Here is a 53,637-nt window from a genome sequence, read left to right on the forward strand (position 1 = left end):
CCGGAATTGCACGTCATCGAGCGCCACCACGCCCGGGAACTCCTTCCGGATACCCTCGATCTCCAGCAGGGACTCCCCCGCCTTCGACTTGTGACGGTGGATCGCCGCGCGCACCTGCGGGGATACTGACATGGTCCTTGGCCTCCGGTCCGATCGGCGGCGCCACCGGCCGCGCTTCGCTCTGTTCGCCGGGCCGCGCGCGCCGCGCGCGGCCCGGTCCTGGTCACTTCGGCATGTAGTCCTTGTAGTTCTCGGCGGTCACGAGCTCGAAAGGCACGTAGACCTCGCGCGGAACGTCCTTGCCGGCGATGAGATCGAGGATCGCGTCGACCGAGCCGGCGCCCTGGCCGGGCGCGCTCTGGTAGACGGTAAAGTCGAGATCGCCCGCCGCGATCGAGGCGAGCGCGTCCGGCGTCGCATCGACGCCCGCCACGATCACCTGGTCCATCGCGACGCCCGAGGACTTCATCGCCTGCACCGCGCCCAGCGCCATCTCGTCGTTGTTCGCCACCACCGCGTCGAACTCGATGCCCGAGGAGAGCCAGTTGGTCATCAGGTCGACCGCCTGCGTCCGCTGCCAGGTCGCCGTCTGCTCGTCCGCGACCTTGATGAAGGCGCAGTCCGGCGTGGCGAGCACGTCCTTCACGCCCTGCGTCCGGAGCCGCGTGGCCTGGTTCGACAGGTCGCCGAGCATGATGAGGATGTTCGCCTCGCTCTTGCCCGCGGCCTTCAGGAGTTCGCAGACCTGCTTGCCCTGGATCTGGCCCGCCTCGATCTCCTTCGAGCCGACGAAGGCCTCGTTGTCGGGCAGGCTGTCGAGATTGGCGGGCAGATTGTTCACGTAGACGAGCGGGAGCCCCGCGTTCGACGCCGCCGCCGTCATCGCCGGCGTCGAGTCGCTGTCGACCGGCGCCACGATCAGCCCGGCGAGCCCCGAGGCGGTGAAGTTCTCGATCTGGCTGAGCTGGCGCCCGACGTCGCGCTGCGCGTCCTCGAACTGCAGCGACGCGCCCTTCTCCTCCGCGCGGCTCGCCATCGCCTCGCGCAGCAGCGTCAGGAAGTTGTCGTCGAAATTGGAGACGGCGACGCCGATCTCCTGCGCCGAGGCTGGTCCCGCGAGCGCGGCGGCCACGGCGGCCGCGGCCAGCAGACGGTCAAATCCAAGAGACATCGATTTCCTCCCAAGGGCCATTCGCGAGGGACTGGCCGGACCGCGCACCTTCTTTCGCGGAGCTTGCGCCCCCGGTGACCGCGCGCGGAGCGGACCCCTCTCCCGAGGGTTACCACCAAATTCGAGTCGGGGGATGCGGGATCGCTCCGGCGGGGCCGCGCGGCGCCGCCGGAGCGGCGGCCTCAGTTGGAGACCTGATAGTCCTTCATGTTGTCGGGCGTCACGAGTTCGAAGGGGATGTAGACCTTCGTCTCGGTCTTCTCGCCCTTGGCGAGCGCGAGGGCGGTGTCGAGCGCGCCTTCGCCCTGGCCCTTGGCGTTCTGGTAGACGGTCACGTCGAGATCGCCCGCCTGCATCGCCGAGAGCGCGTCCTGCGTCGCGTCGACGCCGGCCACGATGACCGAATCCATCGGGATGCCCGCCGCCTTCATCGCCTGGATCGCGCCGATCGCCATCTCGTCGTTGTTGGAGACGACCGCGTCGAACTTCACACCGGCGGAGAGCCAGTTCGCCATCAGGTCGGTGCCGGTGGTGCGCTGCCAGTTCGCGGTCTGCTCCTCGACGATCTTCATGAAGGAGCATTCGTCGGTCGCGATCACGTCGTGCACGTCCTGCGTGCGCTGGCGGGCCGCCTGGTTCGAAAGCTCGCCCATCATCACGACGATATTGGCCTCGGACTTGCCCTGTTCCTTCAGCAGCCGGCAGACCTCCTGGGTCTCGAGCGTGCCGCTCTCACGCTCGTCGGAGGCGACGAAGGCCTGGTTCTCGGGCAGCGCGTCGACATTGACCGGCTGACGGTTGACGTAGACGAGCGGAATGCCGGCGGCGGCGGCGGCGGCGCTCATCGCCACGGTCGCGTCGGTGTCGACCGGGTTCACGATGATCGCATCGACGCCGGAGGCGACGAAATTCTCGATCTGGCTGAGTTGCTTGCCGACGTCGTTCGTCGCATCCTCGACCTGGAGCGTCACGTCGTCGAGCTCGGCCGCGTGATTGATCATGCCGTTGCGCAGCACGGTCAGGAAGTTGTCGTCGAACACCGCCATCGACACCCCGACATTCGCCGCCATCGCCGCCTGCCCCATCAGGGCCATCGCCGCGACGCCAACCATCAGCTTTTTCATCAGTATCGTCCTCCACCTCTCGGCGGTCTCGTCGCCGCCGCCTCCGGACCATCCGGATTTTCGTTACGCCCCGCCCTCGTGGAACGAATGCGCCGATTTATATTATGACAGAATATTTATTCCATTTCAGGATCCGCCGTCAAGGCCGAACTGGCATTCCGCGACGATTCCCCGCGCGGCCCCGGAAGCGCCGCCCGCGGGCCGCAGGACGCGGTTCCGGCGCGGCCGGAGGCCGATTCCCGCCGGTTTCCCGCCCGGGCCGGACCCGACGGGACGCGCGCGGGAGCGGCCGGGGAACGGTGGCCGGGCGTGGCGATTCGCCCGCGCGCCGCGGCATCCTTTCGGCTTCCTTTCGGCTTCCGCGCGCGCGCGGAGCGGGCTATGGAATATGGATGAAGAAGTTCATCGACACCGATCACCCGGCGTTCCGGCCCCTCTGGCTGAGGGTGCTCACGACGCTCGTCTGCCTCGTCTGGGGTGTCGTCGAACTGATGACCGGCGGCCCGTTCTGGGCGATGATCTTCCTCGGGCTCGGCGTCTACTGCGTCTACGCCTTCTTCTTCGACTTCCATCCGGAGAACCATCCGTCCCAGCGCCCGCCCGAGGCCCCGGAGACGCCGAGGGATCCGGACTAGCCGCGCGCCAGCAGCGCCTCGACCTCCGCGAGCACCGGCATCGAGGCGGCGGCGCCCGGCCGCGTCACGGAAATGCCCGCGACCGCGCTCGCGAAACGCAACGCCTCGCGCGGCGCCAGCCCGCGCGCCAGCCCGGTGGCGAAACCGCCGTTGAAGGCGTCGCCGGCGCCCACCGTCTCCGCGACCGGGCCCGGCGCCATCGCCGGGACGAGCTCGGCGATGCCCGGCGCGCGCCAGAAGACGCCGCGCTCCCCGAGCGTGATCACCGCCGCCCCGGCGCCGAGGCCGAGCAGCGCGTCGGCGGCGGCGCGCGCGCCCTCGGCATCCGCGACGGCGATTCCCGTCATCGCCTCCGCCTCGGTCTCGTTCGGCGTCACGTAGTCGCAGAGCCGGAGCAGGTCGGCGGGCAGTTCACGCCCCGGCGCCGGGTTGAGGATCGTGGCGACCCCCGCCTCCCGCGCGAGCGCGAGGCCGCGGGCCGCCGCCGCGAGCGGCTGTTCGAGCTGGGTCAGGAAGACGTCGGCGGCTCGGATCGTGGCCGCGTTGGCATCGAGATCGGCGGGCGAAAGCTCGGCCGCCGCGCCCGGCGCGATGATGATCGCATTGTCGCCCGTCGCCGCCTCGACGAAGATGAAGGCCGCGCCGGTATGCCCCTCGGGGGAGCGCGTCACGGCGGGCGTGACCCCCGCCCCGCGCCAGAGGTCGAGCGCCATCTCGGCGAAGGCGTCCTTTCCGAGCCGGGTGATGATCGTCACCTCCGCCCCCAGCCGCCCCGCGGCCACCGCCTGGTTGGACCCCTTGCCGCCGGGGCCGAGCGCGAAGCCGAGCCCGCGCAGCGTCTCGCCGATCCGCGGCATCCGCTCCGCGCGATAGGTGGTGTCGGCGTTGAAGACGCCGAGGACGACAACCCTGCCCGCCATGCGCCGCTCCTCAGTCCGCGAGACCCGCGATCGCCTCGGCCACCGCCTGGCCAAGCCGGGCATGGGCCTCCGCGTCGAAATGCACGCCGTCGACCGGGCTCGACCCGATGACCTCGCCCGCGTCGAGGAAGGCGACGCCGGCCCGCTTCGCCGCCTCCGCGTAGATCGCGCCGAGCCGCTTCGACTTCTCCGCGCCGCCCGTGAAGATCTCGCCGAGGCATCCCGCCTCGAGGACCGGCGGCGGCGCGATCAGCAGGACCGCCGGCGCCCCGCCATCGACTCCCGCCGTGCTGGTCCGGACCGCCGCGACCAGCGCCAGAACGGCGTCGGCCGCCTCCACCACCGGCATCTGGAAGCGCTGCTTCATGTCGTTGGTGCCGAGCATGATCGCGACCAGATCGAGCGGACGATGGCTCTCCAGCAGCGCCGGCAGCACCGCGAGCCCGTCGCGGTGCGCGCCGCCGATCGGATCGGGGAAGACCGTGGTCCGCCCCGGCAGCCCCTCCTCCACCACGCGCCAGCGATCGCCCAGCGCGGCGGCGAGAACGCCCGGCCAGCGCGTCTCCGGCCCGAACCGGCCCATGTCCTGGAGGCTCGCCATCGGCATCGTGCCATGCGTGTTGCTGTCGCCGTAGCACATCACGGTCCGGGTCTTCATTCCGTTCCCCCCTGGTCTCTCTCTCCCCGCGTCGCGCGCGGGGTGCAAGCTCAGGCGTAACGAAGCATAATCGGGCGCGCAACGCATTCCACCGCGCGCGTCCGCGCGGCCCCCCGGGAGGTGCCATGACCGAGATCGTCACCGTCGAGATCCTCTGCCCCGACACCGAGACCGCGACGCGGATCGCCGGCGCCGCGCTCGACCGCCGGCTGGCCGCCTGCGCCAATATCGGCGCGGGCGTCACCAGCCATTACACCTGGCAGGGCATGCGCGAATGCGCCTCCGAAACGCCGCTCTTCCTCAAGACCCGCGCGACGCTCTTCCGCCCGCTCGCGGCGCTCGCGCGTCACCTCCACCCCTACGACCTGCCCTGCATCCTCGCCCATCCCGCGACGATGGTGACGGAGGATTACCGCGACTGGGTGCTCTCCGAGACCGAAAGCGGCGCCTGAGCGCGCGCGACGAGGTCCGGCAGATCCGCCTCGAGCCGCGCGAGGCCCGCCGGCCGCCAGCCGAGCGCGCGGAGCCGATCCGTCGCCATCACCGCGAGCGCCGAGGCGTCGGCGCGCTCGGGCGGCGGATGCGCGGCGCCCGTGAGCGCCGCGACCCGCGCCAGCAGGTCGCGCCGGTCGAGCACGATGTCGGAGACGTTGTAGAGCCGCTCCGTCTCCGGCGTCTCGAGCATCAGCCGGACCGCCGCGGCCAGATCGGCGCCATGCACCTCGGTCGCGACGCGCGGCGCGACCCGCTCGCCGCCGAGCCAGGCGCGGAAGAGATCGGCCCATTTGTGTTCCGGCCCGCCCGGCGGCTGGCCGAAGACCCCGGTGGCGCGGAGCGAGACCGGCCGCGCGCCCTGATCGGCGAGCGCGTCCAGCATCCGCTCCGTCGCATGTTTCGCCTGGCCGTAGAGCGTGCTCCCCGCCGCCGGCGGGTCCGTCTCCAGAAGCCTCTCGCCCGGCGCGGGATCGCCATAGGCCGCGCGGCTCGACAGGAAGACGAGGCGGGCGACGCCGCGGGCGAGCGCCGCCTCGAAGAGCTGGCGCGAGCCTTCGACGTTGCGCCGCCAGAAGCCTTCCGGATCCTCGCCCTCGCCGCCCCGGTAGAGCCCGGGCAGATGATCGAAGGCCGCGTGGACGAGCGCCGCCGCCGCGGGCAGCGTGACCGGCGCGCCAAGCTCCCACGGCAGATGCTCCGCCCCGTCGACCGGCGCGCGGCCGAGCGTGACGACCTCGTGCCCCGCGGCGATGAGGTCGGCCAGGATGAACCGCCCGACGCGGCCGCCCGCCCCGGTGATCAGGACACGCATGCCGCGGCCTCCGGACCGGCCAGGGCCGCGATGTCGGCGGGCAAGTTCTCGCCGGTGAGATAGGCCCGCCAGAGATCGATCAGCGGCCCGAGCCGGTCCGCCTTCGCATGCTCGGCCCAAGGCTTCTCGTACTGGTAGTGCAGCACGCGGATCGAGGCCCAGTCCCAGAGATCGGGCATGTTGAACCAGACGTATTGCAGCAGGTTGCAATAGACCGGCAGCCCGTGCCAGCCTGGGAAGAACTCCTGCAGGAAGCTCTGGTCGGTCCGCCGCCAGAAGGCCCCCGGCGCGTCGAGCCGCGCCAGCATCGCGGCGAAGGTCTCGCGCGCGGGCCGGGCCACGAAGACGCCGGAATTGAGCCGGGTGAAATCCCCGAGGCTCTCGTAGACATTGGGCGCGGCAGAGAATTCCGGATAGCGGAACAGGATGTCAATGTTTCTCAGCACCAGCGCGTCGGCGTCGATGAAGACGACGCGCTCGTATTCCTCCATCTGCCACAGCCTGAGCTTGACGAAATTGTCGAGCGGCGTGTGGAAGGCCGGCTTCTCGCCCTTGGTGAAGGGGGCGAGCCCGTGGATGCGGTCGCGGGCATGGGCGGCGTTGAACGCGTCCGAGGTCGGGAGCAGGTCGGCCCGCGCGAGGCGCACGCCGAATTCGTGGAGCGGATCGAGCGCCGCCGCCCCGACCCCGCCGGTATGGAGCACGACGATGTCCGCCTCGCTTCCGCTCGCGCGGATCGAGCGGCAGAGCGCGCGGGCGCCGAGCGCGTAATCGGCGTTCGTCACCAGCGTCGCATAGGCGTGGGTGCTGACCGGCGCGTGGTCCGCCGCCGGCGCGCCCGCCTCCATCACGAGACCGATCTGAGCGCGCGGCCCTCGGGATCGCGCTCGACGATCTTGCCGATCTCGCGCGTCCAGGCCGAGACGGCCGGCACGCGCGCGCGGTCGACGCGATAGGCGTAGCGTTTCGCCACCTCGACGACCTCCGAGAGCAGCCCCTCGGCCAGCGTGATCGGCTCCAGCCCGAGGTCGAGGAACTGGTCGTTCCGCACCACCAGATCGTTCTCCGCCGCTTCCTTGCGCGGATTGGGCAGCCAGGCGATCTTCGCCCCGGTGAGCTTCGCCACCAGTTCGGCGAGATCGCGCACCCGGTGCGTCTCGGTCATCTGGTTGAAGACCTTCACCCGCTCGCCCCGCCTCGGCGCCTCGCGCAGCGCGAGTTCGACGCAGCGCACCGAATCCTGGATGTGGATGAAGGCCCGCGTCTGGCCGCCGGTGCCGTGCACCGTCAGCGGATAGTCGATCGCCGCCTGGATCAGGAAGCGGTTCAGCACGGTGCCGTAGTCGCCGTCGTAGTCGAACCGGTTGATCAGCTGGACATTGCGCCGCGTCTGCTCGGTATGCGTGCCCCAGACGATGCCCTGGTGCAGGTCGGTGATCCGGAGCCCGTCGTTCTGCGCGTAGAACTGGAACAGGATCTGATCGAGGCTCTTCGTCATGTGGTAGATCGAGCCGGGCCGGGTCGGGTAGAGGATCTCCTGGCGCTTCTTATCGCCCGAGAGCGTCTCGATCTCGACCGGCAGATAGCCCTCGGGGATCGCCGCGCCGATGGTGGAATAGCCGTAGACGCCCATCGTGCCGAGATGCACGAGATGCGCGTCGAGCTCGATCTCGACGAGCGCGTTCAGCAGGTTGTGCGTCGCGTTGACGTTGTTGGAGACGGTGTAGTTCTTGTGCCGGTCCGACTTCATCGAATAGGGCGCGGCGCGCTGCTCGGCGAAATGGATCACCGCGTCGGGGCGTTCCTTCGCCAGCCAGCCCTTCAGGATCTCGTAGTCGGTGGCGAGGTCGATCAGGTGGAAATGGATCCGCCGCCCGGTCTCCGCGTGCCAGACCCGGGTGCGCTCCTGGATCGAATCCATCGGCGTGAGCGACTGCACGCCCAGTTCGGTGTCGATCCAGCGGCGGCTGAGGTTGTCGAGAATGTGGACCTCGTGCCCCTGGTCGGAGAGATGCAGCGAAGTCGGCCAACCGACGAAGCCGTCGCCACCAAGAACCGCGATCTTCATGGGAATCTCCCGCGCCTGAAAATTTCTCCGCCGCCCTTATCAACGCTTCATGACAATTCGCGGACAGTCGAGCCTTACCGCGCCCGTGATCCCGAAGGTAGTGCCAAGAGGCCCCGGTGGCGAGCCCTGCGGCGCCCGGTCACGCCTCGCCGCCCGCCACGATCCGCATCTCGGAGGGCAGGAGGAAATCCGCGTCGCCGGTTTCGCGGATGAAATGGGCGAGCCGGCGCACCGCGGTCCCGAAGCTCAGCATGCCGGTGATCCCGTCGCGGTCGACCGCGACGCTCCGCTCCACGAGGCCATGGTATTCGGGCATCGTCTCCGCCGTCACCACCAGCGGCGGAAGGCCCGCGCGCGCGAGGCAGTAGCTCGCGAGGACCGCGGCGGCGCGGCTGTTCCCTTCGAGGAAGAGCTGCGGCCCGCTCACGGTCTGGACGTAGATCTCGGCCGCCAGCACCTCCGGCGCGTGGCGGCGGGAGCGGGCGTAGCGGTCCATCAGCGCCGCGACGCCGCCGCGCGGATCGTCGTAGAACCGGTGCTCGGTCGCCGCGAGGTGATCGGCGTACTGCGCGCGGCGCTCGGGTGTGTCGCCGCAGAGCACGAGGTGGTTGAGTTCGAGGATGCGCCGGCTCTCGCCGTATTCGAAGATGTCGATCCGCGCGCCGAGAAGCCGGTCGACGGCGCGGTAGGCGAGGCCCAGCCGCCGCGTCGCGTCCCGCGTCAGCGGCTCCTCGCGGAGCCGCTCCCAGGTTTCGGGCGCGACGCTCCGCGCGAGCAGCCCGTCGAGCGTCGCCTCGATCCTGGCAATGTTGAGCCTGCGCCACTCCATGAGCCGTCCCCCTTCCCGGACCAAAGCCGCCCGGGCAGGTTCCGGTTCCGGCGGCGCGTCTCTATCAGCTGAACTCGCCGGAGATATAGTCCTTGGTCAGCTTCTCGCGCGGGTCGTGGAAGATCTGCCGCGTGTCGCCCTGCTCGACGAGGAAGCCGGTGCGGCCGCCCTTCGAGATGTCGACCGAGAAGAAGGCGGTCTTGTCGGCCACGCGCATCGCCTGCTGCATGTTGTGCGTGACGATGGCGACCGAATATTCCTGCTTCAGTTCGAGCATCAGCTCCTCGATGATCCGCGTCGCGATCGGGTCGAGCGCCGAGCAGGGCTCGTCCATCAGCAGCACGGTCGGGTTGGTCGCGATCGCGCGGGCGATGCAGAGCCGCTGCTGCTGGCCGCCCGAAAGCGCGAGACCGTTCTGCCTGAGCTTGTCCTTCACCTCGTTCCAGAGGCCGGCCTTCCGGAGCGCCGTCTCGACCTTCTCGTCGTAATCGCCCTTGAAGCGGTTGAGCCTGAGGCCGAAGGCGACGTTCTCGTAGATCGACATCGAGAACGGGTTCGGCTGCTGGAACACCATGCCGATGTGGCGGCGCACCACGACCGGATCGACCGACTTCGCGTAGATGTCCTGGCCGAGGAAGGTGACCGAGCCCATGAGCCGGAAGCTCGGGATCAGGTCGTTCATCCGGTTCAGCGAACGCAGCACGGTGGACTTGCCGCAGCCCGACGGGCCGATGAAGCCGGTGATCTGGCCCTTCTCGACCGCGACATGGCTGTCGCGGACGGCGAGGAAGTCGCCGTAATAGATCTTCTCGACCCTGGCATCGATGGCGACGCCGGTCTCGGAAAGGCCCGGGCGCGGGCTGGCGGCGGCGGGGGCGACGGTGTTGAGGGAAACCATGGCGGTTGTTCCTTGGATCAGACCCGACGCGCGCCGATGAGGCGGCTCAGGATGTTGAAGACGAGCACGATGAGGACAAGCACCAGTGACGCGGCCCAGGCGAGTTCGATCTGGTTGGGGAAAGGCATGCCCGAGAAGTTGTAGATGAGGATCGAGAGCGAGGCCGTCGGCTCGGTCAGGCTTCCGATCCAGTAGTTCGAGAAGAGCGCGGTGAAGAGGAGCGGCGCCGATTCACCGGCCGCGCCCGCGACGGCGAGCATGACACCGGTCAGCACGCCCGGCATCGCGGTCGGCAGCGTGACGCGGAGCGCCACCTGGGTCTGCGTGCAGCCCATGCCGAAGGCCGCGTCCTTCATCCGCTGCGGCACCATGCGCACCGCCTGCTCGGCCGTGAGCATCACGGTCGGGATCATGCGGACCGCGAGCGCGACGCCGCCCGCGAAGGCCGAGTAGGTGCCCATGCCGAGCACGAGCCAGGCGTAGACAAAGACGCCGGCGAGGATCGAGGGAAAGCCGGTCAGCACCTTGGCGACGAAGCGCACCGCGTCCGACATCCGGCTCGAGGGGGCGATCGCGCCGAGCAGCAGCCCGCCGAGCACGCCGAGCGGGACCGAGATCAGCGCGCCGATCCCGACCATGACGACGGTGCCGACGATCGCGTTGCCGAAGCCGCCGCCCATCTCGAGCCCGGCCGGCGGCAGCGCGGTGATCGCCTCCCAGCCGAGCCGCGCGCCGCCCCGGGTGATCAGCATGTAGAGCACCGAGAAGAGTGGCACCGAGGCGAGGAGCGCGACGATCCAGAGCAGCACGGTCTGGATCGTGTTGCGCAGCGCCCGGGGGTCCGAGAAGGAATGGTCGAGGCTCGGGACGTCCGGTTTGCGGTTCATGTCTGCTTCGATCACGGTCATGGCTCAGCTCACCGTCTGCTTGGACGACATCGCCATGATGAGCGTGCCGATGATGTTCACGACCAGCGCGATGCCGAGCAGCGCGAGCGCCGCGTACATCAGCTGCTCGACTTCCAGCGCCCCGGCCTCGGGGAATTGCGAGGCGAGAAGCGAGGCGAGCGTGTTGGCGGGCGAGAAGAGCGACAGGCTGATCTGGCCCGAATTGCCGATGAGCATGGCTAGCGCCATCGTCTCGCCGAGCGCGCGGCCGAAGCCGAGCACGAGCGAGGCGGCGATGCCGCTCGAGGCGGTCGGCAGCATCACCTTCTGGATCGCCTCCCACCGGGTCGTGCCCATGCCGTAGGCGGCTTCCTTGACCTTGTAGGGGATGAGCTGGAACGCGTCCTGGCTGATCGCGGCCACCGTCGGCAGCACCATGATCGCGAGCACGATCACCGCGGGCGCCATGCCGGGGCCGGCCATCGGCGTCGAGAAGAGCGGGATGAAGCCGAGGAATTCGTGGAGCCAGTTCGCGACCGGCCGGATCGCCGGGATCACGACATAGATGCCCCAGAGGCCGAAGACGACCGAGGGGATGGCTGCGAGCATCTCGATGACGGTGCGGAACACCCGCGCCAGCCGCGCGTCGAGGAAGTCCTGGGTCAGGAAGATCGCCACCGCGACGCCGAAGAACCCGGCGATGAGGAGCGCGAGGATCGAGCTGTAGAGCGTGCCCCAGATCTCGGCGAGGATGCCGAAGTCATGCTCCTGCGGGTTCCAGACCGCGCGGGTCAGGAAGCCGAGCCCGTCGCGCGCGATCGCGGGCGCCGCCTGGCCGCCGATTTCCCACAGGATGTAGGCGAGCATCGCGACGACGAGACCGCCGGAGGCATAGGCGATGCCCCGGAAGGCCCGGTCGGCGAGGATCTCGCCCCGCGAGGGGGGGCGGGAGATCGAATTGTCGCCCTTCAGATCAAAACCTTCGGCGCTCATTTTCCAGTTCCACTCCGGCGTCCGCGACAGGAACGGGCGGCGTGTCCTCACGCCGCCCGCGCGTTCGATGGGTCGGGGCCTCTTACGAGGAGGCGCCGATCTGCTCCGCGGCGGCGCGGACCTTCTCGATGACCGCTTCCGGCATCGGGATGTAGCCGAGATCGTCGGCCATCGCCTGGCCGTCGGTCAGGCCGTATTCGACCATCTCCTTGATCGCCTTGACCTTCTCGTCGTCCTGGCCGGACTTGTAGAAGAGCATCCAGGTGAAGGTCGCCATCGGATAGGCGCCCTCGCCCTGCGGATCGACGATGAAGGCGCGCATGTTCGTGTCGAACTCGGCCGAGGCGAGCGCGTTCGGGCCGCCCTCGCCGCCCGGCGCGACGAACTCGCCCTTGGCGTTCTCGAGCGAGGCCATCGGCGCGCCGGTCATCTTGGCATAGCCGTATTCGACATAGCCGATCGCGCCCGGGGTCTGCAGGATGGTCGCGGTCACGCCGTCGTTCTTCGGCGCCTTCACGAGGGTGCTCAGCGTCGGCCACTGCACCGACTTGTCGGCGCCGACCTCTTCCTTGAAGACCGGGTCGACCGCGGCAAGGTGGTTGGTGAAGTTGAAGGTCGTGCCCGAGCTGTCGGAGCGGACCACGACGGTGATCGGCGTGTCGGGCAGTTCGACGCCCGGGTTCGCCTCGGCGATCTTCGGGTCGTTCCAGCTCTGGATCTTGCCCGCGAAGATCTCGGGATAGACGTCGCGCGGCAGCTTCAGTTCGGAAACACCCGGCAGGTTGTAGGCGAGGACGATCTCGCCGGCGGTCATCGGCAGCAGCACGACGCCGTTCGAGACCTTGGAGATCTCCTCGTCGCTCATCGCCGCGTCGGAGGCCGCGAAATCGACGACGCCGTTGATCAGGTCCTGGATGCCCGCGCCCGAACCCTTCGACTGGTAGTCGACCGTCACGCCGTCGGACTTGGAGCTGAAGTCCTTGAACCAGGCGGCGTAGATCGGGAACGGGAAGCTGGCACCGGAACCGGTGAGGCGGGTTTCGGCATGGGCGGGCGCGCCGGCGGCGACCGCCACGGTGGCGGCCGCGGCGAGGGCGGCGAGAAGCTTGCGCATGGGAGGACTCTCGATTGAGGGGTCACAATGGTTCGGCGCGGAAACTGCCACCCGATTGCGACAGTTCGGTGTCAGCCTTGTGACAGTTTCTTCAAGATGCGAAAGAAACGCGCCGGCGGGCCAAAGCGGCCAATTTATTATTATATATCAGTATGTTGACTCGCCACGGATTGCCGGCCGGCTTCGCACGGATCGGGCCGGGTGCCACACATCCGAAAGTTTTATGTCACGTGATCGCGCCAATGCGAGCGCGATGGCGGGCCGACTCAGGGGGTGCGTGAACCCGCTCCGCCGCCTCGTCCCGGCATCCTTCCGGCCCCGGCGGCGCGCGCCGCCGCCTGCCGGGGCCGGGCATTGACAGGCCGCGCCGCTTCGCGGTCTAGCATCGGGACGGCTGCCAGAAGGAGCGTTCGACGCGCATGGACCGGTACGGATTCGACGCCGGAAGGCTCGCCTATGGCCTGCGCGTGGCGCTCGGCGCCTGCGTCGCGCTGATCCTCTCCTGGCTGCTCGGCCTCGAACATCCGCAATGGGCGGCGATGACCGTCTGGGCCGCCTCCCAGCCGGTCCGCGCCCATCTCGTCGAGAAGAGCCTCTTCCGGGGCGCGGGCACGCTCGTCGGCGTCGTCTTCGGCGTCGCGCTGACGGCGCTCTCGCTCCGCCTCGGCGGCGCGCCGCTGATCGTGCTCGGCCTCGCGCTCTGGGTCGGGATCTGCGCCGGGGCCGGAAACCTGCTGCGCGGCTTCGCCTCCTATGGCGCGCTGCTCGCCGGCTATTCGGCGGTGATGGTCGCGGTGCTCGACAGCGCCCATCCCGAGGATGTCGCGGCGCTCGGGCTCGACCGCGCCGCGACCGTGCTCCTCGGCGTCGCGGTGGCGCTGGTCGTGGGCCTTCTCACGCCCGCGGGCGTGGAGGCCGAGATCCCGCGCCGGCTGCGGCTTGCCAACGCGACGATCCTGCGCCAGATCGCCGCCGCGCTGCGCGACCCGGCGACGGTCGACAACGCCGCGCTGACGCGCACCCTCTCCGACCTCGCGGTGATCGACGACGAGATCGACGGCGACGGCGCGGGCTCGCTCGCCGCCCGGCGCGAGGCGCGCAACCGCCGCGTGATGCTGATGGCCCAGGTCGCGGCGATCCTCTGGCTCCGCGCGCCCACCGCCGCGCCGGATCCGGAGCGGGCCGGGGCGATCGATGCGATCGCCGCGCGCTTCGAGGCGCATGCCCCGGCGGCGGAGCGGCGCGTCGCCCTCGCCCGCGCCGCGCGTCAGCCCGATCCGGAGCTGCGCAAGGTGCTCGCGGATCTCGGCGCCGCGCTCCCCCGCCAGGGCGAGCCGCCGGAACCCGACCGGAGGCCGGAGCCGCTGATCCTCCACCGCGACTGGGCGCTGGCGCGCGAGGCGGGCACGCGGGCCGGCGCCGCGATCCTCGCGATCGGCTTCCTCTGGGTCGTGACCGGCTGGACGCCCTTCGCCCTCGTGATGCTCGGCGCCTCGATCATGACCTCCGTCTTCTCGACCTTCGAGAATCCGCTCGCGATCCTGCCGAAGGTCGCGGTCGGCCAGGCGCTGGGCGCGGCGGGCGCCATCGCCTGCCGCTGGCTGGTCTGGCCGCATATGGGCGGCGAGGCGGGGCTCGTGCTCTCGCTCCTGCCCTTCATCCTGCTCGGCGGCCTTCTCACCGGGCACCGCCGGACCCAGGCGCAGGCCTTCGACTACAACATGGTCGTGCTGCTCCTCTCGCAGCCGCTCTGGCCGCTCACCGGAAGCCCCGGCCATTCCGTCCTCTCCGGCGCGGCCGTCGTCGCCGCGCCGCTCCTCGCCTGGCTCGCCTTCCGCTACATCCATCCGCCGAGCGCGGCGCGGCGGCGGGACGCGCTCGCCCGGGCGATGGTGCTCGAGGTCGAGGCGATGGCCGCGCGCCCCGGCGCCGCCTCGCGGCTGCCGGTCTGGCGGGCGCGGCTGCGCCACCGGCTGCTGCGGCTGATCCGCTGGAGCGACCGGACGGGCGCGGGCGCCGGCGCGGCCGCCGCCGAGGGGCTCGCGCTGCTCCGGCTCGGCCAGGCGGTCGGCCGGCTCGACGCGCGGATCGCGGAGGCGGAGCTTGCCGGGGGCGCGCGGCGCCGCCTGACGCTCGCGCGCGCCCGGATCGCCGGGGTGAGCCGCCGGCCCCGACGCGCCGCCGCCGCGCTCGACGCGGCCGCGCGGCTCGGCGGCCGCGACGCCCCGGTCTTCGCGGCCGCGGCCGAGTCGATCCGCGACAACGCGGCCTTCCTCGCCGGCGCGCGCCTGCGATGAGCCGGTCGGCCGAACTCCGCCGCTCAGCCCCGCGCCGCCCCCGCGGAGGAGCGTGAACTGTGGCTTCCGGCGCACGGGTCAAGAACGATTTCCGCCAGAACATCAGATGAATGCCGGACGAACTTCCGGCGCCGGAAGCCGCGCGGCCCTAATCGTATAACGATTATTCCCGCCTCCGGCACGGCGCCGGCGCTGCTCGTGGAGCGTCAACCAGGGTGCGATTTCCGGGCGGATTTCTTGTCGTCTCCCGGTTGAACGCGCCGATATAGGGTTGCGGGATCGGGCAAACACAATATTATGACCGCACAAGAACATCCGCCCGGGATGTCGGAGCAGACAGGCTTGCAGGTGCGATCATTGAACCCCGAGGTTGACGGAAGCCCTGTATCCGTCGCGGACCGCCCCCTCCAGGTACGCGGGCGCTCCTTCACCGCCGTCGTTCTCAAGCTCAATGGCGCGGCCGACGCCGGTTTCTACGGCGCGCTCGAATCGCTCATGCGGCAGGCGCCGCATTTCTTCGTCAACGCGCCGCTCGTCATCGATCTCGCCGAGGCGCCCGGGCTCACCGAGAAGGCCGATTTCGTGAAGCTCGTGCGCGACATGCGCGCGCGCCGCCTCTCGGTGATCGGGGTGCAGAACGGCACGGCGGATCAGGACATCGCGGCCTTCGGCGCCGGGCTCGTCTGCCTGCAGGGTGGGCGCGACGCCCAGGTGCCGCGCGGCGGCCAGCCGAGCAAGGCCGAGGACGCCGCCGAGGAGACCCGCGGCCCGAAGGCCAGGGCGCCCGAACCGGCGCAGCCGGAACCCGAGGCGGCCTCCGCCACCATCGTCGTCACCGAGCCGGTCCGGTCCGGCCAGCGCATCTTCGCCGACCGCGGCGACCTCATCGTGATGGCGCCGGTCAGTTCGGGCGCCGAACTGATCGCCCATGGCAACATCCATGTCTACGGCCCCCTGCGCGGCCGCGCGCTCGCCGGCGTGAACGGCGACAAGACCGCGCGGATCTTCGTCCAGAGCCTCGAGGCCGAACTGGTCGCCATCGCCGGCCTCTACCAGACCAGCGACGACCTCGACCCCTCAGTCCGCCGCGGCCGCGTGCAGGCCTTCCTGCGCGACGACACCCTCTGTTTCGAGCCCCTCAAGTAACCCCCGTCAAGAAGAGGAGTATCGCTTGGCCAAGATCATCGTAGTCACATCCGGCAAGGGGGGCGTCGGCAAGACGACCTCCACGGCCGCCATAGGCGCGGGCCTCGCGATGCGGGGCAAGAAGACCGTGGTCATCGATTTCGACGTGGGTCTGCGCAACCTCGACATGATCATGGGCTGCGAGCGCCGCGTGGTCTTCGACTTCATCAACGTGATCCAGGGCGACGCGAAGCTGAAGCAGGCGCTGATCACCGACCGCCGGCTCGAGAACCTCGCGGTGCTGCCGACCAGCCAGACGCGCGACAAGGACGCGCTGACGCAGGAAGGCGTGGGCAAGGTGCTCGACGAGCTCCGCAAGGATTTCGACTACATCATCTGCGACAGCCCCGCCGGCATCGAGCGCGGCGCGCATCTCGCGATGTACTACGCCGACGAGGCGGTGGTGGTGACCAACCCCGAAGTCTCCTCGGTACGCGATTCCGACCGCGTGCTCGGGCTGCTCGCCTCCAAGACCAGGCGGGCCGAGAAGGGCGACGGCGGCGTGCCCGCGCATCTGCTCCTCTCCCGCTACGACCCGGCCCGGGTCGCGCGCGGCGAGATGATGAAGATGGAGGACATCCTCGAGATCCTCTCGATCCCGCTGCTGGGCATCATCCCGGAAAGCCCCGCGGTCCTGAAGGCCTCCAACCTCGGCACGCCCGTCACCTTCGACACCAAGTCGAACGCCGGCCGCGCCTACGAGGACGCGGTCTCCCGCCTGATCGGCGAGCAGGTCGAGATGAAGATGCAGGCGCTGGAAAAGCCGGGCCTCTTCTCGCGGCTGCTGCGCAGGACGGCCTGAGATGCTGAGCCTGTTCCGCCGGACCCGGCCGCAGGGCAGCACAGCCGACGCCGCGAAGGAGCGGCTCCAGATCCTGCTGCAGCACGAGCGCGGCGACCGGGCGACGCCCGATTGCCTGCCGCAGCTGCAGAAGGAGATCCTGGCCGTCATCGAGCGCTACATGCGCGTCGGCGACGACCACGTGGACATCAAGCTCGAGCGGGGGGATGAACTCTCGACGCTCGAGATCAACATCGAGCTTCCCGGCGCCCGCGCGCTCACCACGCGCGGCGCCGCCTGAGAGGACCGCTCCGCCCGGACTGCCCCGGCGGATCGGTTCCTTTCCGGACCATGAGCGGGACCCGGATCCCGGCGCGACCGTGGGGGGCGCGTCCGGGGAAGGCCGCCGCGCCCGGGTCAGCCGCCGTATTCGGCGTCGCTCACATGGTCGAGCCAGTCGACCGCCCGTCCTTCCGACACTTCCTGGATCGCCATATGCGTCATCGCCGTCTCCGGCGCGGCGCCGTGCCAGTGCTTCTCGCCCGGCGCGAACCAGACCACGTCGCCCGGCCGGATCTCCTCGACCGGCCCGCCCGCGCGCTGGACCCGGCCGAGGCCCGAGGTCACGATCAGCGTCTGGCCGAGCGGATGCGTGTGCCAGGCGGTGCGCGCGCCGGGCTCGAAGGTCACGCTCGCGCCCTGGACCCGCGCGGGATCGAAGGGGTTGAGCAGCGGATCGATCCGTACCGTTCCGGTGAACCACTCCGCCGGCCCCTTGCCCGACGGCCGCGAACCGGCCCTGATGATTTCCACGAATATCCCTCCTCCGGGTGGAGCCGCCCCGCCACCGGCGGGGCGGGGCGCATTCAGCCGAGCCGCTTGCCGATGATCCCGAGCAGCGTCTCGCTGTCCTTGTGGAAGCCGCGGATGCCCTCGGCGAGCTTCTCGGTCGCCATCGGATCCTCGTTCATCATCCAGCGGAAATCCGCCTCCTCCATCGGGATCGGCGTCACGCCGGTCGCCTGGTCGGCGGAGAGCACGCGGGAGAGCGGCCGGGTATCCTCGGAAAGCTCGGTCAGCAGCGCCGGCGCGATCGTCAGCCGGTCGCAGCCCGCGAGCGCGGCGATCTGCTCGGCGTTCCGGAACGAGGCGCCCATCACCACCGTGCCGATCCCGTTCGACTTGTAGTAGTCATAGATCTGGCGCACCGAGAGCACGCCGGGATCCTCCTCCGGGTCGAAACCGGAAACGCCCTGCGCCTTCTTGTACCAGTCGGTGATCCGGCCGACGAAGGGCGAGATCAGGAACACGCCCGCGTTGGCGCAGGCCACCGCCTGGGCGAGGCTGAAGATCAGCGTCAGATTGCAGTTGATCCCGTCCTTTTCCAGCTGCTCGGCGGCGCGGATCCCCTCCCAGGTGGAGGCGAGCTTGATCAGGATCCGCTCCCGCCCGATCCCCTTCGCCTCATAGGCCGCGATCAGCGCCCTGGCCTTCTCGATCGAGGCGGGCGTGTCGAAGGAGAGCCGCGCGTCGACCTCGGTCGAGACCCGGCCGGGCACGAGCTTCACGAGCTCGGCCCCGACCTCGACCGTCAGCGCGTCGGCGATCTCGGCGGCCGAGCCGCCGGCATGGTCCTTCACCACGCGATCGACGTGATCGGCGAATTCCTCGGTCTGGAGCGCCTTCAGCACGATCGACGGATTGGTCGTGCAGTCGATCGGCTTCAGCTTCGCCACCGCCGCGAGATCACCCGTATCGGCGACGACCACCGTCATGTCGCGCAACTGGTCGAGCCGGCTCGCCCCGGTCGCGGCGGCGCGGTCCTGGCTCAGCGTCGTGTCGTCCATCTCTCTGGCCTCCTCATTGGCCGGACCGCGCCGGGCGCGAACCGGGACCTTCGTCTGTGTCTCACCGCAGATATAGAGCCCCCGGCCGGAGTTTGCACGGGCCAACCGGCGAAAGCCTCAGCCCTCGGCCGCCGCCGCCAGCAGCCAGTGGCGGAAGCGCTCCACCGCCGCCGCCCGCGCCGGTTCCGGCCGGGCGGCGGTCAGCGCGTAATAGGCCGTTTCCGCGCGGATCGCCGGCCCCGGCAGCCGCGCGAGCCGCCCCGCGCGCAGATCCTCCGCGATCACCGCGAGCGGGCAGAGCGCCACCCCCTGCCCCGCCAGCGCCGCGGCGCGGAGCAGGTTGAAATCCTCGAAGACCGGCCCCGGCGGCACCGCGCGCCCCGGCTCGCCCGCCGCGTCGAGCCAGGCGCGCCAGCCGCGCTCGTCGGAATCGTGCAGCAGTCCCGCGCGGAGGATCGCGGCGGGATCGCCCTCCCCGCCCAGCCCCGGCGCCGCGACCGGCACCGTCAGCCCGGGCAGCAGGCGCGTCACCGCCATTCCCGCGGGCCGGGGCGGCGTCTCGGCGAAGACGATGGCCAGGTCGATCCCGCCGAAGTCGATCGCCTGACCGTGGAACGCGTAGACGAGCCGCGTCTCGATCCCCGGCGCCAGCGCGCGGAAGGCGCCGAGCCGCGGGATCAGCCAGCAGATCGCGATCGAGGGGATGGCCGCGACCGTGAGCGCCGGCGGCCCGCCCGCGCGCCGCGCCCGGCGGCAGGCCGCCTCGACCTCGCCGAAGGCGCGGCCGAGCGCCGCGGCCAGTTCCACCCCATGCGGCAGCAGGTCCGCCCGGTTGCCACGCCGCGCGAACAGCGGCCCGCCGAGCCATGCCTCGAGCCCGCGCACCTGATGGCTGACGGCCGACTGCGTGACGCAGAGCTCGTCCGCCGCCCGGCTGAAGGAACCCTGGCGCGCCACCGCCTCGAAGACGCGCAGCGCGCCGAGCGGAGCCTGCGACATCGCATCTCTCCATGAATTTCGCTCATGCTGCGCCGAGAAACCCTCCTTTGACAAGAGCCCGCTCCGGCCCGATCCTCGCGCCACACCCGAGCACGGAGAGAGGAACATGGACGGCGCGATGCTCACCCGCGACAGGCTTCAGGATTTCACCGCGAACGGCCCGAAGGCGGTCCCGACCTTCTCGGACGCCGAGATGACGCGGCGGCTCGCCGCGCTCCGCGGCCGGATGGCGGAGGCCGGGATCGACGCGGCGCTGCTCACCTCCTACCATAACATCAACTACTACTCGGACTTCCTCCACTGCGCCTTCGGCCGCCGCTACGGCCTCGTCGTGACGCATGACACCTCCACCTCGATCTCGGCGGGGATCGACGGCGGCCAGCCCGCGCGGAGGACGTTCGGCGGCAATGTCACCTATACCGACTGGCGGAAGGACAACTGGTTTCACGCGGTGCGCCAGCTGACCTCCGGCGTGAAGCGGCTCGGAATCGAATTCGACCATGTGAGCCTCGAGACCTTCGCGCTCCTGCGCGCCGAGTTCCCGGAGATCGACTTCGTCGACATCGCCGCGCCCGCGATGCGGCTCCGGATGGTCAAATCGGCGGAGGAGATCGCGCATATCACCGGGATGGCGCGGATCGCCGATCTCGGCGGCGCGGCCTGCGTCGAGGCGGCGCGGGTCGGGACACCGGAGCACGAGGTGGCGCTCCATTCCACCGCGACGATGGTGCGCGAGATCGCCAAGACTTGGCCCCACGCGGAACTGCTCGACACCTGGACCTGGTTCCAGTCCGGCCTCAACACCGACGGCGCGCACAACCCCGTCACCTCGCGCCGGATCGAGCGCGGCGACATCCTCTCGCTCAACTGCTTCCCGATGGTCGCGGGCTACTACGTCGCGCTCGAACGGACGCTCTTCGCCGAGACCGCGACCGCCGAGAACATCCGCCTCTGGGAGGTCAACTGCGCCGTTCACGACCGCGGCAAGGAACTGCTCGTCCCCGGCAGGTCCTGCGCCGAGATCGCGCGGGAACTGAACGAGATCTACGCCTCCCACGACCTGCTCCGCTACCGAAGCTTCGGCTACGGCCATTCCTTCGGCGTGCTCTGCCACTACTACGGCCGCGAGGCGGGGCTGGAACTGCGCGAGGATTGCGAGACGGTGCTCGAACCCGGCATGGTCATCTCGATGGAGCCGATGATCACCATCCCGGAGGGCATGCCGGGCGCCGGCGGCTACCGCGAGCACGACATCCTCGTCATCACCGAGGACGGCAACCGGAACATCACCGGCTTCCCCTACGGCCCCGACCACCTGATCGTGAAATGACCGGCGGTCTCGTACAGGTTTGCTAACCTGGAGAGCAGTCAGAGCCGGGCCAACAGGCCCGGCTCCACTCGAAAAAGACTCGCACGCGACCCGCGCGCTCCGGATGGCCGCGACGGCGGCCAGCGGCCCCGGAGCCGCTCCCCTCAAGCCTCCCCCCAAGGGGGCGTCGGCGGCTTCATCCCATGCGCCCCGCGATAATCCGGCGAGCGCGGCTCCTCCCACCCGTCGAGCGTGCCCTCCGCGAGATCGTAGACCTCGATCCCGAGCGGCCGGCAGACCTCGAGCGGATCGCGCGCGTCCGGCCCCCAGAGCCGGATCGAGAGATCGCCGCCCGGACAGGTCGAGAGCGCGCAGAGCAGGTCCTGCTCCGCGAACATCTCGAGATAGTCACCCGCCTTCGCCGGGCAGTCGCGCATGAAGTACCGGTCCGCGTGATTGAGCCCGGTGCACTGGAACACGTTCAGCACGTCATGCACGTCGAACTCGGTCAGCCCGAAGGGCGCGACCGCGCGCACGAGGTTCGAATGGCAGTGATGGTCGAAATCCTCGCCGGTCAGCAGCCGGTTCACGTAAGGGTCGCAGCGCGTGCCGAGCAGGTCGTGCACCCGGCCGCCGTATTCGTCCACCCCGTATCCCGCCAGCGAATCCGCCGTGATCGTGACCAGCGGACGGAGATAGGGCAGCGTCGACCACAGCCTGTCGAAGACGCTCACATGCGCCGCCTGCAGCTGGCGCGTCCGGGAAGCCCAGAGCCTTTCGCGCGGGTTGTGGGCGTTCCAGATGTTGAGATCCCCGACCTGCGGCCCCTCGGGCGCGACGATCCGGAACACCTGCCCCGCCTTCACCCGCCAGGCGCGCCCGGTCCGGATCGGGACCACGAAGCTCTCGGCGAGGCTCCGCCCGGCGTTTGCGACACGGGTGTAGAAGTCGCGGTCCACCGAAAGGGCGGAGCCTTCGTCCGCCTGATAGGCCGCCGGAAAATCGCGCGTCATCGCCGCTTCCTACCGCCAATATGCATATGCATATCCGCCAAACCGCGAGGGACAACGGGGAATATGCATATGCATATTCCCCGGTCCTGTCTCACATGTGGAGCATCTTGCCGTAGGCGTCGAGCACGGCCTCGTGCATCATCTCCGAGAGCGTCGGATGCGGGAAGACGGTGTCCATGAGCTCGGCCTCGGTCGTCTCGAGCTTGCGCCCGATCACGTAGCCCTGGATCAGCTCGGTGACTTCCGCCCCGACCATGTGCGCGCCGAGAAGCTCGCCGGTCTTGGCGTCGAACACCGTCTTGATCATCCCCTCCGGCTCGCCGAGCGCGATCGCCTTGCCGTTGCCGATGAAGGGGAAGTGGCCGACCTTGACCTGATAGCCGAGCTCCTTCGCCTTCGCCTCGGTGTAGCCGACGCTCGCCACCTGCGGCTGGCAGTAGGTGCAGCCGGCGATCGTCTCGGGCCGGGTCGCATGCGGATGGCCGCCCGCGATCATCTCGGCCACCATCACCCCCTCGTGCATCGCCTTGTGCGCGAGCCAGGGCGCGCCGGCGAGATCGCCGATCGCATAGAGCCCGTCGACCCCGGTGCGGCAGAACTCGTCCACCACGACATGCGTCCGGTCGACCTTCACGCCGGCCGCCTCCAGCCCGAGGTTCTCGACATTGCCGACGATGCCGACGGCGGAGATGACCGTGTCGAACTCCTCCGTCGTCTCCTTGCCGCCGGTCTCGATCGTGGCGACGACCTTGTCGGCGCTCCGGTCGAGTTTCTTCACGGTCGACTTCTCGAGGATCGTCATCCCCTGCTTCTGGAACTGCTTCTTCGCGAAGGCGGAGATCTCGGCGTCCTCCACGGGCAGCACGCGGTCGAGCACCTCGACCACGGTCGTCTTGGCGCCGAGCGTGTTGTAGAAGCTCGCGAATTCGATGCCGATGGCGCCCGAGCCGATCACGAGCAGCTTCTTCGGCATGTGCGGCGGCACCAGCGCGTGGCGGTAGGACCAGACGCGCTTGCCGTCGGCCTCGAGCCCCGGCAGGTCGCGCGCGCGCGCGCCGGTGGCGAGGATCACGGCCTTCGAGGCGGTGATCTCCTCGGTTCCCTTCTCGCCGGTGACCGAGACCTTCTTCGCGCCGGCCAGCGTCGCCGTGCCCATCACCACGTCGATCTTGTTCTTCTTCATCAGGAAGCCGACGCCGGAATTGAGCTGCTTCGCGACGCCGCGCGAACGCTTCACCACCGCGTCGAGATCGTAGCCGACGTTTTCCGCCTTGAGCCCGAATTCCTTCGCGCGGTGCATCAGGTGGAAGATCTCGGAGGTCCGGAGCAGCGCCTTCGTCGGGATGCAGCCCCAGTTGAGGCAGATGCCGCCGAGATTCTCGCGCTCGATGACGCAGGTCTTGAGCCCGAGCTGCGCGCAACGGATCGCCGCGACATAGCCGCCGGGCCCGCTTCCGATCACCACCACGTCGTAGGTCTTGCCGGCCATAATCTCACACCCCCGGGGAAAAACGCGTGTTCCCGCGCTGTTAACGGATCTGAACGTCGCGGGCCAGTCCGACCCGCGACTTTCGTCGTATAGCCGTCCCCCGCTGTCAACCGTGACGCGGGGAAAGCCGGTTCAGGCCGCGCGGGCGCGGGCGAGCGCCCCGGCGTAGCCGCCCTCGTCGAGATAGGCCTGCTCGCCCGGGGTCGAGACCCGGCCGAGCGCCGCGTTGCGCGTCGGGAAGCGGCCGAAGGTCCGGATCACGTCGCGATGCGCGCGCGCATGCACGAGAAGTTCCGGATCGGCGACGGTCATGAAGAGCCGGACCGAGCGCGCCTGATCGGCGCCGGCCTCGGAATGTTCGAGCGGCAGGTAGAAGAACGACCGCTCCGCCTCCGGAACGCGCCGGTCCTGACCCTTCTCGATCGCGCGCTTGGCCACCGCGCGCGCCTCCGGGTCGCTGGCGAAGGCGCCCGCCTCGTCCCGGAACATGTTGCGCGGAAACTGGTCGAGCAGGATCAGGAGCGCCAGCGTGCCGCGGGGCTCCACCGCCCAGCAGTCGAGCCGCCCGGCGCGCGCGTCGGCCCAGAGACCGGCGAAACGCGCCCTGATGTCGTCGTCGAGCCCCGGGGGCGGCGTGAACCATCCCTCCGGCCCCACGTCCCTGAGCCAGAATTCGAGGATCTCCTCCGCGCGATGATCCATCTTCCTTCTCCTTCCTCGCACAGACGCGGCATGCCTCCGCCGCGCCCTCCCCTCACTCCTGCTCCGCCTCCTGGGCCTCCTGGGCCTCCTGGGCCTCCTGCCGCCGCTCGGAGGCCACGGCCTGCGCCACCTCGACCGCGACGGGCGAGGCCTGCGGCAGGACGGTCGGATAGCTCGCCGCCACGCCCGCCGCCGGCGAGGCGCGGCGCGTCATCCGGTAGACGGCGTAGACCGCGACGAGCCCGAAGAGCGCGGCGAGATAGAAGAAGAACCCCCCCGATCCCATCGCCGTCATCAGCCAGCCGATCACGAAGGGCCCCGAGATCGCGCCGAGCCCGTTGATGAAGAGCAGCCCGCCCGAGGCGGCGGCCATGTCGCCCGATTCGAGGAAGTCGTTCGTATAGGCGATGAGCAGCGCGTAGAGCGGATTGGCGACGCCGCCGATCAGGAAGCCCACGAGCAGCAGCGTCCAGGCATTCGGCGGCGCGATCGTCGCGAGCAGGGTCAGCGCCGCCCCGAAGGCGGTCAGCGCCGCGATCATGATCCGCCGGTCCATCCGGTCGGAGGCCCAGCCGATCGGCATCTGGCAGACCAGCCCGCCGAGATAGATCGTGGCGACGAAGGCGGAGATCTCGCTGACGCTCAGCCCCTTCTCGGTGCCGAAGACCGAGGCCATGCCGAAGGTCGCCGCGTAGACGCCGCCGAGCGCGAAGGTGCCGACGCAGCCGAGCGGCGAGATCCGGAAGAGTTCGCCCAGCGTCATGCGCTTCGTGGTCGCATAGGGCGGCGCCGGGCTGACCGAGAGCAGGATCGGCGAGAAGGAGACCGAGACCAGCACCGACATGATGATGAAGAGCGTGTAGCCCGCCGGATCGGCGACGTTGAGCAGCCCCTGCGCGGAGATGATCCCGACCATCTGGACGATCATGTAGAGCGAGAGCGCCTTGCCGCGGTTCTCGTTGCTCGACCCCTCGTTCAGCCAGCTCTCCGCGACGACGTAGATCCCGGCGTAGCAGAAGCCGACCAGGAGCCGCATCGCCGCCCAGAGCACCATGTTGGCGTCGGCGGCGTAGAGGATGAAGGCGGCCGCGACCAGCGAGGCGAGCGCGGAGAAGACGCGGACATGGCCGACGCGGCGGATCAGGTTCGCGACGACGCGCGTGCCGAGCAGGAAGCCGGCGTAATAGGCGCTCATCACCCAGGCCATGGTCGCGGGGGAGAAGCCTTCGATTCCGCCCCGGATGCCGAGCAGCGTTCCCTGCATCCCGTTCCCGGTCATCAGGAACATCATCCCGAGCAGCAGCGCCCAGGAGTTCGTCAACACGCTCGTCATATGCCCGGCCGTCCGTTTTCTTCCCCGGGCCTCCGCGAGACCCCGGCGCGGTGACCTTATCGCAATTCCGGCCCCGCGCGACAGGGGCGGCGTTCACCGGAAAGCACGACGAATCGGCAAGAAAGGCGGTGTGTCACCCGCGGGGCAGCAGCAGCGACGAATCGCCGTAGGAGAAGAACCGGTAGCGCGCGGCGATCGCATGGGCGTAGATCTCGCGGATCCGCTCCACCCCCATCAACGCCGAGACGAGCATGAGCAGCGTCGATTTGGGCAGGTGGAAATTCGTCATCAGCCCGCGGGTCACGCGGAACTCGAAGCCCGGGCGGATGAAGATGTCGGTGTCGCCGCGCCAGGGCGCGATCCGGCCCGGCGCGGTCGCCGCCGTCTCGATCAGCCGGAGCGCGGTGGTGCCGACGGGAATCACCCGCCCCCCGGCGGCGAGCGTCGCCTCGATCGCCGCCGCCGTCTCCGCGCCGATCTCGCCCCATTCGGCGTGCATCCGGTGCGTCTCGATGTTCTCGACCTTGACCGGCAGGAAGGTGCCCGCGCCGACATGGAGCGTGACGCGCGCCTGCCCCACCCCCTTCGCGGCGAGCGCGCCGAGCAGATCCTCGTCGAAATGGAGCGAGGCGGTGGGCGCGGCGACCGCGCCGGGGCGGGTCGCGAAGACGGTCTGGTAATCCTCGCGGTCGGCCGCGTCGGGCGCGCGGCGGGCGGCGATGTAGGGGGGAAGCGGCATCTCGCCCACCGTCTCCAAGGCGGCGTCGAGGCCTTCGCCGGCCTGGTCGAAGGCGAGCACCACCTCCGCCCCGTCCTTCTCGCGCACCTCCGCCGAGAGGATCTCGCCGAAGGCGATCCGGTCGCCGACCGCGAGCCGCTTGCCCGGCCGCGCCAGCGCGCGCCAGGTCCCGTCCGTGCCGGCCGCGATCAGCGTCGCCTCGATCCGCGCCTCGCCGCCGTTCGCGCGGCGCCGGACGCCGGAGAGCCGGGCGGGGATCACCTTCGTGTCGTTGAGCACCAGCAGGTCGCCCGGCCGGAGCCAGTCGCCCAGCGCCGCGACGGTCGAATCGGTGATCCGCGCCGGCTCCGCGACCAAGAGGCGCGAGGCCGGGCGGGGGCGGAGCGGCCGGAGCGCGATCAGGTCCTCCGGCAGGTCGAAATCGAAATCGTCGAGCCGCATTCCCTCTCCCCCGATCCAGCGCGCGGGCCGCCTCTTATGCCCGCCCCGGCCCGGCGACAACCGGCCCCTTGCGCCGCGCGCCGCCGCCCGGTCAGATCGCGCGAGCCCCAAGGGAGGATGCCATGCTCGAACCCGGCGACACCGCCCCCGCCTTCACCCTGCCCCGCGACGGCGGCGGCGCGGTCTCGCTCGCCGATTTCGCGGGCGGGCCGGCGGTGGTCTATTTCTACCCGCGCGACGACACGCCGGGCTGCACGACCGAGGCGGTGGAATTCTCCGCCGGGATCGAGGCCTTCGCCGCGCTGGGCGCGCCGGTGATCGGCATCTCGAAGGACAGCGTGGCGAGCCATGAGAAGTTCCGCGACAAGCACCGGCTCGGCGTGATCCTCGCCTCCGACGAGGGGTCCGACACCTGCGAGCGCTACGGCGTCTGGGGCGAGAAGTCGATGTACGGCAAGACCTTCCTGGGCGTGACCCGCGCGACCTTCCTGATCGGCGCCGACGGGAAGATCGCCCGCGTCTGGCCGAAGGTGAAGGTCGCGGGCCATGTGGCGGAGGTGCTCGCGGCGCTCCGCGCGCTCTGAGCCATCACGAAAAGTTACAGATGCGTTACAATCCCCCCGCGGCCGATCCCGGGCCGCGGGAGGGCGGGGAGGGGTTCGGGGCCTGCCAAACGGCCAAGGGAATCACGGGGCTCCGCCGGTTTCGTGAGCCCGCGGGCCCCCGGGAACACAGCTCCGCGCGCCGACGGCGACGGCGGAACTCCGCCGACGGGGCGGCGGTCGCATTGCCATTCGTTTACGGTGTTCCTAATCACCCGTTAACAGGGGCGAAGCCTCCAAGATCGAAACAATGACGGGGTAAACGCATGGCGGGTTCCGAACGCCGGCAGACCAGGGGCCTGTCCGCGGTCCTGCCGGAAAAGCGCCTCACGGTCCACCGCGATGGCGCAGCCCGCCATGTCACGATCAGCCCGCTCTCCCAGCTTCTGCTCGGCCTTGGCGGCGCCGCGGTGCTCGGCTGGATGACCTTCTCGACCGCCGCGCTGCTGAGCGGCGCCGTGGCGCCCCGGGGCGCGGCCGAGGTCGATCCGCTCCGCGCCGCCTACGAGCAGCGCCTCGACGACCTCGCCGCCGAACGCGACCGCCGCGCCCATGAGGCGAGCTCGGCGCAGGGGCGCTTCCAGCTCGCGATGGACCAGATCAGCCGCCAGCAGAGCGACCTGCTCGCCGCCGAGAGCGAGAAGCGCGAGCTTTCCGCCGCGCTCGACGCGATGCGCGCCCGGCTGCGCGACGCGACCGCCGCGCGCGAGACCGCTCCGGAGGACGGGGCGGAGGCAGTGGTCGCCGCGGCCACGCCGGCGGGCGATCTCGACGACACGATCCGCGTCCTCTCGGCCGAGCTTCGCGACACCGCGGCCGCGCGCGACGCCGCGGCTGAGCGGACGGCCACGCTCAGCCGCGAGGTCTCGCGCATGAAGCTGAGCGCCGAGATCGCGGACAAGCGCCGGGACCAGATGATCGACCGGGTGGAACAGGCGGTGGCCATGTCCTTCGGCCCGCTCAGCGCGGCCATGTCGAGCGTCGACATCGACGTGGACGCGCTCATCGACGCGGTGCGCTCGAACTATTCCGGCGAGGGCGGCCCGGTCGGCGCCGCGGTCTCGACCCGCAACTACGACCCCGGCGTCGCGGATCCGCGCCTCGACACGATGATGAACGATCTCGACCGGCTGAACCTGCTGCGCGTCGCCGCCGGCAAGGTTCCGGTCGCGATGCCGGTGCATGACGCCTTCCGCCTGACCAGCACCTTCGGCGTGCGGCGCGACCCGAAGGGCGCGGGGCGGCGGATGCACGAGGGGATCGATCTCGCCTCCCCCCGGGGCACGGCGATCTATGCGACGGCGGATGGCGTCGTCACGGCGGCCGGGCGGGAGAGCGGCTACGGCAATGTCGTCCGCGTCCGCCACGACCTCGGCTACGAGACCATCTACGCGCATCAGGCGAAGATCCGCGTCAAGCTCGGTCAGCGGGTCTCGCGCGGGGACCGGATCGGTGATATGGGGACGACTGGACGAAGCACTGGCGTCCACCTGCACTATGAAGTGAGGCTCAACGGCGTAGCCGTGAACCCGCTGCCCTATCTGGAGGCCGCGCAGCATGTTCAGTAAGTCCCGGCCGAGCGACCCCGTGCCGCAGCCGAAGCCGACCCCGGAGCCCGCGAGCGATCTCCGCCCCGCCGCCCCGGCGGGAAGCGCCCCCTCCGCCGCCGCCAAGCCCCGGCCCGCCGCCTCGGTCCTCTCATCGGATCTCATGGTCACCGGCAACATCCGCTCGACCGGCGACATCCAGGTCGAGGGCACCGTCGACGGCGACGTGCGCGCGCAGACCCTCATCATCGGCGAGAGCGCGACGGTGAAGGGCGAGGTGGTCGCGGACGAGCTCATCGTGCACGGCCGCGTCACCGGCCGCCTGCGCGGCGTCAAGATCCGCCTCAGCGCCACGGCGAAGGTCGAGGGCGACGTGGTGCACAAGACGATCGCGATCGAGAGCGGCGCGCATTTCGAGGGCTCGGTCCACCGCGAGGAGGATCCGCTGACCAAGGGCGGCAAGCCGCAGCCGCCGCGCCTCACCGGCCCCTCCCCCGCCAAGGCCGACGAAACCGCCGGGTAATCCGCGGATCTCTCGCCAATCCGCTCTGGTCCGCCGGGGCGGATTACCTTAATTCGACGCCTGTCGTCAGCGAGAGATCACCATGGCCCGCATACTCGTCACCTCGGCCCTGCCCTATATCAACGGCGTCAAGCATCTCGGCAACCTGGTCGGCAGCCAGCTGCCGGCGGATGTCTATGCGCGCTACATGCGCGGCCGGGGCCACGAGGTCATGTTCATCTGCGCGACCGACGAGCACGGGACGCCGGCCGAACTCGCCGCCGCCAAGGCGGGCGAGCCGGTCGCGGACTACTGCGCGCGGATGTGGCAGGTGCAGAAGGACCTCGCGGACGGGTTCCGCCTCTCCTTCGACCATTTCGGCCGCTCGTCGAGCGCGCGCAACCATCGGCTGACGCAGCACATGGCGGGCCGCCTCGCCGACGCCGGGCTGATCGAGGAGGTCTCGGAGCGGCAGGTCTATTCGATCGACGACGGGCGCTTCCTGCCCGACCGCTACATCGAGGGCACCTGCCCGAACTGCGGCTATCCGCGCGCGCGCGGCGACCAGTGCGAGAACTGCACCAAGCAGCTCGACCCGACCGATCTCATCGAGCCGCGCTCCGCGATCTCGGGCTCCACCAATCTCGAAGTCCGCGAGACCAAGCATCTCTACCTCCGCCAGAGCCTCCTGCGCGACCGGCTGCGGGAGTGGATCGATTCCAAGACCGACTGGCCGGTCCTGACCACCTCGATCGCGCACAAGTGGCTCGACGACGGCGAAGGGCTGCAGGATCGGGGCATCACGCGGGATCTCGACTGGGGCATTCCGGTGAAGCGCGGCAACGTGATCTGGCCCGGCATGGCGGACAAGGTGTTCTACGTCTGGTTCGACGCGCCGATCGAGTATATCGCGGCGACCGCCGAATGGGCCGATGCGAACGGGCTCGACGACGAGGCCTGGGAGCGCTGGTGGCGCGAGGATCTCGGCGCGGAGGACGTGCGCTACGTCGAATTCATGGGCAAGGACAACGTGCCCTTCCACACGCTCTCCTTCCCCGCGACGATCCTCGGCGCGAATTACGACGGGGCGGAGCCCTGGAAGCTCGTCGACTACATCAAGAGCTTCAACTACCTCAACTACGACGGCGGCAAGTTCTCGACCAGCCAGGGCCGCGGCATCTTCATGGACCAGGCGCTGGACATCTTCCCCTCCGACTACTGGCGCTGGTGGCTGATGTCGAACGTGCCCGAGGGATCGGACGCGAATTTCACCTGGGACAGCTTCCAGGGCGGGGTGAACAAGGATCTCGCGGACGTGCTCGGCAATTTCGTGAGCCGGGTGACGAAATTCGCCCGCTCCCGCTTCGGCGAGACCATCCCCGCGGGCGGCGACTACGGGCCGGAGGAGGCGACCGTGGTCGCGGAGCTCGCGCGGCGGCTCGCGGCCTATGAGGCGGCGATGGAGGCGATCGAGCTGCGCAAGGCGGCGCAGGAACTGCGCGGGCTCTGGGTGACGGGCAACGAATACCTGCAATCCGCCGCGCCCTGGGCGGCGTTCAAGACCGATCCCGACCGGGCCGCGGCGATCACCCGCTTCGCCTTCAACCTGATCCGGCTCTACGCCGTGCTGAGCCGCCCGTTCCTGCCCGACACGTCGGAGAAAATGCTGGCCGCGCTCTTCAATCCCGATGCGAGCTGGCCCGGGACGCTCGCCGAGACGCTCGGGACGCTCGCGGGCGGGCATCCCTTCACGGTGCCCGACGTGCTCTTCGCCAAGGTCGAGGATGCGCGGCGCGAGGAACTCGAGGCCCGGTTCGCCGGCGCCTAGCCCCGCGACGGAACGCCGCGCCAACGGCTTCGTGAAGCCGGTCCGGCGACGGATCGGCCTATGCCATCCGTTCCAGTGTGCGTTGCAACATGGCGGGAGTCGCGAGATGGCAGTCGGATTGAAGGATACCCCGGAACGTTACGGGCGCGTCAGCAGGGCGCTGCACTGGAGCATGGCGGCGCTGATCCTCTGGCAGTTCCTCGGCGTCGCCGCGGAAAGCATCGCGGAGAAGAGCGCGCTGGCGGATGCCTTCAAGACCACGCATTCGCCCTTCGGCGCGCTGATCTTCGTCCTCCTGCTCGCGCGGGGCGGCTGGGCGCTCCTCAGCCGGAGCCTCCGGCGCCCGCACGGCACCGACCTGCTCGGGCGGGCGGCGCGGGCCGGGCACCTCGCCCTCTACGCGCTGATGGCGATCGTCCCCGCGCTCGCGCTCCTGCGCGCCTATGGCTCGGGGCGGGGGCTGAACGCCTTCGGCCTCTGGCAGGTCATCCCCTCGACCGGGACGCGGATCGACTGGATGGTGGCGCCGGCGAGCGCGCTGCACGGGCCGCTCGCCTGGGCGCTGCTGGTCCTCGTCGGCGGCCATGTCGCGATGGCGATCTTCCACGACGCGGTCCTGCGCGACCGCACCATCGCGCGGATGGCGGGGTAGCGGGATCCGGCCTCGCGGGGGGTCACTTCTTCTCGGCGACGTGCTCGGGCTTGCCCTCGCGCTTCGTCGAGGCGAAATCCTCGAGCTGGTCCTCGCTCATCGAGTCGTACATCTCGTGCGAGGCGCCCTTGAGGTCGGAGACCCTGGTATCGCCGCGCTTGGCCGAGAGGGCGGCGCCGGCCGCCTTCTGCTGGGCCTTGGACTTGGCTGGCATGGTGAATTCCTCCATTGCGCGTCGGAGGAAGAACGCGGGGGGCGGGCGGCCGTTCCGCCCGGCCCGCGCGGCTCAGACGCCGAGGCACCAGCGCATGATCGCCTTCTGCGCGTGCAGCCGGTTCTCCGCCTCGTCGAAGACGACCGAATTCGGCCCGTCCATCACCTTGTTCGTCACCTCTTCGGAGCGGTGCGCCGGCAGGCAGTGCATGAAGAGCGTGTCGGGCCGGGCCGCGTCCATCAGGTTCTGGTTCACCTGATAGGGGCGCAGCAGCTTGTAGCGCCGCTCCCGCGCGCTCTGGGCGTCGTGCATCGAGAGCCAGGTATCGGTGACGATCAGATCGGCGCCCCTGACCGCGCGGGCGGGGTCGCGCTCGATCTCCACCTTCACGCCCTTGCCGCGCGCGAAGTCGGCCGCGGCCGGGGCGGGATCGAATTCCCGCGGCCCGGCGAAGGTGAGGTCGAAGCCGAACTGGCCGGCCGCGTGCAGGAAGGAGGCGCAGACGTTGTTGCCGTCGCCGACCCAGACGACCTTGCGCCCCGCGATCGGGCCGCGATGCTCCTCGTAGGTCATCACGTCGGCCATGATCTGGCAGGGATGGCTCGCGTCGGTCAGTCCGTTGATGACCGGCACCGTCGCGTTCTCCGCCAGTTCGAGCAGCGTCGTCTCCTCGAAGGTGCGGATCATGATCAGGTCGACGAAGCGCGAGAGCACGCGGGCGGTGTCGGCGATGGTCTCGCCATGGCCGAGCTGCATCTCGCCGCCGGAGAGCACCAGCGTCTCGCCCCCCATCTGCCGCGCGCCGACGTCGAAGCTGACGCGGGTCCGGGTCGAGGGCTTCTCGAAGATGAGCGCGACGACGCGGCCCGCGAGCGGCTGCTCCGCGTCGGGCCGGCCCTTCGGCGCCTCGCCGCGCGCGCTCTTCATCGCGCGCGCGAGATCGAGGATCCCCCGCAGATCCTCCGCGGGGGTGGTGTGCAGGTCGAGGAAATGCCTCATGACGCGGCCGCCTTCGCGCTCTCGAGCGCCACCGCCGCCGCGTCGAGGCGGCGCAGCCCCTCGTCGATCTCGGCGTCGGAGATGTTGAGGGGCGGCAGCAGCCGCACGACATTGTCGGCGCCCGCGACGGTCAGCACCTTCTCGGCGTAGCCCGCCTTCACCACCTCGGCGTTCACCGCGCGGCACTTGATCCCGAGCATCAGCCCTTCGCCCCGGACGGAGTCGAAGATGTCCGGATGCGCGGCGACGAGCCCTTCGAGCCCCTGGCGCAGCCGTCCGGCGGCGCGGTTCACCCCGGCGAGGAATTCCTCCTCCGCGACGATGTCCATCACCGCGTTGCCGATCGCGCAGGCGAGCGGGTTGCCGCCATAGGTCGAGCCATGCGTGCCGAGCCCCATGCCGGAAGCCGCCTTCTCGGTCGCGAGGCAGGCGCCGAGCGGGAAGCCGCCACCGATCCCCTTCGCCACCGTCATGATGTCGGGCGTGATGCCCGCCCATTCGTGGTGGAAGAGCTTGCCGGTCCGGCCCATGCCGCACTGGATCTCGTCGAGGATCAGCAGGAGCCCGTGTTCGTCGCAGAGCGCGCGGAGCGCGCGCAGATCCTCGCGCGAGGCCGGGCGGATGCCGCCCTCGCCCTGCACCGGCTCGATCAGGATCGCGCAGGTCTCCGGCCCGATGGCTGCCCTGACCGCGTCGAGATCGAGGAAGGGCACCACGTCGAAACCGGGCAGGACCGGGCCGAAGCCCTTGACCATCTTCTCCGCGCCCGAGGCCGCGATCGCCGCGCTCGAGCGGCCGTGGAACGAGCCCTCGAAGGTGATGATCCGGTAGCGCTCGGGCTCGCCCTTCTCCGAGAAATGCTTGCGCGCCATCTTGACCGCGCATTCGATCGTCTCGGTGCCCGAATTGGTCACGAAGACGGTGTCGGCGAAGGTATGGGCAACCAGCCGCTCGGCGAGCGCCTCCTGGTTCGGGATCCGGTAAAGGTTCGACGTGTGCCAGAGACGTCGCCCCTGCTCCTCCAGCGCACGCACGAGGGCGGGATGCGCGTGGCCGAGGACGGTGACGGCGATGCCGGCGCCCAGGTCCAGATAGCGCTCCCCGCTTTCCTCGATCAGCCAGGATCCCTCTCCTTCGACGAAGGACATGGGAGCCCGCGCGTAAGTCGGCAGGACGGGCGAGATCATGGGGTCGAACTCCCGAAACGGTGGCCGCGGAAATGCGATTGCCCCGCGGGCGGCCTGGAACGCGGGGCGCGAGGGCGCTCTTCTGGCCCGAAGCGGCCGGCCGAGTCAACTCGCGGGACACGCCGCGGGCCGGTTCGACGCCGGTCTCCCTTGTAACCGCGGCGCCGGTGACTAGAATAGAGGCCAAGTTGGAGGCCCCCGGCCATCACCCCGTCAAACGAGTCTTGCCTGGAGATCCGGCCTATGTCCTGGACCGACGAACGTGTGGAAATGCTCAAGGTCATGTGGTCCGAGGGCAAGAGCGCGAGCCAGATCGCCAAGGAACTGGGCGGGGTGACGCGCAACGCGGTGATCGGGAAGGTGCATCGCCTGGGCCTGTCGAACCGCGGCCCGGGTTCGGAACATCCCGACGAGGACACGGCCGCCGCCGAGGCCGCCGCCCCGATGGAACAGGCCGCGCCGCCGGCCGAGGAGGAACAGGAAGTGCCAGAGCCGTCCCGGCCCGCCGCGCCCCCCGCGGCGGCCGCCCCGCGCCCGCCCGTCAAGGAAGCGGCCGCGCCCGTCCCGACGCAGCGCCCGAAGCCCGTCATGGGCCAGCCGCTGCCGCCGCAGCCCGCGCAGAACGAGATCAGCCCCGAGGCGCTCGCCAATCTCGCCGAGGTGGCGAAGAAGGCGCGCAAGCTCTCGCTGATGCAGCTGACCGAGCGGACCTGCAAATGGCCGGTCGGCGATCCGGCGACCGATGATTTCTGGTTCTGCGGCCTGCCGTCGCAGCCCGGCAAGCCCTATTGCGAGACGCATGTCGCGGTCGCCTTCCAGCCCATGTCGGCCCGCCGCGACCGCCGCGCCGGCGGCCGCTGAGGACCGCGCGACCGGCCCTCTCCGTGCGTGCCCGCTCCGACACCATCGCCGCCCCGGCCGAGGCCGGAGCGATGCCCGTCGCCCCCGCGCCGGCCGTCCGCCCCCTTCCCGATCTCAGCCACGAGATGAGCTGCGCCGCGCCGGTCTGCGGCGTGGACGAGGTCGGCCGCGGGCCCTGGGCCGGCCCGGTGGTCGCCGCGGCCGTGATCCTCGACGTGACCGCGATCCCCGCCGGACTCGACGACAGCAAGCGCCTGCCCGCGGCGCGGCGCGCGGCGCTCCATGACGAGCTCATCGTGAGCGCCCGCTGGGGCGTCGGCATCGCGAGCGTCGCGGAGATCGACGAGATCAACATCCTCCAGGCGAGCTTCCTCGCGATGCGCCGCGCGCTCGCGGCGCTCGGCACGCCGCCCGCCGTCGCGCTGATCGACGGCAAGCATCTGCCCCCCGGCCTGCCCTGCGAGGGACGCGCGATCGTCGGGGGCGACGGGCGCGCGCTCTCGATCGCCGCGGCCTCGGTGATCGCCAAGGTCACCCGCGACCGGATGATGACCGAACTCGCCCGCGACTTCCCCGGCTACGGCTGGGAGAGCAACATGGGCTATGGCACCAGGGCGCACCAATCCGGGCTGGCGCGCCTCGGAATTACCCCACATCATCGGCGCTCCTTCCGGCCGATACACAACATCTTGTGTGGAAAAAATAGTTAAGTCCTTGATTCACTTTCGACTTTGACGCCGAATCACTTTTGACTCATGTTAGCCGCCTGAAGCGGTTAACATGACGAGACAAGAACACAATGGCGCGAGTGAAAACCGTGACCCAACCGACCGGCCTGAGCCTGAACACGATCATCGCCGGGGATTGCGTCGCGGCGATGAACGCGCTGCCGGAGGCGAGCGTCGATCTGATCTTCGCCGATCCTCCCTACAACCTCCAGCTTCGCGGCGACCTCCACCGGCCGGACAATTCCAAGGTCGACGCGGTGGACGACGAGTGGGACCGCTTCGCCTCCTTCGCCTCCTATGACGAATTCTCGCGCGCCTGGCTCGCCGCCGCGCGCCGGCTGCTGAAGCCCGACGGGGCGATCTGGGTGATCGGCTCCTATCACAACATCTACCGCGTCGGCGCGAACCTGCAGGACGCGGGCTTCTGGATTCTCAACGACGTCGTCTGGCGCAAGTCGAACCCGATGCCGAATTTCCGCGGCAAGCGGCTCACCAACGCGCATGAGACGATGATCTGGGCGGCGAAGTCGGACCAGTCGAAATACACGTTCAATTACGAGGCGATGAAGGCGCTGAACGACGGGGTGCAGATGCGCTCCGACTGGGTGATCCCGCTCTGCACCGGGGGCGAGCGGCTCCGGACGGCGGATGGCGAGAAGGCGCATCCGACGCAGAAGCCGGAGGCGCTGCTCCACCGGGTGCTGGTCGCCTCGACCAATCCCGGCGACATCGTGCTCGATCCGTTCTTCGGCACCGGCACCACCGGCGCGGTCGCGAAGCGGCTCGGCCGGCACTATGTCGGGATCGAGCGCGATCCGGCCTACCGCGCCGCCGCCCAGGCGCGGATCGCGCGCGTCCGCGCGCTCGACGCGGAGGCCGCCGCGGTGACGCCGAGGAAGCGCGCCGAGCCCCGCGTCGCCTTCGGCCAGCTCGTCGAGCGCGGGATGCTCGCGCCCGGCGAGATGCTGCATTCGCTGAACGGCCGGCGGGAGGCGAAGATCCGCGCCGACGGGACGCTGGTCTCCCACGACGTGCGCGGCTCGATCCACCAGGTCGGCGCCGCGCTCGAGGGCGCGCCCTCCTGCAACGGCTGGACCTACTGGCATTTCAAGAAGGACGGGATCTTCATCCCGATCGACGTGCTCCGCCAGCAGATCCGGGCGGAACTCACGGATTAAGGGGGGCGCGGAGGGGGCGGCGGACCGAGGTCCGCCCTACGGGCGCGACGGCTTCCGTTCATTCCTCGCCCCTACCCCATCGCCCCGAGGCCCAGCGCGAGCGCCTTGCGCATCACCGTCGGCATCGCCTCGGCGAGGCCGTCGCGCGGGCGGAAATCGCCCGGCGTGACGGCCGGCACCCGCGCGCCCATGAGCCGCAGGCGCAGGTGGAAATGGGTGAAGGTGTGACGCGCCTCCACCCCGAGGTCGCGCCAGTCGGCCGCGAAGGGCGGCGCGGCCACCGCCTCCGCCCCCCAGGCGCCGCCGGGCAGGCCGAGCATGCCCCCGAGCAGCCCCTTCTCCGGCCGCCGCTCCACCAGCACCGTGCCATCGGGGCGGAGCGCGAGATAGGCGATGCCGAGCCGGGTCGGCTTCGCGGCCTTCGCGGCCTTGCGCGGCAGTTCGGCGGCGATCCCGAGCGCGCGGGCCGCGCAATCCGCGCGCCAGGGGCAGAGGCCGCAGGCGGGCGCGCGCGGGGTACAGATCGTGGCGCCGAGATCCATGATCGCCTGCGCGTAGTCGCCCGGCCTCTCGCGCGGCGTGATCTCCGCCGCGAGCGCGCGCAGCCGCTCCTTCGCGCCGGGCAGCGGTTCCTCCACCGCGCGGAGCCGGGCGATCACCCGCTCGACATTGCCGTCGAGCACCGTCGCGGGCCGGTCGAAGGCGATCGCGGCGATCGCGGCGGCGGTATAGGGACCGACGCCGGGCAGCGCGCGCAGCGCCGCCTCGGTCTCCGGGAAGCGCCCGTCGAGTTCCTGCGCCACCACGCGGGCGCATCTGAGCAGGTTGCGCGCGCGCGCGTAATAGCCGAGCCCGGCCCAGGCGGCCATCACCTCCGCGTCCGGGGCGGCGGCGAGATCGGAAACCCTCGGCCAGCGGGCGACGAAACGCTCGAAATAGCCCTTCACCGCGGCGACCGTCGTCTGCTGCAGCATCACCTCGGAGAGCCAGACGTGATAGGGATCGGGCCGCGCCCCGCGCAGCCGCTCCGCCGGGGGCACGCGCCAGGGCATCGCGCGCGCCATCCGGTCGTACCAGCCGAGGAGTTCCGCCGCCATCACCGCCCCGGATCGCCCGCCCGCGTCGCCGTCCAACAGATCCCCTCCTGACAAGCGCCCGCGCCCGCGCTAGCCTCGCCGCCTTCGCCTCGTGACGGAAGCTGGCATGGCCGGGAAAACAGACAAGCGCAACCCCCCGGGCCGGGCCGGGGGCGGCGGCCCCGCCGAACGCCGCGGCCGCGGCTTCACGCGCGCGGGCGGGCTCATCGACGCGCAGATGGGCCGCGTCACGGCGCGGCGCGGGTATCTCGAGGCGCGGCTGGCGGCGCTCTGGCCCGAGATCGCGGGGCCCGAGATCGCCCGGGTGACGCGGCCGGTGAAGCTGACGCTCGCGCGCGGTCCCGCCGGGGGGGCGCTCAGCCTCGCGGTGCTCGGCGCGCTGGCGCCGCAGGTGCAGATGATGGCGCCCGCGATCATCGAGCGGGTGAACGCGGCGCTCGGCCCCGGCACGGTGCGCCGGATCACGCTGACCCAGTCGCCCCGCGCCTTCGCCGGGGCCGCCGCGCCGCCCCCCGCCCCGCCGGCGCCGCCGGCGCGCGTGCCGGTCGAGGCGGTGCCGGAGGAAATCTCAAGTATTGGTGATGACGATCTGCGGCGGGCATTGGAGACATTGGCGCGCAATGTGCTATCCCGGAAGCCCGATTTTTCCTGATGGATCCGACCATGACCCTGACCCTGTCCCGCCGCGCGATGCTCATGTCCGGACTGGCCGCCGGCCTCGCCGTGCCCGCCCTCTCCCTCGCGCAATCGGGCGACGGTCAGGCACCCGCCGAGGCGCCGGCCGGGGGAACGCCGGCTGTCCAGGACATGACGATGGGCGAGGCGGACGCGCCGATCACCATGGTCGAATATGCGATGTTCACCTGCCCGCATTGCGCGGATTTCGTGAAGGAGGTCTTTCCGAAGATCAAGGAGAACTACATCGACACCGGCAAGGTCCGGCTGGTGTTCCGCGAAGTCTATTTCAACGCGCCGAGCCTCTGGGCGGCGATCATCGCCCGCTGCGCGCCCGCGGACCGCTATTTCGGCATAGCCGACCTGCTGTTCTCGACCCAGGCGGGATGGCTCAACTCGACCGACGGGCCGACGATCATGAAGAACCTCTACGGCATCGGCCGGCAGGCGGGCCTCACCGACGCGCAGATGGATGCCTGCCGCCAGGACACCGCCTTCGCCGAGGCGCTGGTCGCGAACTACCAGAAGCACCAGGCCGAGGACGGGATCGACGCGACGCCGACCTTCATCATCAACGGCGAGAAGGTCGAGAACGCGCCTTACGAGGTGTTCCAACAGAAGTTCGACGCGATCCTCGCCGCCAAGGGCTCGAACTGAGCGGGGCTCAGCGCGGCCGGCGCGCGGTCGGGGCGTGAAAGGCCGGGGGCTTGCCCCGGATCCAGGCGCGGAAGCGGGCGAGGTCGGGATGGGCGCGCAGCGCCGCGACGGTCGCGTAATTCCGCGCGAGTTCTCCCTCGCTCAGCGTCGCATGAATCGTGTTGTGGCAGATCTGGTGAAGGAGCACCGTGGGCCCGCGCTTGCCGCCCTTGAGACGGGGCACGAGGTGATGGATGCTCTGGCGCGCCTCGGGCGGAATCGGCCGGTCGCAGAGCGGGCAGATCGGATGCTCCATCGCCGCAGGATGCGCCGGGCCGGAGCCGGGGCCAAGGGGGCGGAATGAGCGCGGAGGAGGTCGAGGCGCTGGTGATCGGCGGCGGACCCGCGGGGCTGATGGCCGCGGAGATGCTGGCCGGCGCAGGGGCGTCGGTGCTCGTGACCGAGGCGAAACCCTCGCTCGGGCGCAAGCTCCTGATGGCGGGGAAGTCCGGGCTGAACCTGACGAAGGACGAGCCGGCGGCGGCATTCCTCGCGGCCTACGGGCCGGAAGGCGCCTGGCTCGCGCCGTTTCTCGCCGAATTCGGCCCCGGCGAAGTGATGGACTGGGCGCGGGGACTCGACCAGCCGGTCTTTACCGGAACCTCCGGCCGGGTCTTTCCCGAGGCGATGAAGGCCTCGCCACTGCTGCGCGCCTGGGTGGCGCGGCTCTCCGGGCTCGGCGTCGGCTGGCGGATGCGCTGGCGTTTCACCGGCTGGGAGGGGGAGGCCGCGACCTTCGAGACGCCCGGGGGACCGCGCGCCCTGCGCGCCGGGGCGACGGTGCTCGCGCTCGGCGGCGCCTCCTGGTCGCGCCTCGGCTCGGACGGCGCCTGGGCGCCGGTGCTGGCGGGCGAAGGCGTACCCCTTACCCCCTTCGCACCTTCGAACACCGGCTTCCGGATCGCATGGTCCGAGGCGATGGCGCGGCATTTCGGCGCCGCGATCAAGCCCGCCCGGCTTCGCGCGGGCGGGTCGGAGTCGCGGGGCGAGATCGTGCTGACGGCGACGGGGATCGAGGGCGGCGGCGTCTACGCGCTCGGGCCGGCGCTCCGCGCGGGGGCGGAGGCGCGGCTCGATCTGGTGCCGGATCTCCCCGAGGAAGTGGCGCGGGCGCGGCTGGCGCGGCCACGCGGCGGGGCGAGCCTCTCGAACCACCTGCGCAAGACCCTGCGCCTGCCGCCGCAGAAGATCGCGCTGCTGCGCGAATGCGCGCCGGAGGCGCTCGACGATCCGGCCGCGCTCGCCGCGGCGGTCAAGGCGCTCCCGCTCCGCCTCGACGGGCCGGGTCCGCTCGACGCGGCGATCTCGACGGCGGGGGGCGTCGCCCCGGCCGCGCTCGACGCCGATCTGATGCTCCGCGCGCGGCCCGGCGTGTTCTGCGCCGGCGAAATGCTCGACTGGGACGCGCCGACCGGCGGCTATCTGCTGACCGCCTGCCTCGCGACCGGACGCCACGCCGGCCGCGCGGCGGCGCGCCGGCTGGGTCGCGCGGCCGGCTGAGCCGGGGCGGTTCAGAGTTCGCGCAGCGCGGCCCGGACCTCGAGCCGGCTCACGCCGATGTCGCGCAGCACGCTGTCCTCGCAGGTCAGGAGCATCCGGTACTGTTGACGTGTCCGCGCGATCGCCTGGCGCCGGGCCATCGCGGCCCGGGCGCGCCGCGCGAGTTCGGCCAGGAAGCCGCGAAGGTCGTAGCCGTGGCGGGCCTCGGGCCGTTCATGCATTTCGATGAAAACGCTCATCTCTTTATCCCCTGTTGCAATCTGTCCCCCCGAACGGATCGGGTGCGGAGAGGTTTAACGGGTGAGTCGTGACGGCGCCGTGAGCGGGGCGTGACGCGATCGCGTGACACGTGGCCCCGTGAGGAAAGGCGGTCAGGGCCGCCGCAGCATCGCGATCCGGATGAAGAGCCGCTCGACCAGCGCCGCCGCCGGGACCGGACGGGAGGAGCGCAGGTCGAGCTCGGTATCGACGATCCAGCCGAGGGCGCGTTCCAGCCGGTCCGGCCCGAGCGCGGTCGCCTGCCGCGCCATCCGCGCCCGCCGCGGCCCGAAGACCGGCGGACGCGCGCGGGAGAGCGCCGCCTCCGCCCCTTCGGGCGCGATGGCGGCGGCGTGGAGCGCGCGGAAATGCCGCGCGGCGGCGATGGTGAGGCCCGTCGCGCCGGTCTGCCCGGCGAGCCGCCGGATCTCGCGCGCGACTTCGGTGGCGCGTCCCTCGGCCACGTGATGCATCAGCGTGTCGAGATCCGCGTCCTGGCCGCGCGGCGCCAGCGCCGCGACCTCCTCGGGCGAGAGCGGCGCCGGATCGCCCTGCTTGTAGAGGGCGAGCGCGATCAGGAATTGCGCGAATTCGCCCGGCTCGAGCCCCCGACCCAGCGCCTCGAGATCGGCGAGCGCCTCGGGGGCGACCGAGGCGACGCCCTGTTTCGCGAGATCGGCGCCGATCTCGGCGCGGCCCGGCGGATCGGCGTAGAGGCCGATCGCGACCGCCTTCGGGGCTTTCTCGAAGAGCTTGCGGAGCGCGCTCGACGCGTTGAGCTGGCCCGCGGTCACGAGCAGGCGCGCGTCGCCCGGCCGCCAGTCGTCGAGCGCGGCGGCGAAAAGCGGCGCGAGCCCGTCGCCCGCCTCCTCGACTAGCACGAGCCGGGGACCGGGGAAGAAGCCGATCGCCTTCACCGCGTCGGCGAGCGCGGCCGGGTCGCGGCGCAGATCGGCGCCGCCGATCCGCGTCAGCCGCATCTCCTCCGCGCCCGCCGGCCCGATCATCGCGGGGACGAGCGCGGCGCGGCGCAGCGCGACGAGCGAGGAATCGGGACCGTGGAGCAGCGCGCCCGCGCCCTTCGGATCCGGCGCGTCGAGATAGCGCGCGGCGTCGCGGCCGGCGAGCTTCATTGCCCGCGCTGGCCGGCGGTGACCGCGAGTTCCATCACGATCTGATCGGCCAGCGTGCGGGCGAGCCGCACCTGGGCGTCGCGCGCGGCGACGAGGCTGGCGAAGGCCGAGGAATTGTCGCCCTCCGGCGCGCTGTAGGCGGTCGAGGAGGTGACGGTTCCCGAGAAGACCGGCGCCCCGCCCCCGAGCGGCAGCACGTCGTAGCGCGCCACCCCTGTCACGTCGTAGCGGGTCGTGTAATCCTGCTGCGTCAGCGCCGAGCCCTGGCTCCGCAGGTCGAGCGCGACCCTCAGCCGGTAGCGCGGCTGGTCCGGCTGGCCGAGCCGCGCGAGAAGCTGCTCGCGCATGTCGAAGCCGGGCTGGCCGTCCGGGGTTTCGAGCATGAACTGGCCCCGCATCCCGGCCGCCGGCGAACCCTCGCCATAGAGCGGGCGGAAGCCGCAGCCCGCGAGCGCGAGGCCCGCGAGGCAGAGGGCGAGGAAGCCCCGGCGGTCAGAGCACCACATTCACGATCCGGTCGGGCACGACGATCAGCTTCTTCGGCGTCGCGCCGTTCAGCGCGCGCCGCACGGCGGCGTCGGCCAGAACCAGCGCCTCGATCGTCGCCTTGTCGGTCCCGCTCGGCACCGCGATCTCGGCGCGGCGCTTGCCGTTGACCTGCACCGGCAGCGTCACCTTCGCCTCGACGAGCAGCGCGGGATCGGCCTCGGGCCAGGGCGCGCGGGCGATCAGCCCCTCGCCGCCCAGCATCTCCCACATCGCCTCGGCGAGATGCGGCGTCATCGGACGCTGCAGCAGCGCGAGCGCGCGGGCGCCCTCGCGCCGGGCCGCGACGAGACCCGGCGCGTCGCCGGCGGGTTTCGCGAGCAGGCTCGTGAGTTCGTAGAGCTTCGCGATCGCCTTGTTGAAGGCGAAACCCTCGATCCCCTCGGTCACGTCGCGGATCGCGCGGTGGACGGCGGAGCGGAGCTTCGACGCCTCGTCGCTCTCGCCCGCCGGGCCCTCGGGCGCCTGGGCGATCTCGGAGACGACGCGGTGGACGCGGGCGAGATGGCGCGAGGCGGCCTCCGCGCCCGAGGCGGTCCATTCGACGTCGCGCTCCGGCGGGCTGTCGGAGAGCACGAACCAGCGCGCGGTATCGGCGCCGTACTGGGCGATGATCGCCTCGGGATCGACGGTGTTCTTCTTCGATTTCGACATCTTCGTCGAAGGCCCCACGATGATCGGGGTGCCGTCGGCGAGCCGGGCGCCGCCCTCGTCGCGGATCACCTCGGAAGGCTCGCGCCAGACCAGCCGGCCGCCCTCCCCTTCCGTCGCATAGGTCTCGTGCGTCACCATCCCTTGCGTGAAGAGCGCGCTGAACGGCTCGGCGGCGGAGGCGGGCAGGTGGCCGGTCTCGCGCATCGCGCGGGCGAAGAAGCGCGAATAGAGCAGATGCAGGATCGCGTGCTCGACGCCGCCGATGTACTGGTCGACGTTCATCCAGTACTCCGCGTCCTCCATCGAGGTCGGCGTCGCCGCGTGTGGCGCGGTGAAGCGGGCGTAGTACCAGGAGGAATCGACGAAGGTGTCCATCGTGTCGGTCTCGCGCCGCGCGGGCGCGCCGCAGGCGGGACAGGGAGTGTCCTTCCAGCTCGGATGATGGTCGAGCGGGTTGCCCGGCTTCTCGAAGGTCACGTCCTCGGGCAGCCGGACCGGCAGGTTCTCCTTGCGCTCCGGCACAACGCCGCACTTCTCGCAGTGCACCATCGGGATCGGGCAGCCCCAGTAACGCTGGCGGCTGACGCCCCAGTCGCGCAGGCGGTACTTGGTCTCGCCCCGGCCGTGGCCCTCGGCCTCGATCTTCGCGATCACGGCGGCCTTGGCGTCCTCGACCTCCATCCCGTCGAGGAAGCCCGAGTTCACGAGCCGCCCGGGCCCGGTATAGGCCTCGGTCCCGACCTCGAAATCCGCGCCCTCCGGGCTCACTACCACGGTGACCGGCAGGCCGTACTTCCGCGCGAAATCGAGATCGCGCTGGTCATGCGCCGGGCAGCCGAAGATCGCGCCCGTACCGTAGTCCATCAGAATGAAGTTCGCGATGTAGACCGGCAGTTTCCACGCCGGATCAAAGGGATGCGTGACCGTGATCCCGGTGTCGAATCCCTTCTTCTCGGCGGTCTCCAGCTCCTCCTCGGAGGTGCCCATCCGCCGGCATTCCGCGACGAAGGCGGCGACCTCGGGATCGCCCTCCAGCGCCTTCGCCAGCGGATGGTCGGGCGAGATCGCGGCGAAGCTCGCGCCATAGAGCGTGTCGGGACGGGTCGTGTAGACCTCGAGTTCCCCGAACCCCTCGGGCGCGCCGGTCGTGGCGAAGCGGAACTGCAGCCCCCGGCTCTTGCCGATCCAGTTGCGCTGCATGATCCGGACCTTCTCCGGCCAGCCGGTCAGCCCGTCGATCGCCTCGAGGAGCTCCTCGGAATAGTCCGAGATCCGGAAGAACCACTGCGTGAGTTCGCGCCGCTCGACCGGGGCGCCGGAGCGCCAGCCCTTGCCGTCGATCACCTGCTCGTTCGCGAGAACCGTCATGTCCACGGGGTCCCAGTTCACCACCGCCGACTTGCGGGTGACGAGGCCCTTTTCGTACATGTCGAGAAACAACGCCTGCTGCTGGCCGTAATACTCCGGGTCGCAGGTCGCGAATTCGCGGCTCCAGTCGATCGAGAGGCCGAGAGGCCGGAGCTGCGCCCGCATCGCGTCGATGTTCTGGTAGGTCCAGGCGCCGGGATGGACGCGCTTCTCCATCGCCGCGTTCTCGGCGGGCATGCCGAAGGCGTCCCAGCCCATCGGATGCAGCACGTTGAATCCGCGCGCGGACTTGTAGCGCGCCACCACGTCGCCCATCGTGTAGTTGCGCACGTGGCCCATGTGGATGCGCCCCGAGGGATAGGGGAACATCTCGAGCACGTAGTACTTCGGCCGGCTCGGGTCGCGCGTCGCGCGGAACACTTCCGCCTCGGCCCAGGCGGCCTGCCATTTCGATTCGATCTCGCTCGCGACATACCGCGACATGGGCTCAATCCCGTTCTGCGTGGCCGCGCGCGGCGCGGCGTTACTGCGAGCCGGCGATGCGGATCTGACGCGCGCGGGTCAGGATCGCGTCCTCCAGCCGGCGGTTGTCTTCCTCGGTCACCGGCACCGCCCGCCCGCCGACCTGCCGGAAGGCCGCGACCTTCAGCGAGCGCGCGTCGAGCGCGGGCGAGGTCACGTAGACCGTCGCCTTGAACGGCGTCGGATCGCCGGCGATCCGGCCCCAGCCGGTGATGATGATGCCCGAGAACGGATCGACGCTCTCGAGCGGCAGGAAGGACAGCGTGTCGAGCGAAGCCTGCCAGATCTCGCCGCTGACCGGGACGCCGGCCCGGGGGCGCGAACTGTTCCGGAACAGGTCGAAGATCGACTCGTCGGGGATCTCGTACTCCGCCTTGCGGGTCTGTTCCGCGCGGCGGCCCTGCTCGGCCGGGTCGCCGCAGGCGACGAGCGCGGCGCAGCCGGCGAGGAGGAACCAGAAGGGGCGCATTCGGACCACGTGGCCTTCCAAAGCTGAGGAATTTCAGAGCGGCTATGTAAAGGCTCGGCCGGCCGCCGGCAAGCTATAACCCCCCGCGCCGGAGCCGCGCGCCGGACCGCGCCGGAAGGGCCCAGGAAGCAACGGGCGATGGCCTTCGTTTACTGTGGCAAGAGTGCATCAATCCCAAGGCCTTCATGGAAGCCTTCCTGTACTTTGCTTGACCCTCCGGCGAGCTTTGAGCGAAACAAATCGTACCTGATCCGGGCACTCCGGGTTTGAGATGGGTTTCGATCTTAAGGACAAGAGGAAACAATGAAAAAGGTTCTCTTCGCCTCGTCCGCTCTCGCCGCTCTGGCGATCGGTGGCGCGGCGTCCGCTCAGGGCATCTCCCTGTTCGGTACCGCTCGCCTGGGTCTCGGCTACGGCATCAACAACGACGGCACCGTCGACCGCGACGCCGACGGCTCGCCGACCGATGACATGCACGCCGTTTCCCGCGTCCGTTTCGGCGTCAACATGACCGGCGAAACCAACTCGGGCATCACCTTCGGTGCGACGATCCGCGCGGACAACGCGATCGGCGGCAACGGCGGCGCCGAGAACCACATCGGCCAGACCGCCGGTGAGGTCTTCGTGTCGGGCAGCTTCGGCACCCTGACCTACGGCGACACCAACGCGGCCGACGAGCAGTGGGTCGGCGACCTGATCGGCGACTACTCGCTGACCGGTCTCGGTGACCTCGACGAAACCGTCTTCCTCTCGAACGGCGGCGGCTTCGGCAACGACAACACCAACGACTTCTTCTCGGATCCGGAAGCGCGTCCGACCGTCCGTTACGACTTCGAGATCGCCGGCTTCGGCCTCTCGCTGTCGGCCAACAAGGACCTGAACTCCTACGGCGTCGGCGGCGGCTATGCCGGCAACTTCGGCGGCGGCACCTTCAACATCGGCCTCGGCTACTACGACTACACCGAGTTCGACATCATCTCCGGCACCACGATCGACACGGTCCCGGGCGGCAAGCAGTACTCGGCGGTCATCGGCGGCACCTTCGGTGACTACGGCGCCAACGTGATCTACGACAACGCCGACTCCGACGGCGCGGACTTCTCGACCCTCGGCATCGGCCTGACCGCCGGCTTCGGCGACTTCGACCTCGGCGCCTGGTACCGCCAGGTGATCGACGCCGGCGGCGCGCTGGACGGTTGGGACGGCGCCGACGCCTACGCCTTCACCGGCCAGTACGACCTCGGTGGCGGCGCGACCGTCAACGGTGGTGTCGAGTGGACCTACGACACCGACGACATCGAAGGCGCGACCGTCGCGGACTTCGGTATCTCGATGGCCTTCTGATCCTCTACGGGACAGTGAGCATGGAAAGGCGGGCAAAAGCCCGCCTTTCTTTTTTGGTTCGGGGCCTTGCCCGGGACCGCGCTTTCCCGGTTTGACACGGCGGGGCCCGTGACTATTCTGCCGCCTCCCTGTCGTTTCGGAGGCTCGACCATGTCACTCGCGGAAATCCGGGATCGGGTCGCGCGTGCCCTGGAGCGCGCGGGGCGGGCGCCGGATTCGGTCACGCTCATCGCCGTCTCGAAGACCCAGCCACTCGACCGCGTGACCGACGCGCTCGACCAGGGCCAGCGCGTCTTCGGCGAGAACCGGGTGCAGGAGGCGGCCGGCAAGTGGCCGGCGCTGCGCGAGCGCTACGGGCCGGTGGACCTGCACCTGCTCGGACCGTTGCAGAGCAACAAGATCGGCAAGGCCTTCGAGCTCTTCGACGCGATCCACAGCCTCGACCGCGAGAAGCTCGCCTCCCGGCTGGCCGCGGCGGCGCAGGAGGCCGGGCGCTGCCCGGAACTCTTCGTCCAGGTCAATACCGGGCGCGAGCCGCAGAAGGCCGGGCTCGATCCCGACGCGGTGGACGCCTTCCTCTCCGCCTGCCGCGAGGTCTACGATCTGCCGGTCGCGGGCCTCATGGTGATCCCGCCCTTCGACGCCGATCCCGCGCCGCATTTCGCGATGCTGCGCGCGATGGCGGAGCGCAACGGGATCGCCGGGCTCTCGATGGGCATGAGCGACGATTTCGAGATCGCCATCGCCGAGGGTGCGACCCATGTCCGGGTCGGCTCGGCGATCTTCGGCGCGCGTCAGCTCCGGACCTGAGCCCCGGGCGGGCCGAGGAAGGCGCGGAGCCGCTCCACGAGCGCCTCGCGCCGCCGGGGCGTCGTCTCGCATTCCCAGACCGTCAGTACGCGCCAGCCCCGGGCCTCCAGCGCCGCGCGGGCGGCGCCGTCGCGCGCGACATTGGCCTCGAGCTTCGGGATCCAGAATTCCGGCCGCGATTTCGGCAGCCGGGAGCGCCAGCAGCCGGGATCCGGATGGCGGTGCCAGAAGCAGCCGTGGACGAAGACGACGGCGCGCCGCCCCGGAAAGACCAGATCCGGCACGCCGGGCAGGTCGCGGCGATGCAGCCGGAAGCGGTAGCCCATCGCATGCGCGAGGCGGCGCACGCGCAGCTCGGGCTTCGTGTCCTTGCCCTTCACCAGCGCCATCTGCGCGGAGCGCGCGGGATCGACGGCGGCGGAGGCTTCCGCGGTCACCCCGCCCGGCGCAGCGCCTCCACCTGGGCGCGGTAGTCCCGGGTCTCGCGGTAGAGGATCACCCGGCTCGGCAGCACCGTCACCTGCCAGCCCCCCGGCAGCGCGCCGAGGATCAGCGTGAAGAGGTCGCGCACCGTCACCGGTCCCTCCGGAACCGTGATCGTCCGGAACATCATGTCGCGATGCCCGCCGCGCCATGCCCCCCTCCCCGTGCCATCGGATTCGTAGCGCAGCAGATAGGGCAGACCGGCCTTCAGGGCCATCACCGCCTCGAGCACGTCATGCGTGCCGGGCGGCAGCAGGGTGACCTCGCGGTCGATGTCGATCGGGAAGTCGCTGTCGAAGGGCGCGGGCTTCTGGTCCTCGCGATTGCGGCCGGGATCGTTGGAGCCGAAGCCCGAGAAGTTCCAGGCCGGGCGCTGGCCTTCGAGCCGGGTGAATTCCTCGATCAGCATGGTCTCGAGGTCGAAGGTGGAGAAGACGAAGATCCGCGCCGCCTTGAAGGTGATCCGGCGGGGGTCGAGGCCGCGGCGATGCCGGACGCTGCGCGCGTGCCGGCTCAGCCTTTCGCGGAAGCCGGCCTGGGCGTCGGTCTTGCCGACATAGACCAGCGTGCCGTCGAGATAGAGCAGATAGGCGCCCTGCGCCCCCTCCGGGATGCGCGCCACCGCCTCGGCGGAGAGCGGCTCGGCGGGGAGCGCGGCGAAGAAGGCGGGAAGCTGGTCGCGCATCACCCGCGGGATGTCGAGTTCGAACTCGCCATAGCCGACCGGCGTGCCCGGAGGATGCGCCGCCGGTGGACGCCCGGCCGGCGAAGGCCCCTGCCCGGCGCGGCCGGTCCCGGCGTCGGTCGCTCCGCCGAGGAATCCGGCGTCCCGGTCCTCGGGCATCACGCGGCGCGGCGCCGGCCCGCCCCCGGCGCGGTCCTGTCGAGCGTCGCGCCGAGCGCGCGGGCCGCCGCCTCGGCCAGCTGGGTCGGGACGGCGTTGCCGAGCTGGCGCATGTTCTCCGACCAGGAGCCGATGAATTCGTAGTCGTCCGGCAGGCCCTGAAGCCGCGCGGCCTCCCGCACCGTCAGGTAGCGCACCGAGCCATCGGGCAGCGCCAGCATGTTCTCGCCGCCCGGTACGCCGTGGACGCCCGCCTTCAGCGCCTTCGCCGGCTGGTCGAGCGGGCTTCCGGTATGGCCGGGATAGGCGCGCGCCCCCGGCTGGGCGACATGGTTCGCGAGCGCGCCGGTCCCGGGCGCGCCGAGGCCCGCGAGCGCGTCGCGCACCGTGCGCCAGGGCAGCGTCTCCGGGCGGACGCCGGCGGCGGCCAGACGCCGCGCCAGGCCCGCGTCCTGCGCCGGCGGCGCCGCCGGCCGCGCGATCCCGTGCCGCGCCCAGTATTCGCCCGTGACCCACTGCTCCCAGACCAGCCGCTCGCGCGAATGGGTCGGTTCGAGTTCCGGCGGCGCGAGGCCGAGGTCGGCGCGGAGGCCCATCAGGATCACCCGGTGCCGCTTCTGCGCCGCGCCGAAATCGGCCGCGTTCACCGAATGCACCCCGACGCGGTATTCCGGCGCGCCCCTGAGCCGCGCCCGATGCGCGAGCCGCGATTCGCCATCGCGCAGCGCCTTCGACGGTTGGCCCAGCGCCTTCAGGATCCAGTCGAGATATTCGGCGAAGGCGGGCCGGGTCAGGCCGCGCACATTCTCGAAGAGGAAGGCGCGGGGCCGGGTCTCGCGCACCGCGCGCACCGCCTCGGGCCACATGTCGCGCCGGTCGTCCTGGCCGCGATGCTTGCCGCCGATCGAGAAGGGCTGGCAGGGCGGCCCGCCCGCGACGAGATCGAGCCCCGCGTGGCCGGTCCAGTCCACGCCGCGCACATCGCCCTGATCGAGCGGCCAGTCGCGCACGTGGTCGAGGCCCCGGTCGCGGTTGTGGCGCACGTTCTCGACCGAATGGCGGTCCCATTCAACCATGCGCGCGGCCGCGAACCCCGCGCGGGAAAGACCCAACGCCAGACCGCCGCAGCCTGTGAACAACTCGACGCTCGACCTCACCGCGACGCCCTTCCTGACCGTCCCGCCACTTTGCCGTGTCCCGTCCCGCGGGACAATCCGAAAAACTCCCATGCCGGATTTGTACCTGATTTGTTCCCGCTCGCCAAGCACCGCCCGACGCCGATCCCGGAGCCTTCGCCCGGTTGGTCAACGCCCGGTCACGATCACCCGCGACCGGGGAGTCCAGCGCGCGAGGATCCAGACGAGATCCGCCCCCCGGAAGGCGACGCAGCCGGCCGTCGGCCGCCGCGGCCGCCGCCAGAGATGCAGGAAGATCGCGCTGCCGCGCCCCGGCACGACCGGATGGCGGTTCCAGTCGAGCACGCCGACGAGATCGTACATCGGATCGGCGCGCCGCAGCCGCTCGTGGCACGCCGCGCGCGGCAGGGAAACCGCGGTGTTGTAGGCCGGATCCGCCGGATCGTCGGACCATCCGTCGCGCGGCCCGATCGCCCGGCCGCCCCGGAGCGCCCGCGCGCCCGCCCGCCCGATGGCGCGATCCGGGCGATAGAGCAGCGCCTCGAGCCGATGCGCGCCCGCCGGCGTGACCCCGTCGCCCTCGCTCCGCTTCGCGCCGATCCCGCCCCGGCCCACCGCGCAGGGAAAGCGGCGCCCGGCGAACCGCGCGCCCCAGGGGCCGACGAAAAGATGCGGCGTCACAGCAGATGGCCGCTCTTCGCCGCCTTCACCCGCAGATAATCCTCGTTGAACCGGGTGAGCCCGACGCGCAGCGGCACCCGCTCCGTGACCTCCAGCCCGCAATGCGACAGCATCGCGACCTTGCGCGGGTTGTTCGTCATCAGCCGGACCTTCGAGAAGCCCATCGTCTTCAGGATGTTGGCGCCGAGCCGGAAGTCGCGCTCGTCATCCTCGAACCCCAGCCGGTGGTTCGCCTCCACCGTGTCGAACCCCTCGTCCTGCAGCGCATAGGCCCGCATCTTGTTCGCAAGCCCGATCCCCCTGCCCTCCTGGTTCAGGTAGAGCAGGACGCCCGCCCCCCCGGCGCCGATCTGCGCCAGCGCGGCGCGCAGCTGCGGGCCGCAGTCGCATTTCAGGCTCCCGATCACGTCGCCGGTGAAACAGGCGGAATGCAGCCGGCAGAGCACCGGCTCGGCCCGGTCCGGCGCGCCGATCTCGACCGCGTAATGCTCCTCGCCGCCGTCGCCGGGACGAAAGACGTGCACCCGCCCCGCCTCCGACACTTCGAGCGGCACCCGCGCGGCGGCCACGTCGCGGAGCGGGCCGGGCTCGTCGTGGATGAAGGAGATGTCGAGCGCGCTGATCCCCTCGGCGATCAGCCCCGGCACCTCGCCGGGCGCCACGGGCGCGACGAGCGCCGCGGGCAGGAGCCGCGCCTGTTTCGCGAGCCGGATCGCCGCGCGATGGAGCGCCGCCGAGCCGTCGCGGCGCGTCGCATAGGGGCCCTTCATCGGATAGCGCAGATCGGCCGAGGGATCGGCCGTGGCGCGCACCCAGCCGAGATCGGCGTCGCCGGGCAGGACCACCCGGGCCACGTCGCCATCATAGGCGCGCGCCTTCAGCGTCTCGGCGCGCCAGTCGGAGATCGCGAGATCGACATGGCCCCGCGCGCGCAGCGCGCCGAGCCGCTCCGCCGTCGCCGTCTCCGCGGCGAGGACCAGCGCCGCCGTCTCGCCCTCGATCAGCAGCACGGGCACGCCGAGGCGCAGATCGCCCCTGAGACGGGCGAGCCTTTCGACGGGACCAGGGCCTAGGGTCATTCTGTGGCACCTCCGGAGGGGCGATCGCGGGATCCCTCACATAGTTCCGGACGCGGCGAAGTGAAACAAAACCCTGCCTGGAGACACGGTCGCGTGAGAGGGACGGCGGAAATATTGCGCGAAAGCGGGGGCCAAAACAACTCACCCCCATGAAGACGCGAAGGGAGCGCGAAATGAGCACTCTGAAGAAGATCCTGATGGTCGACGACGACGCCGACCTGCGCGAGGCGCTGGCCGACCAGCTGGTCATGACCGAGGAATTCGACGTGTTCGAGGCCGGGACCGGGGCCGAGGGGCTCGCGAAGGCGGGCGAGCAGCATTACGACCTCGTCATCCTCGACGTCGGCCTGCCCGACATGGACGGGCGCGAGCTCTGCCGGCTGATGCGCAAGCACGACGTCAAATGCCCGATCCTGATGCTGACCGGCCATGTCTCGGACAGCGACACGGTGCTCGGCCTCGATTCGGGCGCGAACGACTACATCGCGAAGCCCTTCAAGCTTCCGGTGCTGCTCGCCCGGATCCGGGCGCAGCTGCGCCAGCACGAACAGTCGGAGGACGCGGTCTTCGGCGTCGGCCCCTACACCTTCAAGCCGGCGGCCAAGATGCTGCTCGACCCGAAGGAGAAGAAGATCCGGCTGACCGAGAAGGAAACCAACATCCTGAAGTACCTCTACCGCGCGAACGACTCGGTGGTGCCGCGCGACGAGCTGCTGCACGAGGTCTGGGGCTACAACGCCGGCGTGACGACCCATACGCTCGAGACGCATATCTACCGGCTGCGGCAGAAGATCGAACCCGACCCGACCAATGCGCGGATCCTGGTGACCGAGCCCGGCGGCTACCGCCTCGTGCCCTGAGGGGGCTTGCCCTCGCCGCGCGGGCCGCTAGAAACTCCGGGCCCAAGCCCGGAGTTCGCACGAGACAATGCCGCTGAAGGTCTGCACCTGGAACATCAACTCGGTGCGCCTGCGCGAGGAACTCGTGCTGCGCCTGCTGCGCGAGGAAGCGCCGGACATCCTCTGCCTGCAGGAGATCAAGTCCCCGGCCGAGAAGGTGCCGCTCGAAGGCTTCCGCGCGCTCGGCTACGGCCATGTCGTGATGCGCGGCCAGAAGGGCTACAACGGAGTGGCGATCCTCTCGCGCGTGCCGATCGAGGACGCGGGCCAGCGCGACTTCTGCGCGATGGGCGACGCGCGCCACGTCGCGGCGCGGCTGCCGGGCGGGGCGGTGATCCACAATCTCTACATCCCCGCGGGCGGCGACATTCCCGACCCGAAGCTCAATCCCAAGTTCCATCACAAGC

Annotated in this window: 57 protein-coding genes (1 of these 57 only partly in view); 22 read left to right on the forward strand and 35 right to left on the reverse strand. The window is 70.6% G+C overall.

All coding sequences use genetic code 11. From position 1 onward, the window contains the following. Positions 1 to 223: 223 nt before the first annotated feature. Both FJM51_RS06210 and FJM51_RS06215 read right to left on the reverse strand, forming a co-directional pair. On the reverse strand, positions 224 to 1,171 hold the full coding sequence (locus tag FJM51_RS06210; RefSeq protein WP_140453263.1) for a sugar ABC transporter substrate-binding protein: 948 nt from the start codon (positions 1,169 to 1,171) through the stop codon (positions 224 to 226). 182 nt (positions 1,172 to 1,353) lie between these two features. Beyond that, positions 1,354 to 2,295, reverse strand: a complete 942-nt coding sequence (locus FJM51_RS06215) for a sugar ABC transporter substrate-binding protein (protein WP_140453264.1) — start codon at positions 2,293 to 2,295, stop codon at positions 1,354 to 1,356. A gap of 392 nt (positions 2,296 to 2,687) precedes the next feature. Here FJM51_RS06215 and FJM51_RS06220 point away from each other — a divergent pair, with 392 nt between their 5' ends. Then, a complete protein-coding gene (locus FJM51_RS06220; protein WP_140453265.1) occupies positions 2,688 to 2,930 on the forward strand; it encodes a DUF3329 domain-containing protein in 243 nt (80 codons plus the stop codon). On the opposite strand, the gene rbsK is transcribed toward FJM51_RS06220, so the two are convergent. Together rbsK and FJM51_RS06230 are read right to left on the reverse strand one after the other, a co-directional pair. Continuing rightward, on the reverse strand, positions 2,927 to 3,850 hold the full coding sequence (gene rbsK / locus FJM51_RS06225; protein ID WP_140453266.1) for a ribokinase: 924 nt from the start codon (positions 3,848 to 3,850) through the stop codon (positions 2,927 to 2,929). The two genes, FJM51_RS06220 and rbsK, sit on opposite strands and share 4 nt — an antisense overlap. A 10-nt stretch (positions 3,851 to 3,860) precedes the next feature. Then, positions 3,861 to 4,508 carry an SGNH/GDSL hydrolase family protein gene (locus tag FJM51_RS06230; RefSeq protein WP_140453267.1) on the reverse strand — a complete coding sequence of 216 codons (648 nt, stop codon included), beginning with the start codon at positions 4,506 to 4,508 and terminating at the stop codon, positions 3,861 to 3,863. Positions 4,509 to 4,633: 125 nt separating this feature from the next. Between FJM51_RS06230 and cutA the strand changes: the two genes are divergently transcribed. Further along, a complete protein-coding gene (gene cutA, locus FJM51_RS06235) occupies positions 4,634 to 4,960 on the forward strand; it encodes a divalent-cation tolerance protein CutA (protein ID WP_140453268.1) in 327 nt (108 codons plus the stop codon). Here the strand turns inward: cutA and FJM51_RS06240 are convergent. The 8 genes from FJM51_RS06240 to pstS all read right to left on the reverse strand — a co-directional run bounded on the left by FJM51_RS06240 (position 4,918) and on the right by pstS (position 12,603). Next, positions 4,918 to 5,814, reverse strand: coding sequence for an NAD-dependent epimerase/dehydratase family protein (locus FJM51_RS06240; RefSeq protein WP_140453269.1), 897 nt, complete (start codon positions 5,812 to 5,814; stop codon positions 4,918 to 4,920). The two genes, cutA and FJM51_RS06240, sit on opposite strands and share 43 nt — an antisense overlap. Further along, positions 5,802 to 6,662, reverse strand: a complete 861-nt coding sequence (locus FJM51_RS06245; RefSeq protein WP_140453505.1) for a glycosyltransferase — start codon at positions 6,660 to 6,662, stop codon at positions 5,802 to 5,804. Before FJM51_RS06245 ends, FJM51_RS06240 begins: the two co-directional genes overlap by 13 nt. Beyond that, positions 6,662 to 7,882, reverse strand: coding sequence for an NAD-dependent epimerase/dehydratase family protein (locus FJM51_RS06250; RefSeq protein WP_140453270.1), 1,221 nt, complete (start codon positions 7,880 to 7,882; stop codon positions 6,662 to 6,664). Before FJM51_RS06250 ends, FJM51_RS06245 begins: the two co-directional genes overlap by 1 nt. A gap of 139 nt (positions 7,883 to 8,021) precedes the next feature. Further along, positions 8,022 to 8,711 (reverse strand): hypothetical protein, encoded by a 690-nt coding sequence (locus FJM51_RS06255; RefSeq protein ID WP_140453271.1) that lies wholly within the window; start codon positions 8,709 to 8,711, stop codon positions 8,022 to 8,024. Between the two features lie 64 nt (positions 8,712 to 8,775). Further along, positions 8,776 to 9,609, reverse strand: a complete 834-nt coding sequence (gene pstB, locus FJM51_RS06260; RefSeq protein ID WP_140453272.1) for a phosphate ABC transporter ATP-binding protein PstB — start codon at positions 9,607 to 9,609, stop codon at positions 8,776 to 8,778. A 17-nt stretch (positions 9,610 to 9,626) separates the two neighbouring features. Further along, entirely contained in the window at positions 9,627 to 10,496 is an 870-nt protein-coding gene (gene pstA / locus FJM51_RS06265; RefSeq protein WP_210240217.1) for a phosphate ABC transporter permease PstA, read from the reverse strand. A 24-nt stretch (positions 10,497 to 10,520) separates the two neighbouring features. After that, on the reverse strand, positions 10,521 to 11,489 hold the full coding sequence (gene pstC, locus FJM51_RS06270) for a phosphate ABC transporter permease subunit PstC (protein WP_140453274.1): 969 nt from the start codon (positions 11,487 to 11,489) through the stop codon (positions 10,521 to 10,523). Between the two features lie 82 nt (positions 11,490 to 11,571). After that, positions 11,572 to 12,603 carry a phosphate ABC transporter substrate-binding protein PstS gene (gene pstS, locus FJM51_RS06275; protein ID WP_140453275.1) on the reverse strand — a complete coding sequence of 344 codons (1,032 nt, stop codon included), beginning with the start codon at positions 12,601 to 12,603 and terminating at the stop codon, positions 11,572 to 11,574. Positions 12,604 to 13,022: 419 nt separating this feature from the next. Between pstS and FJM51_RS06280 the strand changes: the two genes are divergently transcribed. The 4 genes from FJM51_RS06280 (at position 13,023) to minE (ending at position 17,167) form a co-directional block, all read left to right on the forward strand. Continuing rightward, entirely contained in the window at positions 13,023 to 14,900 is a 1,878-nt protein-coding gene (locus tag FJM51_RS06280) for an FUSC family protein (protein WP_140453276.1), read from the forward strand. Positions 14,901 to 15,257: 357 nt separating this feature from the next. Next, positions 15,258 to 16,046: a septum site-determining protein MinC gene (gene minC / locus FJM51_RS06285; protein WP_233712998.1), complete on the forward strand. Its 789-nt coding sequence runs from the start codon at positions 15,258 to 15,260 to the stop codon at positions 16,044 to 16,046. A gap of 25 nt (positions 16,047 to 16,071) precedes the next feature. After that, entirely contained in the window at positions 16,072 to 16,887 is an 816-nt protein-coding gene (gene minD / locus FJM51_RS06290; RefSeq protein WP_140453278.1) for a septum site-determining protein MinD, read from the forward strand. A gap of 1 nt (position 16,888) precedes the next feature. After that, entirely contained in the window at positions 16,889 to 17,167 is a 279-nt protein-coding gene (minE, locus tag FJM51_RS06295) for a cell division topological specificity factor MinE (protein ID WP_140453279.1), read from the forward strand. 116 nt (positions 17,168 to 17,283) lie between these two features. Here the strand turns inward: minE and FJM51_RS06300 are convergent, their stop codons facing one another. The 3 genes from FJM51_RS06300 to FJM51_RS06310 form a co-directional block, all read right to left on the reverse strand. After that, positions 17,284 to 17,679, reverse strand: coding sequence for a (R)-mandelonitrile lyase (locus FJM51_RS06300; protein WP_140453280.1), 396 nt, complete (start codon positions 17,677 to 17,679; stop codon positions 17,284 to 17,286). A gap of 53 nt (positions 17,680 to 17,732) precedes the next feature. Beyond that, positions 17,733 to 18,713, reverse strand: a complete 981-nt coding sequence (gene tal / locus FJM51_RS06305) for a transaldolase (protein WP_140453281.1) — start codon at positions 18,711 to 18,713, stop codon at positions 17,733 to 17,735. A gap of 117 nt (positions 18,714 to 18,830) precedes the next feature. Then, on the reverse strand, positions 18,831 to 19,712 hold the full coding sequence (locus FJM51_RS06310; RefSeq protein WP_140453282.1) for a LysR substrate-binding domain-containing protein: 882 nt from the start codon (positions 19,710 to 19,712) through the stop codon (positions 18,831 to 18,833). Between the two features lie 118 nt (positions 19,713 to 19,830). Here FJM51_RS06310 and FJM51_RS06315 point away from each other — a divergent pair, with 118 nt between their 5' ends. Continuing rightward, positions 19,831 to 21,042 carry an aminopeptidase P family protein gene (locus FJM51_RS06315; protein WP_140453506.1) on the forward strand — a complete coding sequence of 404 codons (1,212 nt, stop codon included), beginning with the start codon at positions 19,831 to 19,833 and terminating at the stop codon, positions 21,040 to 21,042. A 143-nt stretch (positions 21,043 to 21,185) separates the two neighbouring features. Here FJM51_RS06315 and FJM51_RS06320 read toward each other — a convergent pair whose 3' ends face one another. From FJM51_RS06320 to queA, 5 genes are all read right to left on the reverse strand, one after another. Further along, the gene (locus FJM51_RS06320) at positions 21,186 to 22,034 is read right to left on the reverse strand and encodes an urea carboxylase-associated family protein (RefSeq protein ID WP_140453283.1); all 849 of its coding nucleotides are present in this window, start codon (positions 22,032 to 22,034) and stop codon (positions 21,186 to 21,188) included. A 91-nt stretch (positions 22,035 to 22,125) separates the two neighbouring features. Further along, complete coding sequence (gene lpdA / locus FJM51_RS06325; RefSeq protein WP_140453284.1) at positions 22,126 to 23,523, reverse strand: dihydrolipoyl dehydrogenase; 1,398 nt, start codon at positions 23,521 to 23,523, stop codon at positions 22,126 to 22,128. A 132-nt stretch (positions 23,524 to 23,655) separates the two neighbouring features. After that, positions 23,656 to 24,225 carry a DUF924 family protein gene (locus FJM51_RS06330; RefSeq protein ID WP_140453285.1) on the reverse strand — a complete coding sequence of 190 codons (570 nt, stop codon included), beginning with the start codon at positions 24,223 to 24,225 and terminating at the stop codon, positions 23,656 to 23,658. 52 nt (positions 24,226 to 24,277) lie between these two features. Continuing rightward, entirely contained in the window at positions 24,278 to 25,558 is a 1,281-nt protein-coding gene (locus FJM51_RS06335; RefSeq protein ID WP_140453286.1) for an MFS transporter, read from the reverse strand. Between the two features lie 133 nt (positions 25,559 to 25,691). Beyond that, positions 25,692 to 26,738, reverse strand: coding sequence for a tRNA preQ1(34) S-adenosylmethionine ribosyltransferase-isomerase QueA (gene queA / locus FJM51_RS06340; protein WP_140453287.1), 1,047 nt, complete (start codon positions 26,736 to 26,738; stop codon positions 25,692 to 25,694). A gap of 122 nt (positions 26,739 to 26,860) precedes the next feature. On the opposite strand from queA, the gene FJM51_RS06345 reads away from it, so the two are divergent. From FJM51_RS06345 to FJM51_RS06365, 5 genes are all read left to right on the forward strand, one after another. After that, entirely contained in the window at positions 26,861 to 27,322 is a 462-nt protein-coding gene (locus FJM51_RS06345) for a peroxiredoxin (protein WP_140453288.1), read from the forward strand. A gap of 284 nt (positions 27,323 to 27,606) precedes the next feature. Then, the gene (locus FJM51_RS06350) at positions 27,607 to 28,908 is read left to right on the forward strand and encodes a DUF5930 domain-containing protein (protein ID WP_140453289.1); all 1,302 of its coding nucleotides are present in this window, start codon (positions 27,607 to 27,609) and stop codon (positions 28,906 to 28,908) included. Then, entirely contained in the window at positions 28,898 to 29,410 is a 513-nt protein-coding gene (locus FJM51_RS06355) for a bactofilin family protein (RefSeq protein ID WP_140453290.1), read from the forward strand. The genes FJM51_RS06350 and FJM51_RS06355 overlap by 11 nt, the downstream gene beginning before the upstream one ends. An 82-nt stretch (positions 29,411 to 29,492) precedes the next feature. Beyond that, the gene (gene metG, locus FJM51_RS06360; RefSeq protein ID WP_140453291.1) at positions 29,493 to 31,217 is read left to right on the forward strand and encodes a methionine--tRNA ligase; all 1,725 of its coding nucleotides are present in this window, start codon (positions 29,493 to 29,495) and stop codon (positions 31,215 to 31,217) included. 106 nt (positions 31,218 to 31,323) lie between these two features. Continuing rightward, on the forward strand, positions 31,324 to 31,869 hold the full coding sequence (locus FJM51_RS06365; RefSeq protein WP_140453292.1) for a cytochrome b: 546 nt from the start codon (positions 31,324 to 31,326) through the stop codon (positions 31,867 to 31,869). Positions 31,870 to 31,891: 22 nt separating this feature from the next. Here the strand turns inward: FJM51_RS06365 and FJM51_RS06370 are convergent, their stop codons facing one another. From FJM51_RS06370 to FJM51_RS06380, 3 genes are all read right to left on the reverse strand, one after another. After that, the gene (locus FJM51_RS06370; RefSeq protein ID WP_140453293.1) at positions 31,892 to 32,083 is read right to left on the reverse strand and encodes a DUF3008 family protein; all 192 of its coding nucleotides are present in this window, start codon (positions 32,081 to 32,083) and stop codon (positions 31,892 to 31,894) included. A 72-nt stretch (positions 32,084 to 32,155) separates the two neighbouring features. Further along, a complete protein-coding gene (argF, locus tag FJM51_RS06375; RefSeq protein ID WP_140453294.1) occupies positions 32,156 to 33,082 on the reverse strand; it encodes an ornithine carbamoyltransferase in 927 nt (308 codons plus the stop codon). Continuing rightward, on the reverse strand, positions 33,079 to 34,269 hold the full coding sequence (locus FJM51_RS06380) for an aspartate aminotransferase family protein (RefSeq protein ID WP_140453295.1): 1,191 nt from the start codon (positions 34,267 to 34,269) through the stop codon (positions 33,079 to 33,081). The genes argF and FJM51_RS06380 overlap by 4 nt, the downstream gene beginning before the upstream one ends. 243 nt (positions 34,270 to 34,512) lie before the next feature. Here FJM51_RS06380 and FJM51_RS06385 point away from each other — a divergent pair, with 243 nt between their 5' ends. From FJM51_RS06385 to FJM51_RS06395, 3 genes are all read left to right on the forward strand, one after another. Next, the gene (locus tag FJM51_RS06385) at positions 34,513 to 35,130 is read left to right on the forward strand and encodes a GcrA family cell cycle regulator (protein ID WP_140453296.1); all 618 of its coding nucleotides are present in this window, start codon (positions 34,513 to 34,515) and stop codon (positions 35,128 to 35,130) included. A 71-nt stretch (positions 35,131 to 35,201) separates the two neighbouring features. Continuing rightward, positions 35,202 to 35,840 (forward strand): ribonuclease HII, encoded by a 639-nt coding sequence (gene rnhB, locus FJM51_RS06390; RefSeq protein WP_438502748.1) that lies wholly within the window; start codon positions 35,202 to 35,204, stop codon positions 35,838 to 35,840. Positions 35,841 to 35,929: 89 nt separating this feature from the next. After that, a complete protein-coding gene (locus FJM51_RS06395; protein ID WP_140453297.1) occupies positions 35,930 to 37,036 on the forward strand; it encodes a site-specific DNA-methyltransferase in 1,107 nt (368 codons plus the stop codon). Positions 37,037 to 37,107: 71 nt separating this feature from the next. On the opposite strand, the gene mutY is transcribed toward FJM51_RS06395, so the two are convergent. Continuing rightward, complete coding sequence (gene mutY, locus FJM51_RS06400) at positions 37,108 to 38,133, reverse strand: A/G-specific adenine glycosylase (protein ID WP_140453508.1); 1,026 nt, start codon at positions 38,131 to 38,133, stop codon at positions 37,108 to 37,110. Positions 38,134 to 38,239: 106 nt separating this feature from the next. Between mutY and FJM51_RS06405 the strand changes: the two genes are divergently transcribed. Next, positions 38,240 to 38,785, forward strand: a complete 546-nt coding sequence (locus FJM51_RS06405; RefSeq protein ID WP_140453298.1) for a DUF721 domain-containing protein — start codon at positions 38,240 to 38,242, stop codon at positions 38,783 to 38,785. A gap of 11 nt (positions 38,786 to 38,796) precedes the next feature. Further along, complete coding sequence (locus FJM51_RS06410) at positions 38,797 to 39,465, forward strand: DsbA family protein (RefSeq protein WP_233712999.1); 669 nt, start codon at positions 38,797 to 38,799, stop codon at positions 39,463 to 39,465. Between the two features lie 7 nt (positions 39,466 to 39,472). On the opposite strand, the gene FJM51_RS06415 is transcribed toward FJM51_RS06410, so the two are convergent. Next, the gene (locus FJM51_RS06415) at positions 39,473 to 39,760 is read right to left on the reverse strand and encodes an HNH endonuclease (protein WP_140453299.1); all 288 of its coding nucleotides are present in this window, start codon (positions 39,758 to 39,760) and stop codon (positions 39,473 to 39,475) included. 44 nt (positions 39,761 to 39,804) lie between these two features. Between FJM51_RS06415 and FJM51_RS06420 the strand changes: the two genes are divergently transcribed. Then, positions 39,805 to 41,004, forward strand: a complete 1,200-nt coding sequence (locus tag FJM51_RS06420; protein ID WP_140453300.1) for a TIGR03862 family flavoprotein — start codon at positions 39,805 to 39,807, stop codon at positions 41,002 to 41,004. An 11-nt stretch (positions 41,005 to 41,015) separates the two neighbouring features. On the opposite strand, the gene FJM51_RS06425 is transcribed toward FJM51_RS06420, so the two are convergent. From FJM51_RS06425 to FJM51_RS06445, 5 genes are all read right to left on the reverse strand, one after another. Then, positions 41,016 to 41,243, reverse strand: a complete 228-nt coding sequence (locus FJM51_RS06425; RefSeq protein WP_140453301.1) for a hypothetical protein — start codon at positions 41,241 to 41,243, stop codon at positions 41,016 to 41,018. 132 nt (positions 41,244 to 41,375) lie between these two features. After that, the gene (locus tag FJM51_RS06430) at positions 41,376 to 42,395 is read right to left on the reverse strand and encodes a DNA polymerase III subunit delta (RefSeq protein WP_140453302.1); all 1,020 of its coding nucleotides are present in this window, start codon (positions 42,393 to 42,395) and stop codon (positions 41,376 to 41,378) included. Further along, complete coding sequence (gene lptE / locus FJM51_RS06435; protein ID WP_140453303.1) at positions 42,392 to 42,901, reverse strand: LPS assembly lipoprotein LptE; 510 nt, start codon at positions 42,899 to 42,901, stop codon at positions 42,392 to 42,394. Before lptE ends, FJM51_RS06430 begins: the two co-directional genes overlap by 4 nt. Next, complete coding sequence (gene leuS, locus FJM51_RS06440; protein ID WP_140453304.1) at positions 42,888 to 45,446, reverse strand: leucine--tRNA ligase; 2,559 nt, start codon at positions 45,444 to 45,446, stop codon at positions 42,888 to 42,890. Before leuS ends, lptE begins: the two co-directional genes overlap by 14 nt. Positions 45,447 to 45,486: 40 nt before the next feature. Then, positions 45,487 to 45,954 carry a DUF3576 domain-containing protein gene (locus FJM51_RS06445; protein ID WP_233713020.1) on the reverse strand — a complete coding sequence of 156 codons (468 nt, stop codon included), beginning with the start codon at positions 45,952 to 45,954 and terminating at the stop codon, positions 45,487 to 45,489. Positions 45,955 to 46,257: 303 nt separating this feature from the next. On the opposite strand from FJM51_RS06445, the gene FJM51_RS06450 reads away from it, so the two are divergent. Both FJM51_RS06450 and FJM51_RS06455 read left to right on the forward strand, forming a co-directional pair. After that, entirely contained in the window at positions 46,258 to 47,298 is a 1,041-nt protein-coding gene (locus FJM51_RS06450) for a porin (protein WP_140453306.1), read from the forward strand. Positions 47,299 to 47,448: 150 nt separating this feature from the next. Further along, complete coding sequence (locus FJM51_RS06455; protein ID WP_140453307.1) at positions 47,449 to 48,108, forward strand: YggS family pyridoxal phosphate-dependent enzyme; 660 nt, start codon at positions 47,449 to 47,451, stop codon at positions 48,106 to 48,108. On the opposite strand, the gene FJM51_RS06460 is transcribed toward FJM51_RS06455, so the two are convergent. From FJM51_RS06460 to ribA, 5 genes are all read right to left on the reverse strand, one after another. After that, entirely contained in the window at positions 48,093 to 48,545 is a 453-nt protein-coding gene (locus FJM51_RS06460) for a very short patch repair endonuclease (RefSeq protein WP_267901382.1), read from the reverse strand. The two genes, FJM51_RS06455 and FJM51_RS06460, sit on opposite strands and share 16 nt — an antisense overlap. After that, positions 48,542 to 49,435: a GIY-YIG nuclease family protein gene (locus FJM51_RS06465; RefSeq protein ID WP_140453308.1), complete on the reverse strand. Its 894-nt coding sequence runs from the start codon at positions 49,433 to 49,435 to the stop codon at positions 48,542 to 48,544. Before FJM51_RS06465 ends, FJM51_RS06460 begins: the two co-directional genes overlap by 4 nt. Beyond that, positions 49,435 to 50,592 (reverse strand): DNA cytosine methyltransferase, encoded by a 1,158-nt coding sequence (locus tag FJM51_RS06470; protein ID WP_233713001.1) that lies wholly within the window; start codon positions 50,590 to 50,592, stop codon positions 49,435 to 49,437. Before FJM51_RS06470 ends, FJM51_RS06465 begins: the two co-directional genes overlap by 1 nt. Positions 50,593 to 50,739: 147 nt before the next feature. Beyond that, entirely contained in the window at positions 50,740 to 51,252 is a 513-nt protein-coding gene (locus FJM51_RS06475; RefSeq protein WP_140453310.1) for a L,D-transpeptidase family protein, read from the reverse strand. Further along, on the reverse strand, positions 51,249 to 52,331 hold the full coding sequence (gene ribA, locus FJM51_RS06480) for a GTP cyclohydrolase II (protein WP_140453311.1): 1,083 nt from the start codon (positions 52,329 to 52,331) through the stop codon (positions 51,249 to 51,251). The genes FJM51_RS06475 and ribA overlap by 4 nt, the downstream gene beginning before the upstream one ends. Before the next feature lie 173 nt (positions 52,332 to 52,504). On the opposite strand from ribA, the gene FJM51_RS06485 reads away from it, so the two are divergent. Together FJM51_RS06485 and FJM51_RS06490 are read left to right on the forward strand one after the other, a co-directional pair. Next, positions 52,505 to 53,191 carry a response regulator transcription factor gene (locus FJM51_RS06485; protein ID WP_140453312.1) on the forward strand — a complete coding sequence of 229 codons (687 nt, stop codon included), beginning with the start codon at positions 52,505 to 52,507 and terminating at the stop codon, positions 53,189 to 53,191. A 67-nt stretch (positions 53,192 to 53,258) separates the two neighbouring features. After that, positions 53,259 to 53,637: the beginning of an exodeoxyribonuclease III gene (locus FJM51_RS06490; RefSeq protein ID WP_140453313.1), read on the forward strand. It continues 413 nt past the right edge of the window; the window shows 379 of its 792 coding nt (coding positions 1-379); its start codon is at positions 53,259 to 53,261; the stop codon falls past the right edge of the window.

Source organism: Amaricoccus solimangrovi, assembly GCF_006385685.1.
GTDB lineage: Bacteria > Pseudomonadota > Alphaproteobacteria > Rhodobacterales > Rhodobacteraceae > Amaricoccus > Amaricoccus solimangrovi.

Excerpts from the sequence above, each read along its gene's own strand:
- FJM51_RS06365 (WP_140453292.1), top strand. The coding sequence starts at position 31,324 with ATGGCAGTCGGATTGAAGGATACCCCGGAACGTTACGGGCGCGTCAGC.
- cutA (WP_140453268.1), top strand. The coding sequence starts at position 4,634 with ATGACCGAGATCGTCACCGTCGAGATCCTCTGCCCCGACACCGAGACC.
- FJM51_RS06465 (WP_140453308.1), bottom strand. The coding sequence starts at position 49,435 with ATGCCCGAGGACCGGGACGCCGGATTCCTCGGCGGAGCGACCGACGCC.
- FJM51_RS06255 (WP_140453271.1), bottom strand. The coding sequence starts at position 8,711 with ATGGAGTGGCGCAGGCTCAACATTGCCAGGATCGAGGCGACGCTCGAC.
- FJM51_RS06320 (WP_140453283.1), bottom strand. The coding sequence starts at position 22,034 with ATGACGCGCGATTTTCCGGCGGCCTATCAGGCGGACGAAGGCTCCGCC.
- tal (WP_140453281.1), bottom strand. The coding sequence starts at position 18,713 with ATGGACGACACGACGCTGAGCCAGGACCGCGCCGCCGCGACCGGGGCG.
- queA (WP_140453287.1), bottom strand. The coding sequence starts at position 26,738 with ATGCGGCTCGACGATTTCGATTTCGACCTGCCGGAGGACCTGATCGCG.
- FJM51_RS06335 (WP_140453286.1), bottom strand. The coding sequence starts at position 25,558 with ATGACGAGCGTGTTGACGAACTCCTGGGCGCTGCTGCTCGGGATGATG.
- FJM51_RS06310 (WP_140453282.1), bottom strand. The coding sequence starts at position 19,712 with ATGTCGCAGGCTCCGCTCGGCGCGCTGCGCGTCTTCGAGGCGGTGGCG.
- FJM51_RS06455 (WP_140453307.1), top strand. The coding sequence starts at position 47,449 with ATGTCACTCGCGGAAATCCGGGATCGGGTCGCGCGTGCCCTGGAGCGC.
- FJM51_RS06380 (WP_140453295.1), bottom strand. The coding sequence starts at position 34,269 with ATGATCTCGCCCGTCCTGCCGACTTACGCGCGGGCTCCCATGTCCTTC.
- FJM51_RS06430 (WP_140453302.1), bottom strand. The coding sequence starts at position 42,395 with ATGAAGCTCGCCGGCCGCGACGCCGCGCGCTATCTCGACGCGCCGGAT.
- lpdA (WP_140453284.1), bottom strand. The coding sequence starts at position 23,523 with ATGGCCGGCAAGACCTACGACGTGGTGGTGATCGGAAGCGGGCCCGGC.
- rbsK (WP_140453266.1), bottom strand. The coding sequence starts at position 3,850 with ATGGCGGGCAGGGTTGTCGTCCTCGGCGTCTTCAACGCCGACACCACC.
- pstB (WP_140453272.1), bottom strand. The coding sequence starts at position 9,609 with ATGGTTTCCCTCAACACCGTCGCCCCCGCCGCCGCCAGCCCGCGCCCG.
- FJM51_RS06250 (WP_140453270.1), bottom strand. The coding sequence starts at position 7,882 with ATGAAGATCGCGGTTCTTGGTGGCGACGGCTTCGTCGGTTGGCCGACT.
- pstS (WP_140453275.1), bottom strand. The coding sequence starts at position 12,603 with ATGCGCAAGCTTCTCGCCGCCCTCGCCGCGGCCGCCACCGTGGCGGTC.
- FJM51_RS06425 (WP_140453301.1), bottom strand. The coding sequence starts at position 41,243 with ATGAGCGTTTTCATCGAAATGCATGAACGGCCCGAGGCCCGCCACGGC.
- FJM51_RS06395 (WP_140453297.1), top strand. The coding sequence starts at position 35,930 with ATGGCGCGAGTGAAAACCGTGACCCAACCGACCGGCCTGAGCCTGAAC.
- rnhB (WP_438502748.1), top strand. The coding sequence starts at position 35,202 with ATGCCCGTCGCCCCCGCGCCGGCCGTCCGCCCCCTTCCCGATCTCAGC.
- FJM51_RS06405 (WP_140453298.1), top strand. The coding sequence starts at position 38,240 with ATGGCCGGGAAAACAGACAAGCGCAACCCCCCGGGCCGGGCCGGGGGC.
- FJM51_RS06315 (WP_140453506.1), top strand. The coding sequence starts at position 19,831 with ATGCTCACCCGCGACAGGCTTCAGGATTTCACCGCGAACGGCCCGAAG.
- pstA (WP_210240217.1), bottom strand. The coding sequence starts at position 10,496 with ATGAACCGCAAACCGGACGTCCCGAGCCTCGACCATTCCTTCTCGGAC.
- FJM51_RS06485 (WP_140453312.1), top strand. The coding sequence starts at position 52,505 with ATGAGCACTCTGAAGAAGATCCTGATGGTCGACGACGACGCCGACCTG.
- FJM51_RS06415 (WP_140453299.1), bottom strand. The coding sequence starts at position 39,760 with ATGGAGCATCCGATCTGCCCGCTCTGCGACCGGCCGATTCCGCCCGAG.
- ribA (WP_140453311.1), bottom strand. The coding sequence starts at position 52,331 with ATGACCCTAGGCCCTGGTCCCGTCGAAAGGCTCGCCCGTCTCAGGGGC.
- FJM51_RS06210 (WP_140453263.1), bottom strand. The coding sequence starts at position 1,171 with ATGTCTCTTGGATTTGACCGTCTGCTGGCCGCGGCCGCCGTGGCCGCC.
- FJM51_RS06420 (WP_140453300.1), top strand. The coding sequence starts at position 39,805 with ATGAGCGCGGAGGAGGTCGAGGCGCTGGTGATCGGCGGCGGACCCGCG.
- FJM51_RS06355 (WP_140453290.1), top strand. The coding sequence starts at position 28,898 with ATGTTCAGTAAGTCCCGGCCGAGCGACCCCGTGCCGCAGCCGAAGCCG.
- FJM51_RS06240 (WP_140453269.1), bottom strand. The coding sequence starts at position 5,814 with ATGCGTGTCCTGATCACCGGGGCGGGCGGCCGCGTCGGGCGGTTCATC.
- FJM51_RS06330 (WP_140453285.1), bottom strand. The coding sequence starts at position 24,225 with ATGGATCATCGCGCGGAGGAGATCCTCGAATTCTGGCTCAGGGACGTG.
- FJM51_RS06450 (WP_140453306.1), top strand. The coding sequence starts at position 46,258 with ATGAAAAAGGTTCTCTTCGCCTCGTCCGCTCTCGCCGCTCTGGCGATC.
- lptE (WP_140453303.1), bottom strand. The coding sequence starts at position 42,901 with ATGTGGTGCTCTGACCGCCGGGGCTTCCTCGCCCTCTGCCTCGCGGGC.
- FJM51_RS06220 (WP_140453265.1), top strand. The coding sequence starts at position 2,688 with ATGAAGAAGTTCATCGACACCGATCACCCGGCGTTCCGGCCCCTCTGG.
- FJM51_RS06410 (WP_233712999.1), top strand. The coding sequence starts at position 38,797 with ATGACCCTGACCCTGTCCCGCCGCGCGATGCTCATGTCCGGACTGGCC.
- FJM51_RS06350 (WP_140453289.1), top strand. The coding sequence starts at position 27,607 with ATGGCGGGTTCCGAACGCCGGCAGACCAGGGGCCTGTCCGCGGTCCTG.
- argF (WP_140453294.1), bottom strand. The coding sequence starts at position 33,082 with ATGAGGCATTTCCTCGACCTGCACACCACCCCCGCGGAGGATCTGCGG.
- mutY (WP_140453508.1), bottom strand. The coding sequence starts at position 38,133 with ATGGCGGCGGAACTCCTCGGCTGGTACGACCGGATGGCGCGCGCGATG.
- FJM51_RS06230 (WP_140453267.1), bottom strand. The coding sequence starts at position 4,508 with ATGAAGACCCGGACCGTGATGTGCTACGGCGACAGCAACACGCATGGC.
- leuS (WP_140453304.1), bottom strand. The coding sequence starts at position 45,446 with ATGTCGCGGTATGTCGCGAGCGAGATCGAATCGAAATGGCAGGCCGCC.
- FJM51_RS06445 (WP_233713020.1), bottom strand. The coding sequence starts at position 45,954 with ATGCGCCCCTTCTGGTTCCTCCTCGCCGGCTGCGCCGCGCTCGTCGCC.
- FJM51_RS06280 (WP_140453276.1), top strand. The coding sequence starts at position 13,023 with ATGGACCGGTACGGATTCGACGCCGGAAGGCTCGCCTATGGCCTGCGC.
- FJM51_RS06215 (WP_140453264.1), bottom strand. The coding sequence starts at position 2,295 with ATGAAAAAGCTGATGGTTGGCGTCGCGGCGATGGCCCTGATGGGGCAG.
- pstC (WP_140453274.1), bottom strand. The coding sequence starts at position 11,489 with ATGAGCGCCGAAGGTTTTGATCTGAAGGGCGACAATTCGATCTCCCGC.
- metG (WP_140453291.1), top strand. The coding sequence starts at position 29,493 with ATGGCCCGCATACTCGTCACCTCGGCCCTGCCCTATATCAACGGCGTC.
- minE (WP_140453279.1), top strand. The coding sequence starts at position 16,889 with ATGCTGAGCCTGTTCCGCCGGACCCGGCCGCAGGGCAGCACAGCCGAC.
- FJM51_RS06345 (WP_140453288.1), top strand. The coding sequence starts at position 26,861 with ATGCTCGAACCCGGCGACACCGCCCCCGCCTTCACCCTGCCCCGCGAC.
- FJM51_RS06370 (WP_140453293.1), bottom strand. The coding sequence starts at position 32,083 with ATGCCAGCCAAGTCCAAGGCCCAGCAGAAGGCGGCCGGCGCCGCCCTC.
- FJM51_RS06245 (WP_140453505.1), bottom strand. The coding sequence starts at position 6,662 with ATGGAGGCGGGCGCGCCGGCGGCGGACCACGCGCCGGTCAGCACCCAC.
- FJM51_RS06385 (WP_140453296.1), top strand. The coding sequence starts at position 34,513 with ATGTCCTGGACCGACGAACGTGTGGAAATGCTCAAGGTCATGTGGTCC.